The following is a 56,819-nucleotide window of genomic DNA, read 5'->3' as shown; positions in this document are numbered from 1 at the left end:
GTTGCCATTATCGGCATAGGCCGTTTGCACCAACAGCTTGCGATGGGACCGGATAAACAGATAGTAGAACAAGACTGTTTGCCACTATCGATGACATTTGATCATCGCGCCTGTACTGGTGGGGAGGCTGCGCGTTTTATGCGTGCGTTGCGTCAGTACTTGCAAGCCGATGCTGACAAAGAGGTGTGATAACGCGTTAATTCTCATTGGCGACGGCAACACAGTTAAAGGAGCATTGCACCACGCCATCGGCGGCGGTGATGGCGAGGTTAAACTGACTTTTCTTCACGGTAACATCGCATTTTCCGCGTCCTTCCGTCATATCGATGCCAGCAAGGTAACATTGATTGAACATCGTCTGCGGTAGTTGCACTAAACACTGGTAACGCCCTTTCTTGATTTGCTTTGTTCGAGTCACACTTTTCATCATCACTGCCCGCTGTTGTTCGCGGTTTCCAATAAAATCACATTTTTTTTCATCGGCATAACTAGTGAAATGCAGAGACTGTGTTTGCGTCGCAGATAACGGAAACAAAGGACAGAGAAAAACAATCACCAGTGTAAAAAGGCGGTATGGATTCATAACTTCTCCTTATGGCGAGGGCTTATTTCAAGAGTAATAGCAGCATACATAGAATAAAAATCGATTACCTGTCTAGAAGTGTAGGCAATGGGTGGTTTTTTTGTTAGCTAAAAAGCCTTGCTAGAGATTGGCTTAAAAAAGAAACCAGCTATAAATCGCATAGCTGGCTTAAGGTCTCGTTTGGTCCCAGTGGCGTGGTGGTTATGGAATATCAACGCGCGAGCAGACTTGGGAATTGTCTGCCATCGACCAGTTATAACCTTCAATAAATAACTCAGTGATACAGAACTCATAGAACCCGTTAGGGTTTTTGCTGCGATGCGAGTAGAACTCTGCGGATCCGGTTGAGTCGGTTTGTTTTTCGTTATCCCCACTGGAAATGGCACCAGACCATATGCCTCTAACGGTAACGTTCTGCATTAATTGGTTATTCTCGTCAGACACTTCCACTATCGCTACCGCTTGAGTGGCTCGGCGATTGTTCAGTGCAACGCTAAAATCACTTAAGTGCAGCGTGGGGGTAGTTGTTGGGGTGAGATTGAACTGACAAGTGCTATCTTTGCTAAATTTAACATTACGAAAATGTCCCTCTACCGTGTGTCCCGGGTAGGTAAAAGGTCCGGCCCATTCTGATGCACTGCTATCGACAGGCCAAGTATTTAGCATGATTTTATGTGCCCCATCTGTCACTTTTGGTAGTGGGTCTTGTTGTGAATCAAAGACACTTAGCACTAGCTGTTTGTTCACATACCAGTTGATTTCGGTTTCTGACCAGCTAAACGCATAATGGTTAAAGCTTTCAGCGGCATCAAAACCGAGTTTTACAATCGTTTCATGCCCATTGTTATAAAGGTCATCATTGGTCCAAAAGTTAAATTGAACACTGTTAACATCTTTACCTAGAAATTCGATATCTATCTCATTGTGCATCCCATTACCTCCAGGAGGGTTGTCATAGGGACCCATAAAGGTAAAGAAGGCAGAGACGACGCCACTGACAGCGGCAGGTTTCATTTCAACCTCATAACAGCCATAGCCATAAAAGCCTGAAGTTCTTAATTCTCCAGAGGTGTAGTCATAATTGAGTAGTGGCGTATCAGTGAGGTTTATTGTCATCCCATTGTTATCAAACTGGAGTGCCTCTGCAGACCACGCGTTAAGAAAGGGAGAGTGGTTAGCCCAGCCATCGGCTGCTTGCCAGCGTATTGTATCGAACGTTGTTAGTGGGTCAAAAAAGCTATTTTCTGTTTCAACCTTGCTGTTCTTGCCTTTTCCTGCAGGAGGTTGGGCAGATACTGCTAAAGGCAAAGTGACGAGTAGTAAAGTAGGGAGTGTAAGTGGGTGCATGTTTAACCTCTTAATAAGCATACCGCTGCATAATAAGAGAAATTATAGCCGAGTCGCCAGCTTCAAGGCGATGAAGTCGACATGTTCTTAACAGTGAGAATAGGTGTCACTGCTTGCGATGTTTTGCTCATCTCTTTTATTTACTGGGTTAATGCGTGGTTATTGTCAATGTTAAATACCAACGTCCTAAACGTAAGTTTGTGATTCTTTACTACACTGGATAACACGCGTGGTGTATTGCAAGAACCGTTTTTAAGGGATGTGGAGAAACGTCGATGATAAAAAGTGTTGCCATGTTCGGTGCTGTTGCTGTTCTTCTTTGGGGTTGTAAGGAGCCATTGCCTCCCGTTGCTGAGCCAGGATCTAGGCCAGTTAAAACGCTTACTATCTCTAACGCAAACCAAGCGGTTATGCGCTCGTTTCCCGCCACGCTAGAAGCGGGAGATAAGGCTGTATTAGCCTTTCGTGTTGCAGGTGTTGTGGCTGAGTTGAATGTAAGAGCAGGTATGCATGTTGAAAAGAATGTGTTATTGGCAGCATTAAACGATGATGAATTAACGCAGTTAGCGCGGCAAGCAAAAGCGAATTACGACTTAACCAATGTGCAGTTCCAGCGCGATAAGCAGTTACTGAAAACCAACGTGATTTCTGAACTGCAGTACGATACCTCAAAGGCAAACCGCAATGAGGCTAAAGCCGCACTTGATCAAGCCAACAGTAACCTTCGTGATTCAAAAATAATGGCCCCTTACAGTGGCAATATTTCTTTAATGTTTGTTGAAAATTACGAATATGTCTCCGCCAAACAAGCGATTATGCATATTCAAAGTGAAGATTTAATCAACGTGGTTTATCAGTTGCCTGAAACGTTGTTGAGTCGATTTAATGCTGAAGGTGGTGATATTTTTGCTCAAGTTGAGATTGATACGTTTCCTGGTGAGCGGTTCAGTGCCACGTTTAAAGAGATAGATACGGAAGTCACCAGCAGTACGTCAAGCTACAAAGTGACAATGGTAATGGAAAAACCTCAAGACAAAAATATTCTTCCGGGTATGTCGGGCAATATTCTTATTCAACTTCCTCGTACAACGAACACCCTTATTCCGCGTTCCGCCCTAATAGAAGACGGGGGTGATTTGGCCGTGTGGCGCTTAGGTGACGATCAACGGATTGAGAAGGTGCTTATCACGTTAGATCAAGGCGGGCGTATTAAAACTGGTTTAGATGATGGCGATGTTATTGTTACTTCAGGTGTCGAGCAGCTCACCCAAGGGGCCAGCGTTTACCCTTGGGTGAAGGAAAGGGGAATTTAATATGAATTATTTACTCGCTCTGATGGCACTGTTGACTTTAACCGGTTGTGAAAAAGCGGCAGTTGAACCCGCCATACCGATCACAACGGTAAAAACGATGGTAGCAGGAGATAATGGCACTGATGCCGCTTTTCATTTTGCCGCTGAAGCGCGGGCGGCTGATCGTACGCACTTGAGCTTTCGTGTCGGGGGTGAGGTGACGAAAATTTATGTTGTGGCAGGACAGATGGTGGAAAAAGGTGAGTTAATCGCAGAGTTAGATCCCATTGAGCTAAAGATTGCGAAGGATGATGCCCAAGCGCGATTTGATGTTACAGACAGTCAATATCGACGTTCAAAACCTTTGGTTGGAAAGGGATATGTTCCCCAATCACAATTTGATGAAATTAAGGCCACACGGCAAATTGCGTTAGCACAGCTTAACCTTACCAAGTTACGTTTAACGTTTACCCAATTGAGGGCACCGTTTAGTGGCGTTATATCCCGAGTTGGGGTTCAGGAGTTTGAATCGATACAACCAGGGGAGTGGATAGTGAACCTTCATCGCACATCCGATGTTGAAATCATTGTTCAAGTTCCCGATACCTTATATGCCAGTAAGGTTGAAGCAAAATCGCCTAAGCCAATTGTCATTTTGGAAGATGGCAGTGAGTATGTCTCGTCAGTAAAAGAGTTTACGACAGAGCCGGACCCTGAATTGGGTTCGTATGTAGTGACCTTAACAATGCCGATGCCGGAAGGGCGTTTTATTTTGGATGGAATGCCCGTTGACGTGGAATTAGAGGAAGAGGAATACAACGACTATCAAATCACCGATATCGTGTTGCCACTCAATGCCATTTTTAATGAAGATGGTGACTCTCTAGCGTCGAATAATAGCTTTGTTTGGGTTGTTGATGACAATAGTCAGGTGGTTAAACGTCGTGTTCAACTGGGGGCTTTGGTGTCTGACGGTGTTAGGATCATTGATGGGTTACAAGCCGGAGAGCGTGTTGTTGTTTCTGGGGTGAGCCGTCTAAGAGATGGGTGGCCGGTGAGTGCTGTAATCGCTAGCAAGGAGTTGCAAACCAATGAATCGTGATATTTCTGGTTATTTTATTCAAAACTCCGTAGTGAGTTGGATGATCGCTCTGATTTTCCTTGTTGGTGGAGCGATGGCGTTCTTTGGGTTGGGTAGGTTAGAAGACCCTGAATTTACGATAAAAGATGCCATGATCATTACGACTTACCCTGGTGCCACGTCGCAACAAGTGGAAGAAGAGGTGACTTATCCGATAGAAAAAGCGATTGGTCAGTTGCTGTATGTTGATGAGGTGAAGTCGACATCGAGTGCGGGACTTTCACAGGTGACCGTCACCATGAAAGACCGCTATGGCCCTGATGATTTGCCGCAAATATGGGATGAATTACGGCGTAAAGTGAATGATATGTCATCGTCTTTGCCTCCTGGCGCCAATCCGCCCCTAGTAAACGATGATTTTGGTGATGTATACGGTATTTTGTTAGCCGTCAGTGGTGATGGTTATACCTATCGAGAATTGAACGACTACGTAGATTACCTGATGCGAGAGCTAGAGGTTATCAATGGGGTGGGTAAAGTCTCTGTATCTGGAGGGCAAAGAGAGCAGGTATTTATTGAAATATCCATGAATAAACTGAGCTCACTAGATATAGCACCAACGACGTTCTTTAATCAGTTAGCCACACAAAATGTGGTTGAAAGTGCCGGCGCTGTGCGTATTGGTGATGAGTATATTCGTATTCATCCCACTGGTGATTTTAAGGAAGTTGAAGAGCTGGGTGACTTGATCATTACCAGCGATGCGAGTGAAGGACTAATTTATTTACGCGATGTTGCCGAAATATCAAGAGGGTTCCAAGAGGTACCAACAAACCTTATTACTTATAACGGGCAAAAAGCGTTAAATGTTGGTGTGTCGTTTACCTCTGGGGTTAATGTCGTTGAGATTGGCGCCAAGGTTTTCCGACGGCTAGAAGAATTAAAATCGCAACAGCCTGTTGGTATCGATATTGGGGTTATCTATAGTCAACCGACAGAGGTTGACTCGTCCGTGCAAGGGTTTGTGATCAGCTTAGCGCAGGCGGTAGGGATTGTTATTGTTGTGCTGCTGTTTTTCATGGGTTTACGTTCAGGTCTACTCATTGGTTTGATTCTATTGCTGACGGTACTGGGTACGTTCGTCATGATGAAGTGGATGGCCATTGATTTACAACGTATTTCCCTAGGGGCATTGGTCATTGCGCTGGGTATGCTGGTGGATAACGCAATTGTTGTTGTTGAAGGCATTCTTATTGGACTGCAGAAAGGCCGAACTCGCTTAGAGGCGGCACGTGACATTGTCACGCAGACCAAGTGGCCGTTATTGGGCGCAACAATTATTGCGGTGGCGGCGTTTGCACCGATTGGTTTATCACCTGATGCAACAGGAGAGTATTGTGGAACGTTATTTTCTGTTCTGTTAATTTCCTTGATGTTGAGTTGGTTCACGGCGATTTCTTTAACGCCATTCTTTGCAAACCTGTTTTTCAAATCGTTAGAGCAGATCCCAGATGAGGTAGCGAGTGATGCTGAGGACGTAGATCCTTATAAAGGGTTAGTGTTTGTTATTTATAAGCGCTTTCTGACGTTCTGTTTGCACCGAGCTTTGATGACGATGGTGATTTTGGTTCTTATGTTGGGTGGAGCAATGTATGGTTTCACGCATATAAAGCAAGCGTTCTTTCCCTCATCTACCACGCCATTAATTATGGCTGACGTGTGGTTGCCTGAAGGCACTGATATTCGGGTAACAAATAAGAAATTGGCTGAGATTGAGTCTTGGTTAGCGACGCAGGAAGGGGTTGATCATATTACCACCACTGCTGGGCGCGGACTGCAGCGCTTTATGCTGACTTACGCACCAGAAAAGAGTTATGCCAGTTATGGGCAAATAATGGTGCGGCTAGATAGCTTTGAACGCGTTGTTCCAATGCTGGAACGGCTCCGCACTGAGCTTGATATACAGTTCCCAGAAATTGAATATAAACTCAATCGGATCGAGTTGGGGCCGGGTGGGGGCGCTAAAATTGAGGCGAGGCTTATAGGGGCAGACCCAGATGAGCTGCGACGACTTGCGGGTGAGGTGACACAGATAATGCGCCAAGACCCCGGAGCGTTTAATATTCGCCATAATTGGCGCGAACGGGTAAAAGTGGTTGTACCCGAATTCAATGAAAGCCAAGCGAGGCGGTATGGCATTACGAAACAAGATGTTGACTCTTACTTAGAGATGGTTTTCTCAGGAAAAGCGATTGGCTTGTATCGTGATGGAACCAACATGTTGCCTATTGTCGCTCGTTTAATAGAGGAGGAACGGGTCGATGTTACAACGATAGAGGCAATGAAGATTTGGAGCCCGGTGCTACAAAACTATGTGCCGATTCAACAGATTTTATTCTCGAGTAGAATTGATTGGGAAGATCCTATCATTGAGAGGAAAAACCGTAAACGTGTGTTAACCGTGATGGCTGATCCAGATTTACTTGGTGATGAAACTGCGGCGACGCTGCAAAAGCGCATACAACCCAAAATAGAAGCCATCACGCTCCCTCCGGGTTATACCTTGGAGTGGGGGGGGGAATATGAGTCTTCAGGTGACGCGCAAGCTTCGCTGTTTTCAACCATGCCGATGGGCTATTTGTTTATGTTCCTTGTGACAATACTGCTGTTTAATGCGGTTAAGGAAGCGATAATTGTCTGGGCTACCGTGCCTCTGGCTGTGATTGGGGTGTCAAGTGGGCTATTGATACTGGATACCGCGTTTGGTTTTATGGCGCTGCTTGGCTTCTTAAGCTTGTCGGGCATGTTGGTGAAAAACGGCATTGTTTTGCTGGATCAAATCGAAATTGAGATCAAGAGTGGTAAAGATAAGTATGATGCAATTGTTGATGCGGCAATTAGCCGAGTCAGACCAGTCTCGATGGCGGCAATTACGACGATATTAGGCATGGTGCCACTGCTACCCGACGTCTTTTTTAAACCAATGGCAGTAACAATTATGTTTGGCTTGGGTTTTGCGACCATACTCACTTTAATCGTTGTGCCTGTTTTGTATCGCTTACTGCACCGGATCCCGTTACCCCGATAGTGACATGACCCTCACTAAGCGTGGAAACAGAAAGGCCGTCGATGGAGTCGACGGCCTTTTTTTTAATGTTATCTATCAAATTTTTCCGTGCGGCGATTACGCAAACTCACCGTCTGTTACTTTCCAGCTAATCGTGTCATTGGCACGGATTGGAATAACTTTATCTGGACCAAAGTTGTAGCTTTCAGGCACAGTCCATTCTGCTTTTTCTAGCGTGATGGTGTCAGTGTTACGCGGTAAACCATAGAAGTCAGGGCCGTTGTGGCTAGCAAACCCTTCTAATTTATCTAAAGCACCCGCCGCTTCGAACGCTTCAGCATACAGTTCGATGGCCGCGTGGGCAGTATATGAACCCGCACAACCACATGCTGACTCTTTACGGTCTTGAGCGTGAGGTGCAGAGTCGGTGCCTAAGAAGAATTTCTTCGAACCGCCAGTTGCAGCTTCAATTAATGCTTGCTGATGGGTATTACGCTTTAGAATTGGCAAGCAGAAGTAATGTGGTCTGATACCACCAACCAGCATATGGTTGCGGTTAAAGAGTAGGTGATGCACCGTTATGGTTGCAGCGACGTTGTCGCTAGCATTGTTGACAAACTCAACAGCATCTTTCGTTGTGATGTGCTCCATCACGATTTTTAAATCGGGGAAGTCGGCAACGACTTTACTCATGATGTTATCAAGGAATGCTTTCTCACGATCGAAAATATCGATATCGCTGTGCGTTACTTCGCCGTGGATAAGTAGAAGTAGCCCTTCCTCTTGCATAGCTTTTAGTACAGGATAAATATTTTCTAGGTTTGAGACACCAGAATCAGAGTTGGTGGTTGCACCTGCAGGGTAAAGTTTACAAGCAACGACATGACCAGAGGCTTTTGCTGCACGAATATCTTCTACGGTTGTATTATCCGTTAAATACAGGCTCATCAATGGAGTGAAGTTACTGTGTGTTTGTGCTGCAATAATGCGATCACGATAAGCGAGCGCTTTTTCTATATCGACAACAGGCGGCACCAAGTTAGGCATGATTAACGCGCGGCCCATGTAACGACTACTGTCTCTCACTGTATCAGGAAGAACATCCCCGTCACGCAGGTGTAAATGCCAGTCATCTGGACGTGTAATTGTTAGCGTCGTCATTATTGGTTCCCCTGAAGTAAAAAAATCAATCGATATTAAGTACCTGCAACCAATTTGTAAAGCCTTTACTGACTTTAGGCCATCGTTTGCAGGTGGTTTAATTCGTTGCTTTTCGTTAGGCGATTACCACATCTTGTTCAATGGGGCTATTACGTACGTAAAGTAAGCCATAGAATGCAAGTAAGGTTAGCGTTAGTAGCGCAACACCTAAGTTTAGCTGATCTTCAACCGGAAACAGCGCGACCAATAAGGTGGCAACCCCTGCACCTAAGTTCTGCATCCCTCCCATCACGGCGCCGGCAGTGCCTGCTTGATGTGGGAACGGGTTAAGTGCCTGTGTCGTCGCAATAGGAAAGACCAATCCAGCGCCGGAGAAGTAAAGAATGCCGCCAACCACTAAGCTCCAAGCGCTTACGCCACTGATCATACTTGCGAAAATAATGGTGATGGCGCCAACAAGGAGAACGATGCCACCAATAAACATGCTGTTGTCATTGCCCCAACGTTGGGTAAAGTAGCCCGATAACCAAGAACCTGCCATATAGCCAGGTAGAGGTAAGATAAAGAGAAAACTCACCCATTGCGGGGAAAGGCCAAGTACCCCACCTAAAAGCACACCAACCGCCGCTTCATAAATAGCGACGCCAGAGAACGTTGCCACGAGGCACAAGATATAACCCTGAAAACGACGATGTGATAAGACTGTTTTATACCGTGATAGTACCGGTTGTTTTGTGCGTTTCTCTACTGGCAATGTTTCGTCAAATTGGAAAAACAGAACAGTGGTTGCAGCGACACCGAGCACAAAGAGGAAAATATACACCGCATTCCAACCAAATAGTGTCGTTAGTAGTCCACCCAATACTGGGGCGAGTAGGGGGGAAAAAATAACCCCCATACTAACAAGGCTATTAGCTTTTTGTAGATCCGCACCCTCATAACAGTCACGTGTGACAGTGCGGCACATTGCCCCACAGCAACCGGTACCTGCGCCTTGAATGAAACTAGCAACCAGGAAAAGGCTAAAGTCATTGACTAGCAGAGCGAAAATCGCGCCAATAAGATAGATGTTCATTCCTAGCATTAAAATTGGCTTGCGACCAAATCGGTCGGAGAGTGGGCCATAGATAAACTGCGTTAAACCATAAGAGGTGAGGTATGCAGCCATAACCGCTTGCAGCTGACCGACAGGGACGCCGAATGCTATTGCCATTTCTCCAATGGCAGGGACGTACATTGTTTGAGTCATTTGGCCAACACCGGCCATAATGATTACCAAAATTAATAGTTTGGTCATGCTGTTTGACGCTTTCATCATTCGTAATCCGTTCAATCTTGCTTATGTTGAAAATGATGTTCGTTTGCTTTATCTAATGGCCTTATTAAGGTCTTTGTATGCTTTAGGCACTTTTTATAGTTATACGCGCTAATTAATCGCTAAAACCGACATTATCTTTGATGTCTTGGCGCGGAGTGTAGTGGCTTGCCTATCGACATGCAATGATAAAGCGTTGCCTGAAACACGATATTTATTGGTGATTTAGGATTAGTAATTCTAATGATTTATTTGAGTTCTGTTACTGACGATAAAAAGTGATGCGGTGCGGTGTTTTGCTGCCATTTTGATAATTACGCGTTATGCTGCATATAAAGGATTTGGAGGAGGGGATTATGTTGAGAACACGTATTGAGCAGTGGGTGATTGGTGCTGGTCTGGCGATTGGTTTAATTGGGCTAGGTAGCTTGCTCGTTTATGCGGCTGTTATTGTAAAAGAGTACGAGCGAACTGTGACGGTGAAAGGGTTATCTGAGCGCGAGTTCGCAGCAGATGTTGTGATTTGGCCTATTCAATATACGGTAGCGAGTAATGAACTTGATGATTTGTACCAACAGCTTGAGGATAACAATAGTAAGGTACAGATGTTTTTGTCTGAGTGGGAGATAGATGCGAAGACCATCTCTGTCGCTGAACCGTCGATTGTTGATAAATCAGCACAGCAGTATGGTGGCTACGAGCCAGCCTTATTCCGTTACTCTGCTGGACAAACCGTTACCGTCTATAGCCGTGATATCGCGACGGTTCGTCAGGCGCAATCACAATTAAGCCAATTAGGTAAACAGGGCATTGTATTAAGTGGTGGCGATTATGGAAATCAGACCGAGTACCTGTTCACTCGTTTAAACGAGATTAAGCCTGCGATGGTTGAGGAGGCAACGCAAAATGCGCGGCAGGTGGCTAAGAAGTTTGCCGAAGACTCCGTTTCACGTTTAGGGAAAATAAAACGTGCCAGCCAAGGGCAATTTTCTATTGCTGCGCGAGATAGAAATAACCCGCACCTTAAAAAGGTGCGGGTGGTGTCAACGGTTGAGTACTACTTGGTGGATTAACTCACGACTAAGCGCTGTTATTCGGCAGTAATCACCGTGACTTCTACATCATTATCGGCACTGTTGCCGTCGTTGTCAGCAACACCGACGGTGACGGCTTCTGTGCTGGTCGCCAAGAAGTTCACAGCATCTGTGTTTTCTAGCCCAGGTTTTAGCTCAACGGTAAAGGCGCAGGCATAAGTATCTGTCGCTGAACCACTATAGCCAATCACTTCACCTAGGTTACAGGCATCGTAACTAACACCATCATAATCACCACCGAGTGTATTTAATATGGTGAACTGGGTATTGCCAGCCCCATCGGCCACATTAATGCCAGCAAGTGTTAACGTATCAAGAGTCACATTCTCAATGCCAGTGTTGGTGATTTCGATAACCACAAGACCACTAAGCGCAAAGGCCAATGTGGACGTTGGTGGCACGTTAGTAAAGGTAACCGTGGCATCGTTAGAGGCAGTTAATGGTATACCGTCGTCGTCAGTACCATAGATGGTAGCAACATTGGTATGCACATCCTCAAAGTCGCCCTGGAGCCCTTTGGTAATGACACAGCTAGCCCATTCGCCTGGTTGCAGCACAAAGCCATTTGTTAGTGGCGTGCTGGCGTGTGGCGCACCGTTTTTACTGGTTACATTACATTCGTTGGTAATATCGCCAAAAATGGTGTCGTCAAGTTGGGTGAACGTTACATCATCTACCCCAAAGCCACCACCTAATTTGACGCTAAAGGTAAAGGTATAATCAACTTGTCTAAATAGGCTAGGGTCATCGCCAGTTTCTTCGACAGTTTCTGGAGACGCGGTTTTTACCAATTCGATCATAGATGGGACATCAAGTATGTTCACTAGATGTGTATCAGAGTCTGTACCTGTGTCGTTTTCATTATCGGTAACGATGGCTGTGGCTTCATTGAGCTCACTCTCACCTTGGTCTCCCGCAACAAATTCAGTAAAGGTACAGGTGGTGGACTCATCTTTGGCTAATGTTGTTTTAAGACAATTGCCAAGGATATCACCGTAGATAGTATCAGTTAGACTGGTTAAGGTTACGGGTGAGTCGAAACTACCTGAGGTGTTAGTGACGGTGACAGTAAACTCAACATTTTCGCCCGGTTCAAGTACTTCTGATTTATCTGCTGTTTTATCAACACTCACTGTTGGTGGTAGGTTTGTAATCGTTACCCGTTTAACGCTTGAACAGTTATCGCCGTTGCCCGCGCCTAACCCGCTTGGACATGTTGACCCATCGCCAATGTCTGTGCCGTTTTTATCTTCAAGTACGGCTTTAATGACATCATCGTAGATGGCTGGTGCTGGAACATTGGGGAGATCGCTGTCGACAATATGCACTTTTATTTGACAGCTATAGGTCGCGCTGGGGGCAATTTCATAAGGAGAACCTGATAGACAGTTCGTGGCAGTCAGGTAGATGCCATCCGCACTGCCTGCGGGGGCAGGTGTACCCCAAAGATCAACAGTGTGATCGTAAGTACCATCGCCGTCTATATCAATTTCGTCAGTGAGGCTAGTTAGGAAAAGTGAACTGACTGAGCTACCGTTAGTGAAACTGATATCAAAAGTAAATTCACCACCTGGCTCTGAATAAGTATCTGTCCCTACTAAGGCTTTTGTTATTGCTGGTGCAGGTGGCTTAATGAAGACATCAATATTAAAGGTGTCACAATTACATTTTGATTTGGTGTTTGGAATTTGGCCAGAGAACGGGTCTTCACTGACGGTACAGTTGTTTCTTTCGATATTATCCCATGCGGCACAATAGACGAAATCGGCACGGCTGTCGCCATCTTCGTCACTACACAGCATGGTTATTGTTTCGTTTTGTAACGTATATTCATCCACGCCTGATGCTTTTGAGATGTCGCCACATTCATCGCCATCAAGGTCGACATCAGCCACCTCACCACTACCGCCAGGAACGGGTAAAATGAGGCTACAGTTTTTGCTTCCTACCCCTTGTACGACTTGTGGGCTTTGCTCGGTTAGCGGTAAGTAAAAGGTTGTATCGTAACGTTCATTGGCGTTAGTTCTGACGGTAACATCTGCTTCAAATGAGAACGTTGTCCCCAAAACACATTCTGCATTTGGGTCGGTTGGGATAACTTGTGTTATTTCGACATCGTTCGCAGTACAGTTGAGGGCATCTTTAGGTAGCGAGTTGCCAGGTTCGAGCAGATATGCGTCTGCCATACAGGCTTTTTCAATGGGATTAAACGTATACGCTTCCGCCCGTGCGTTGGCACTGGCAAAAGAGAGGTAGCCGATAGTGCAAACAATAGCAGAGAGCGCTAAACGGTTAGGCAGCTTTTGGATATAAGTGTTCATGGCAAAGTGTCCATTTAGTGTATATCTATATCGTTGGAGCTTAGTGAACAAGATTTAATTGCATTTTTATCAGTGTGCTTGAGCTGAAAAATATAACGCCATAGTTCTCCTTTCTTCTACTGTTTGAATGCCGACAATTAAAGGATAACAAGTGTTCTCATGGGGGGAGGGAATATATCGTCTTAAAAGTGAAACATTGCCGATAAATAGTTATAGTGTTGATTTTTAAGGGTTTATCCTTTAGGTGCTGATGTGCTGTTTGTGATTGTATTAAGGATGATAAAGGTGTGATGAAATAAGTAGCGAGTATGATGTTTTAATTAAAGGTACTAATTAAGGTTGATAAAAGTATGCTTGTTATTTGCTCATTATGCGTGTGAGTGGCCAGTCTATAGACCAGCCACCTAAGGGTTAATACGCAGGGCTAACTACGACTGAGCACAGAATGTTTGCCAAGCTTTTGGATAGTGGGGTGTCGTTATGCAAAAGGCCTGCCCATCGATATTAAGTGTGACTTCTTTTGCTAGAAGAAGGTGGTGTGGACTTAATAATTGCTTTTCATCTTGTTTAGAAAGGCAGTCATTTAATCTGTTTAGGTAGTACTGACCTTGATTAGCGTAGATTTTATCACCAACAATCGGATGGCCTAAATTGGCGAGGTGGGCACGAATTTGGTGCTTTCTGCCGGTTATTAATTCGCAACGTATTACAGCAAACCCTTGATGACGTCGAATGACACTGAAGCGAGTATGGCTCTGCTTGCCTTTCTCATTCGCTGCGCAAACATGCATTTGGCACCTTATTGGGCTATTGGAGCGAGTGTTGAGCTGACATTCGACCTCTGTTTGTTGCCAATCAGGTTCACCATAGACGACAGCTTCATAGATTTTTTTCTGCATCAGGCTTTTCAGATGGGGCTGCCAACGCGCTGCTGCTTGCTGAGACTTGCCGATTAAGACGATGCCTGCTGTTTCTAGATCTAAACGATGCAACAAATGGGCGTCAGCCCAGTCGCTTTCTCGTTGTACTAGGCTTATTAAGGTATCACGAATATTTCTGGTTGTGCGGCTAACCGGCAGAGTGGCTGGTTTATACACCGCGGCTATGTCACCATGATGCCAGAGTAAGCGCCATTGAGTGTCCACTTTAGGCTCAGCATAATCCTCGAATAGAACTTGTAATTGTTGCCCCGTTTTAAGTTGAGAGTCTGTGGTCGCGGGTTGACTATCTAGCGTGACATGGCCAGACAAAATGAGCTGAGACCAATCGTGTTTACTAAAAGGAAACAGAGCGTTTAAGTGTTCAGTGATGAATCGGTCTTGGTTTTTTGCCGCAACGTTTTCCCGATAACAAAAAGGTTTGGTCATGATAATCTACGACAGTGCATGTCGGCTGGCTGTTAGGGTTTTGTCGCTATGATAGCGTATTTGCACTGTTCCGCGAAATTGCGTTACTGCTGTTTGATATAGGGCGCTAACAGTGTATTGACGGAACGCGTTTTATGTTTGTACTCCCAACTGCACTCCAGCAGCTTTGCTTCTTCCCAGTCAAGCTCTTCAATGATGCTAATTGTATTTACGGCGTCAGCCCCTACGATAAGACAAATGGTGCGATAATAGCGTTGCGCATCAAGGGAGTGGTTACCATAGAAGTGACTATCGTTTGATAAGCGATGGTTTGCCATGCGATCTTCAGCATCAAATGCATCTGCTGCTGCCAGTGCCATAAAAATACCATCTTGCGGATAGCGCTGATTGATCATGATGATGGTTGCGAGTGTATCCACGGCGTCTTCTTCCATGCCAAGCAGAGGAAATTGAAGATTGGCGATGAATGCATGGCCTAATTCATGAAAAAAAGTATGCGCGATGACGCCTGCTACGGCATTGTCGCGTTGGTCAGGGTAATAGTTCATAGTGGTGAATACGGCAGTTATTTCATGAACAAAATGATAGGGAATCCAAATCTCGTTGAGAATGGCATCAAATAATGGACCTTCACCTTGGTCTAACCGAACGGTGACAGTAAATGGCAATAGATAATGTGTATTAACGAAATCTATGTGGCTGTTGATTTGCTGAACCAACTGCTTCTTTGCTGGGTGTGAGTCTGTTCCGCTTTGTAGCGTAATCGCCGCATGTGCAGGATGTAATAATAAAAGAAGAGAGAGCAGTAACCAACGCAGCATAGTGGACTCAAGTAAAGCGGAGCAGTACTTGAAGTATAGCGCTCGGGATGGTTTCAACGACAACGCCACCTAGTGGTGGCGTATGATTTTGGGTAGGTTAAAAGTATGAACTATACCGTGAAACGATTGACGATGTGGCTTTGAGTATGAGCAAGTTCATCCAGTTGCTCACTGGCAGAGGCGACTTCAGTCATTGCCGTGTGATTAGTATCTGCAATATGGCTGATATCTTCGAGTGAACGGGCAATGTCGGAGCTGGTGTTAGCTTGTTCATTGGCTGCTTGAGATATTTGGCTGCTCATTTCACTAATTTCAAGGATCAACGATAGTATTTCCTCCATGGCGCTGTTGGCATCTGAGGCTTGACTACTGCTGTTTTCCATCTCTTTAACACAGCTGGCCATCATCGTTGCAGCTGTACTGGAACCTTGCTGTAGTCGTTGAATCATCCCTTCAATTTCTTCTGTTGATGAGGTGGTTTTTGATGCCAATACACGTACTTCATCAGCAACAACCGCAAAGCCTCGCCCTTGCTCACCGGCTCTAGCTGCTTCGATGGCAGCATTCAGTGCGAGTAGGTTGGTTTGATCAGCAATATTACGGATAACATCAAGAATAGAACCAATGGTATGGCTCATCTCTTGTAATTGATTAACGGCACCCACTGACTCGTCAATACGACTGGATAGTTGCTGGGTGGTTGATATCGAGCGGCTCATGATATTTCGGCCCGCATCAGCAGCAACTTCTACAGAATGTACTTTCTCTTTGGTCACTTCTGCGTTCTGCGATACATCTTTTACGGAGTGATCCATTTCTGTCATCGCGGTGGCGACGGAAACAATACGCTCCCCTTGCTCTTTAAGCTGTTGTTGCGCGTTAGAGGTAATGGATTGGTTTTCCGTGGCAACATGAGACAGGCTTTGAGAGGTTTTCGCTAAATCACGAATAATCTGTTGTAAGGTTTGTGCCAGTGTATTGATGTGGCCACTTAACTGTTCAAACTCCTGAAAGTGCGAGCTATTGCAGCGCTGCGTCATATTACCTTGCGTGAGTTGCTCCAGCGTAGCGAGTACGGCTGTCAACGGGGTTCGAATGCGGGTCGAGAGATACCAACCCGTGATGGTGCATAACAGTATGGCGAGGGTACCAAACAGTAAAGCTCGTCTATTTCCATCGGAATAGTTGCTTTCTGCTACCGTTAGCGCTTGTAGCATAATCGTATTGGCTTCAGTGACGAAAGTATCGAGGATTATCATGGCGCGATCAACTTCTGCGGCCAGGATGGCAATATTGGCATATAACTGTTGATCAGCCACGAGGTAGTCAAAATGTTGCTCTAAGATGCCGTCAGCATGGCCGATGTCACGGGTATATTGATCAACAGATTCCTGAAATGCTTCGCCAATTTCGGGTGCTTGGCGCACGATACCGTTAAAGGCATAGTTTAACTGGGTCACACTGCGTTTGTTATCTCTGAGCGCTTGTTCAACAATGGTGGCATCTTCGCTTGCCAGTGCGTCCGAGGTGGTGATTTCGGTTTGCTCTAGCTTAGCGAAATAGCTTTTTGCTAACATCTGTACTGCGATGTTATCACTGTCATTAATATAAGACTGCATCGTCGTATGGAGCTTGGAATAGAGAATTTGAAAGCGACGTACGGCAATGGCGCGCTCTTGTGCTGCAAACAATTTGTTCTGGTAATGCGCAATGGCTAGCTTGGCTTCTGTAAAGTATGTATTTTCCAGTTCTTCCAATGCGATAAGTTGGTTTGATAGTGCAGTATATTGCGCTGCAGCGCCACTAAGTTGATGCCGAGATTGCTGGAACTCCCCTTCTGCTTTAGAAAATTGCTGTTGGTATGCTTCCATCCGCGAAGGGTCTTGGGTGGTCAAAAAGTCTTTAAAGACTTTATCGGCGGCGAGTAAACGAACGCTGGCAAGGTTAGCTTTAGAGAGTAGGGGATAGGCCTCTAAGTTAACGGTATTGAGTTGTTGATAAATTTCCTTGGATGAGCGTTGCATTAAGTATGTCGTAGCAACGAAGACGAGGACTAAGAAAACAAAACCAATATTCATTCTGAAAATAATCGATGGTTGTCGGCGTTGGTTCATATAATTACCCTAACTGGTTTGTCGCACTCTTTGTGGAAAACAGCTATAACAACAGGTTAAAGCACATCATCCCTTGTGCATTGTTTACTAAGCGGCAAGTTATGCTTTTTAGCTATATTAATTTTTGTAATAAATTAAGTCCAAATAACAACCCTATCACTACTACTGTTTTGAGGTAAGTCGCATGTTATATATTGTGACTTAGCAAAGGTTTTGACAAATTAAGTTGACTTATTGCGTTGCGCGAAATAAAAGATTTTAATCTTTGGTTAAGTTGGTATTGATGACAGTCCTAGTAATCTGGGGCATCCTTAATCATGCTGTGGATGTTTTTCCATCACTTGATGGCAACCTAGTTGCTCATCTGTGGTTCCTATCGCATAATCTGACGGGTTTAAACGAGTTAATGGAGTTAAAAATGGCTGAAGAAACAATATTTAGTAAAATAATCAGAAAAGAGATTCCGGCTGATGTTGTTTATCAGGATGAGTTAGTGACTGCATTTAGAGATATTAACCCACGTGCACCAAGCCATATTTTACTTGTGCCAAACAAGCTCATTCCAACGATTAACGATGTTGAAGAGGATGATGAGCTGGCGTTAGGGCGTATGATTACGGTGGCCAAAAAGCTCGCGATAGATGAGGGTATAGCCGAGGATGGTTACCGCTTAATCATGAATTGCAACATTCATGGTGGTCAAGAGGTGTATCATATTCATATGCACTTAGTGGGTGGTAAACCGTTGGGTCCAATGCTGATTGGTTAATATGCTCGGCGACTGAGTTGCCGTGAATCAGAAGCTGCCTGTTATCTGGTACGGCTTTTATTTGGCATTAAAGAAAACCATTTTGTGACTATAGAAACGGCTCCATCGAGGGGCCGTTGTTTTTGAATAAGTAATGGTAATTCATGAAAACGCATGCGCTTGTATTGTTATTGGTGCTTTTTATCTCGGGCTGTTCAAGTACAGCGCTGACACGCATGTTTAAGCACTACTCAGCGGCGAACCATACCAGTTATCAGCAGTTAGTAAAGGGAGATTATACCCAAGCGCTGGATAAGTATCAGGCCGGATTGGGAGGGGATTTTCTTGAAAATGCCGAAATGGGACGCTTAACGCTGCTAACTGGCGAGATCAAACAGGGCCAAGCGTTATTAAAAAAGGCAGATGAAGCTTTAGTTGAACAGCAAAGACAAGCACAAATTCGCGTTTCTGAGGGAGCGTCACAGCTTGGAGCGTTATTTTTAAACGATAGCGTATTGGACTATGTGCCTCCCAGTTATGAAGTTGGCTACCTTCATCTGTATTTGGCTTATACCTACTTATTGCAAAATGATTTAGAAGGCGCGTTGGTCGAGGTTCGCCGGGCAAACCAAGTACAAGAGAGGGCGCTACTAGATCGGCAAAAGCAACTTAATGCCACGCAACAACGTTTGCAAAAAGAAGGCCTTGCCAGCAATGTTGGCGCGGTTATTTCACGCTACCCGGATGCTGGCGATTTACTGGCTGCGACACAAAATAGTTACCTGATGTTTTTGTCTGCATTGTTGTACGAGGCAGACAATGACCTTAATAGTGCCTATATAGAATATCGACGAGCGCTGGCGGTTATACCTGATAACCCGGTTGTTATTGATGCGAATCTAAGGCTGGCTCGTCGACTTGGTATGACCGATGATCTTCGCTTGCTCGAACAGCGATATGGACCAAGAGAAAAGGCTGATGCTCATCAAGGTACAATTGTTGTTATTGATGAGCAGAAGGTGATACAAGCGCTTGATTCGTGGCAGGTGCCTTTAGTTTTATGGGATCGTAATGGCTACGACGTGATATATAATTTATCACTACCTTACTATCCGAATCAGCCGCCTTCTTATTACTCCCCGTTACACTTGAACGATATTGCGATGACACAATTTCAACTGAGCAATGTCGATACTATGGCAAACCAAGCATTAAAGGAAAATATGCTGTTAACCGTTACACGACAGGCGCTGCGTATTATTGCGAAGGAGCAAGTTCGTCAGGCTGCTGTCAGCAATACGAGCAATGATTATAAGCAGTTGAGCAATGTGGTCATTAATATTTTTAATGTGCTAACTGAGCAAGCGGATACGAGGAGCTGGCAATCATTACCCTCAATGGTGATGGTTTCTCAGCAGCAGGTTGAAGCAGGAGATGTTAAGCTAACATCAGATCGACATGAATGGGTAGTGCCAGTTCGAGCTGGCCGTACAACGCTGCTGTGGGTGTCTCGACAGTCGGGTAGCGCGATAGGTTGGTATAAAGTACTAGGAGAAAACCGATGAGATGGCTATTCATTGTATTTGCTATTACAGCGATGGCAGGGTGCGCAAAGTCAACAACAGGGTTGAGTATTGATAGTCAGTCTCAATCTGTGGTTCTTAATGATTTCAGTTTGTCGCGGCAACTGGAGATTGATCGTGCTATGAGTGAGCACATTAATGGCTTAATGCAAGCTAAGGTGCCACTAACAAGTAAAACCAATAAGACACTTCAACTTCAGTATCGATTCTATTGGTATGATAAACATGGTTTAGAGTTGAAAGGGAGTGACTCTCCTTGGCGACTGGTGACGATTTACGGCAAAGATCGCGTTACATTAGAGGGCATGGCCATCGATATCCGAGCTACCCAGTATCGTGTCGTGATTAGAGAGGCAGATAAGTAAAATTATGATGGAAGTAAATATGAAAAGAACAGCAATTGTCATCTTAGGTATTTCAGCCCTTTTGCTAGGTGGTTGTGCGCAAAAAGTGAGTTATGGCGATGCACAAGCAACTGAAACGACAACGGTCGGTTTTGGCTCAACAGATTTGCAAAAAATGGCCGTTGAGATGACGGATAGCATGTTGTCTTCAGGCTCGGTAGCGGCAATTACACGCGATCAACGTCCGATTGTGTTTGTTGAACGCGTGAAAAATAAAACCAGTGAGCACATAGATACCGAGTCAATTACCGACACTATTAGCACCCGCTTACTGAATTCCGGTCAGTTCCGCTTTGTTGATATGGGTCGTATTGAAGCGGTACGTGATCAGCTTAACTTCCAAAACGATGATGAGTTGGTAAATCCAAGTACCGCCATTCAGTTTGGCAAGATGGTCGGGGCTCAATATATGCTTTATGGCAACTTGTCTAGCATCGTTAAGACCGCCGGTAAGGATACCGATGTTTATTATAAGATGACGATGCGCCTAATGGACTTGGAAACTGGATTAATTGAGTGGGCAGACGAAACAGAAATCCGTAAGCAGGAGTCTCGTTCACTTCTTGGCCTATAGCATTCAACATTTCCATTTAATGCTAATGAAAGGATGGGTATTGACCCCATCCTTTTTTATTGAGTAAACAGAAAAACAGACAATCACTACAGGCCATTCGTATCAGGGCAATATTAGGCAGATTCCTCGAGTACAAACAGAGGGCATGAGCCCTTCATTCGCTGGTAAGCATACAGATGATCTTGTGAAATGAATCAGCGTGATGATAAGCGCATGCAAGGCACGATAACATAAAGAATCCGTTGTATCGCGCAGTGACGACATTACTATTATGTTGACATCTTGTTACTGACTGGGGGTGGAATTCATGCTAAATTGAATTTAGCGTTATCCTTATACAGGGAATGGTTATGATAATTTATCTGCATGGTTTTGATTCAACGAGTCCGGGTAACCATGAGAAAGTATTGCAGTTGCAGTTCATCGATGACGATGTGCGGTTTGTTAGTTACAGTACGCTGCATCCAAAGCATGACATGCAGCATTTACTAAAAGAAGTTCAAAAGCTTATTAATGAAACGAGTGATCCAACTCCTCTGATTTGTGGGGTTGGATTAGGGGGATATTGGTCGGAGAGAATTGGCTTTTTGTGCGGCATTAAGCAGGCCATTTTTAACCCAAATTTGCGCCCTGAGCTAAATATGGTGGGTAAGATTGATCGCCCTGAAGAGTACGCCGATATTACAACCAAGTGTGTGACTGATTTTAGGAAAAAGAATCAAGGGCAGTGTCTTGTGTTCTTATCTGTGAATGATGAGGTGTTAAATAACCAACAGTCAGCTGATACGCTCTCGGAGTATTATGACATTGTTTGGGATGAGCAAGAGTCGCATAAGTTTAAAAAAATCTCTCATCATTTGCAGCGAGTAAAAGCGTTTAAGCAAAGTTAGTTCCCTCCCTTCGATAAAGTGGCTGCGTTATGCAGCTACTTGTTGTGTTTTAAGCATAACGGCACGCCTTTAATTCCCTTTGACCGATGTATACGCAGAGTTTAGAGATCAATATAGACATATTAGCCTGACGCACTCTTTTGCTCTGAGCCGCATATCACCTCAATGTTGCGACAAGCTGCACCATCAGTTTTGATATGATTATGTATTACATAACATTTTAGAGTTGCCTCGGATTGCGATCGACGTGAAAGGCGACGAGGGCAGTGGTGTGATATTGTGCAGCTTGCTGCCAAAGCGATGGGTTTTGCGACTTCAATTTAACTGTGCTTAATGCGCCATGCGGTAGCCGTTGTGTGGTGCTGGATTGCTTCGGGTATATTATGTTTATTCCATCCCGATCATATATAATTGCATTTCAACTATTAGATAGAGCTGAAACATAGTGACAAATCCAATTGAAACACTGCACTCAGAGAGAATGAAAGACCTTATTGAGTATACCTCATCTTCACTTAAGACTAAGTACCCGTCTCCATTTGGTGCATCTATCTATGATGCAGAGGGCACTTTAATTGCTCAGGCTTATGATACGGTAATGAAAGAAGGTGATCCTACATGTCACGGTGAAGTTAATGCTGTTCGTAAGGCTGTTAAAAAGTTAGGTAATCACTCTTTAAAAGGTTGCACCTTATACAGCACGTGTGAGCCGTGCTCTATGTGTATGTCTACGAGTATTTGGGCTGAGATTGATACGGTAGTATTTGGAGCGACAGTCAATGAAGATGCGAGTCAGTACTGGGATCAACCCCTTGATATTACTGCAAAAGAAATAGCAGATCGTATGATAAGCAACAAATGCACTGTAATTCCAGAAGTAGAGCGTAGATTAGCGCAGCAACTATTTAGAGATTGGAAGTTAGCAATCGGAGATTAATCGGCTAAATCTACCACATGTATAACAGGGCTGTGGGGATTCGTAAGTCCCAGGCGTTATGCGCTATATCGTTCTAAAAGGATTTTGAGTGAATAAGTTATTAGAAGAGTTACTAAAACGTGGGTTTAAAGCGAAATAAACTTTAGGTGATGGGTTTTGACTGCCGCTCTACATACCGTCTTTATCCGACTCTCGTCGTGACCCTGATGACGTTACGCGACGGTGGTGCCCCTATTTATAAACAGGTAGGCGTTAGAAGACATGTTATTGTCCGCCGCATTAACAGGCTATCCGCAAGTGGTCTGAACCTATCTCCATCAGCTGCGTCTGCAATGACCCGGTTGGCTTTTACTCCCTACGCCGTTGACGCTTAGTTAACGGCGTCGTCTTGATAATCGCTTTGGTTGTGTAACATTGCCCAAATTATGCGGGCGTTCTTAGCCGCTAAAGCAAAGATGGCACGATTCATCCCACGCCGCTCAAGAATATTTCGACCCCATGCACTGAGCCTATCCTGTTTTTCACCAATATTAGCAATAACAGTACGTGCGCCACTACAAGCTTCTATGCCTATACGCATAGGTGGCATATTTGCTATTGTTGTTAGCAACTTAGCACGCGAAACGGACTTGTGAAGGAGAACAGTGCCTCGTTCGTCGGTGGCGTGTAAACTGAAGTGGTGTTTAGCAAGGTCAACACCGCAATAACAGATGGAATGTGACATGGTTACCTCCAGCATTCTCACAGCTACCACCTAAGTGTGGCAGATCTTCATGAGGGGGAATCCATGTCATTCGTTAGCGCGCTAAGGCAACATGATATTTATAAACATTATTAAGAGGAAAAGATGAAATTTAATATGTCTGTTAATGATAACTTTGCTTCATTCTTTGATGAGGGGAGTGAAATTTATATTTTCGTTGATAGTTTTGATAATGAAAACTTTGATGTGAGGCTAGGAAATATAAGTGAATCAGAGTTGATTGGCTCAATTTCTGCGAAATGTGACTCTGAATTGAACTCGAAGCTTGAAGAGCTTTATCGTAGATTTATGGAGGGGTGAACATGATTCCACAAGCTCAAATAGCTGCGCTCGAAAGTTCAGTAAATTAGATTTTACGTCGCCATAAAATGTCATTTAAGTTATCTAAGCACTTTGTTAAAGATAGAATGAATGACACACGTAATAATCCATTGATAATGATTGCTGAGCTTAACTCTATATTTAACAGGTTAACAGCATTACATGTAGGGGCACTTAAGAAGTTGAGTCATAATGATACTTTTAATATTAGGTGTACGGTTTCGCATATAAATATGCCTTGCGCTGTTAATAAGATTCACGTTGATGGTGATGAGCATCAAGAAAATATAGTTATTACGGTAATGAGGAAAAAGGATTGGAAGTCAAAGGACCCCAAAGAATTTCTTGTTTAATTTAGTAGTACGCTAACAAATAAGGATTAAACGCTGCGAAGCCAGCGCTAAATCCCGATTGTTGAACAAGCCCGATGCCTCTATATAAGTAAATTGTGCGATCATATTTAGATGTGGTATCGCCGTGATGGTTTTCTCAAGGCGAACGCTGTCATTATCCTGATTATGTTCACCTTTCGGCTACCTCGGTCGTGAGATACCAACGCAGGTCATCTCATGCTGACAGCATGGGCAGTGGCGAGTGGCTTTCGCTCGGGTAACAGGGTTAAGTCGCGGCAGTTGATAAAACAGGCCAAGAAGCAGGACATGCAGCAATCCGTTACGGTCGAGTTTAACGGTACTCCATGAGTGAGTCTTAATCAGGCTGGCGAAGTATTGCTTGAGCTGCTCGGTGGTTAATGTATCAGGGCAGCAGTTAAAGAACTGACTTATCCGACGAACCGCACGAGAATAGGCATCAATGGTTGCCGGGCGTTTACCTTGCAGCGATAGGTTGGTAAGGTGTTGTTAATAAGGGAAGTTGTAGCGAGCAAGTTCAGTGGTGTTCATGGTGCTGACTCCTTGTTGACCATCGAATGATGGGTTATAAAGAGTATGGTGGTCTTACGCTTTACTCTGCCGCAGAGCGGCTTCGTTCAACAAAGGCATCAAGGTGATGCGTAACGCTTGGCGGTTTTGGAGTTAATTTTGGTTTGGGTGATTACGGTTTAAAATTTGGCTTCAGTGGTGCGTAACTCACAACTTAAGCGGGCGTTAGTTGTTTAATCAGATTACGGAGAAATCATTGGATATCATTTTTACTCATTCGCCAAATTCTGAGGACATCGATTGCATCTATCAAGGGTTAGGCGATTTTAATCAAAGATTTGTACCAGAAATAACAGATGAGTCTTTTGCTATTTTTGTTCGGGATAAATCAGGAGAAATTCTCGGTGGTTTGACTGGTTTTATCTATATTACGTCAGTTCAAATTAGATTTTTGTGGCTATCAGAAAAGCTAAGGAATCAAAGGGTTGGAAGTGCGCTAATGGAGAAAATAGAACTAATATGTAAAGAGCGAGAAATAAGTAATATCGCAGTTGATACGTATACGTTTCAAGCTCCCAAATTTTATGAGTCTCATGGTTTCAAGGAAATTGGTCGTTATAAGGACTATTTGAGAAAAGACGTGGATAAAATTTTTTATCAAAAGGTGCTTATAAACAATTAACAAAGCTTCAAACCGACATACAACGCGTGGCATTTTTAGTTTGCAGTGATTTTATTGTTTAAGGCGTAATGCGGCGGCTTGATTTATGCGTTGTCTGCGGTTTAAGCAGGCGTTACACACCTAGGATAATCTGATGTTTTTTACTAAATCGGCTATATATTTGGAAGTTTATGAGGGTAAGGTAAAAGCTACTGAATTACACTCTGATCGCTCAACTGAATCTGCTTGTAGTGGTTTGAATCATCAAAGGTCATTAATGGGTGATTTCTTTAGTGTAGAGAAATGTTTTAAAGAAACCCTCAGTCAGCTATGCCCTAAAAAACTTCTTAATACTCCACCTATTTTGTACATTCATTTATTTGGTAAAAATGAAGGTGGGTATACAAATGTTGAAGTTAGGGCATTTACAGAAGCTGGAATGGGGGCTGGGGCAAGAGCCGTGAAACTCATAGACAGTAAAAATATAATTAATAAAGAATTGCTACTTAAAGGGCAGTTTTCCGAATTAAAAGGTGTATAACAAATAAGGATTAAACGCTGCGAAGCCCAGGGAAATCGCATGAACATCCCCGTATTACAAGGCTTTAGAGTTTAGTTAATATTGCAATTTAGATGTACTCTCTGTCGCATTTTCCAAATGAAATTGTCGTAAATCTAGGATCACCTTGTTGATCATTTTCAGTGTTTTCTAATGATTTCCTACCAAGGAGGCCTAATTATGAGCGAGTTTACGAATCCATTTATGCATTTTTCAGTCATCAAAGATTATCGCCAAAAAGGTAAAGTGAACCATGAATTGTCAGACATCATTTTACTGACTGTTTGTGGTGTTCTGTCAGGTTTTGATACTTGGAAGGCATTCATGACTTTGGTGTTTTTCGCGTAGATTTTCTTTCAGAGCTTGGTAACTTTAAAAGTGGAATTCCGTCGGCAGATACAATTGCCCGGGTGATGGGAATGATTAGTTTGAAAGCAATGCAAAATGCGTTTATTGCGTGGATGAAAGACTGTCATAACTTGACGGACGGTGAAGTTGTAGCCATCAATGCTTCAGAACAGTGATGGTGGTGAAACTTATACGAGCAAAGAACTTCACGATGCAACGCGAGCGCATTGGGGAGTAGAATCGATGCATTGGCTGCTCGATGTAGCGTTTCGCGAAGATGCATGCCGTATTAGGGTCGACGATCGTGCAGAGGCTTTTTCAAGGATCAGGCAGGTCTGTTTGAATATGTTGAAGCAAGAAATAACCTTTAAAGGAGGCATTCAACGCAAGAGAATGAAGTGTGCGATGGATGAAAATTATTTAAGCAAGGTACTCAGAGCCCTTGCATGACGCAGAAGTTCATGCGATTGCCGTGGGCTTGTGAATGAGAACAGCGCCTCGTTCGTCGGTGGCGTGTAAACTGAAGTGGTGTTTAGCAAGGTCAACACCGCAATAACAGATGGAATGTGATATGGTTACCTCCAGCATTCTCACAGCTACCACCTAAGTGTGGCAGATCTTCATGAGGGGAATCCATGTCATTCGTTATGCGTAAATGGAGGAAACATGGAAAATCAGGGAAAGCTGTTCTTCTTCTGTGGCAAGATGGGAGCAGGTAAATCGACGAAATCTAAGGGTGTGGTTGCTGAAAATAATGCAGTCCTAATTTCAGAAGACGATTGGTTGTCAGCTCATTATCCTTCGCAAATTCAAACATTTGACGACTACATTAAGTACTCAAATCTCATTAAGCCTTTTGTTAAAAGCCATGTTCAAAGTTTGTTGAATGTCGGGGTTAACGTTGTCATGGATTTTCCCGCGAATACTATCAAGCAAAGAGCTTGGTTCGTATCACTGTGCGTCGAAGTAGGTAGTGAGCATGAGCTTTGGTATTTAGATTTAACAGATGAGCAATGTTTATCCCAAATTGCTAAACGTCGAATTGAACAACCCGAAAGAGCTATGTTTGACACGGAGGCTGTATTTCATCATGTGACTCAGTATTTTGAAGCTCCAGAAGAGAGTGAAAAACTCAGTCTAGTGCGTGTGGGAGAATACGCATACAAGGCATTTAAGGCGGATTCCTAATGCTTGGCATTTTTGGTGCTAAATTTGAGTACAGTGTTTACGGTGGTAAGGTTAAGTTACGTGGTAGCGTTACTCACACCTTAATTGGGCTACATGGACTTCTCTTGTTCTTGAATGTATTTGATCCCCCATTTTTCAATTGCTTCCAATACAGGTTTAATTGATGTTCCAGTCTCTGTGAGAGAATATTCAACCCGCGGGGGAACTTCTGAATATACAGTTCTTTTGATAATTTTATAGCCTTCAAGCTCTCTTAGTTGCTTGGTGAGCATTCTTTGCGTGACATTGGGAATGAGTCGTTGTAATTCGCTGAAACGTCTTGTGCTGTTCCATAAATGAAAAATGATGAAACCTTTCCATTTTCCACCAATGATATTCAATGCAACTTCGTATGGGCAGTCAGGGTTACAAGTTCTGATATCATTATTCATTATTTCTCCAATGGTATACATTTTGTGTGTATGGCACTTTTTTGTGCATTCTTGTTGGCGACATAATAATATAATAGGATTTCTATATCAACAGAATGTAAAGGTGCTTACAATGGGAAATTTTAACAACAACAATGGAACCAATTCAAGTTTAATTAACTATTTAAGTAAAGTGTCGGTATTGTCGGTTTCTACAGTGGTCACAGTGATTATGTTTTATCTTGTTATGTTTGTTTTGAATCCAAACATTGATTCTAGTGATGGATTTAGTGTTATTAAATTGCAACTAGCGTTTGATCAAACTGTCGGTTTGAATATCATAAATAGCTGGGGTAGTGATGGAGTTGCTTACTTCTTAGATTGGATTTATTTAGATTATATTTATGCAGCCTCATACTCTCTGTTCTTTTCATCACTTTTAGCTTATCTTCTTCGTAAAAAGTGTTATTACCTTGACCCAAGACTAAACCTAATAGTATTTGTTCCATTCTTTGCTGGCTTTTTGGATTGCTTAGAGAATACAATGGAGGTGTTTTTTTTACGAAGTCCTAATGAATTTATTAATGAGGTGTTTTGGTTTCATTCTATGGTTGCTGCTGTAAAATGGATGATGTTACCCTTGATATTACTGTGTGCAATTTATATTTCGACATTTGGCCTAACAAATAAGGATACGTGTCGCGCAGCCGACACTTCTATCCGGTTGTTGGACAAGCCCGAATAACCTTATTAAGTAAATTGCTCGGAGGGAGTTTGCTAGGCCTTGCGCCCGCGACTTTGCTCAAGACGAGCGCAGCCTAGAAGTGATAACAATGCTATTCACTTCAGTGTCTTACTGCCTGAGTTCGGTATTACGTTGGCGTTCTCCTCGTAGGTGTTGAGTGCCATTATCCTTATTCAATTTGCCTTGCGGCTATCTCGGTCGGGTGGCGCCGACACAGCACATAGCATGCTGGCAACATGGGCAGTCCTGTTTTGCTTTCTGGGGCTTGGTTTGTTCAGGTAACTGCCATGGCGCAAGCCATAATCCCGCACCCGCTGTAACCCTTTTGGCAGCACATGTTGCAAGATAAGCCACAAGAACTGCACAACCGGTAAGCCCCGCCCAACGTTACGACAGTCGACTACCCACTCGGTGGGGAGCGGTCCCGGAGGAAGCCCTTATTACTCTCGTGCCACTGCCTGCGTTGTGGGTGGTAGAAGAATTGCAATCCGTTGCGGTCGAGTTTGACGGTACTCCATGAGTGGGTCTTAATCAGGCTGGCGAAGTATTGCTTGCGCTGCTCGGTGGTTAATGTGTCTGAGCAGCAGTTAAAAAACCGACTTATTCGACGAACTGCACGAGAATAGGCATCAAAGGTTGCCGGGCGTTTACCTTGCCGCGTCAGGTTGGTAAGGTGTTGTTCATAAAGGAAGTAGTTCAGTAGCGTTCATGGTGTTAACCATCGAATGATAGGGGTTACAAGAAGTATAGTGCGCTTAGTAGTTTCGGTAGGAGCTTCTTATGGTTGGTTTTAGGCAATAAGCGACAAATTTTCAGGAGGTTGTTAGATTATTATGGATAGTAAAAGAGCGGCGCAACGTTGGGTTATGGGGGGCGGTGTTTTTAATTGTGTTGTTGCATTTCCATTCTCAATGCCATTTCTACATGAGTCGTATATTAATTTGTTTAATTGGTTAAATGCCTTCTTAGGGCTTGGCGGTAATGATTGGATTCCTCCAAATGATGGAGGGAATATGTTATTTCTTAATACTGCTGGTTTAGCATTATTTCTTATTGGAATGATACTCATTTATGCATCTAAGAATGTTTCATCGCGTATTGAAATTGCATTATTTAATGGTGTTGTTCGTTTTGTTTGGGCAATGGTTGCGACTCATTACTTAGTAAGTCATGAAATAATAAATTTGATGTATTTAATCGTCGCGGTAGATTTGATACTTGCATCTTCCTATATATATTATTATTTTGTGATAAAATCTATGAGAAATCATGAAGCAATAGCATAGCTGGTCACTTGGTAGTTAGAAGAGTACAACGTTGGCGATGAGCTCATTGAGAGTGGTTTAACACCTTTGCTGTGAACTCAACGCTTGGTATTTTGTGTTTGAATCGATTTTAGTGGTCCTAGCACCGTGGCTTAGGCCAGGTGCTGGCGTTTTATCGCCCCTTAACACGGCTAGAATTTTGGAGGAAAGATGGATATTTCTCTTAGACAAGCAAATGAATCAGACATTCCTTTTTTGCTGTCTCTGCGAGATAAAACAATGAGACAATATCTCGTAGAAGCAGGTATGCCAATAACTACCGATGAATATGAAAAGAGAATACGCTTTGAGTTTGCTCATGCAAAAATCGTTGAGCTCAGCGGTAAGCCTATTGGTCTGTTCAAAGCTAAATATAATCAAGAACTTAATTATTGGTACTTGGTTCAAATTCAGATCACACCAGAGTTTCAAGGTTTAAAAATTGGTCGTAAGCTAATTCTTAACCTTATTGTCCAAGCAGAAACAACAAAATCTAAAGTTGGTTTAAGTGTTATCAATACGAACCCCGCGAAAAAATTGTATTTGCAACTAGGCTTCGAAGTTGTCAAAAACTCGGGATATGAATACTTAATGGAACTACAAGCGTAATATAGTGTTATGCTATTAGTGGTTTTAGGTGCGGATGATAAAGGAACATTAAAAACTCTTTGTGAAAATATAGATAAAATAAGTAGGTACGTTTATCAGGTGTCTGTGAACGAGAATTAATCTCATTCTTTAGATCTCATGGAGGATAATGTGGAAGGTATTGTAATAAAGAGCCCTTTAAAAGGGCAGTGGGCAATTATAAATGCTCCTGGTCATCCAGAGTTAGCCTTTGATTTTTTAGCGGTGGATGACAGAAAGAATCCTTACCCTGCTTTGTTGTTATTACCACATATATTTGTCAGTATTCCTGTGACCTCGGTTTTTGCATGGGATCAACCAGTTTTTTCTCCATTTAGCGGTGAGGTGGTTGATTGCTATGATGGTGAAAATGATCGCCAGAAGATAAGTCTTCTAAAAGATTTAATTACATCTTTAGTAAAGCGCCATCCAAGTGGTTCAATGTTTAATAAATTTGGAGGTAATTATATAGTGTTAAAAAGTGAAGATGGTGGTTTCTTTGCATTATTAGCGCATTTGAAATCTGGCTCTGTCATGGTAAATAAAGGCGACATGGTTACTGAAGGACAATTTCTGGGTGCGGTAGGTAATTCAGGTACGTCAATTCAGCCACATTTGCACTTTCAATTAATGAAAGTTGCGGAGCCATTCCCATATGCTGAAAATCTACTTAACTTTAGTATTGAACAGTTTAAAATTAAAAGAAATGGAGCTTGGGATACTATGCATATTAGTGCTATACGCAACGGAGATCATTTGTATCTATAGAGTGTCGAGCGAAAACTGTGTTGGCTTAATTGATTGTAACGCGCTGCGGCTTCTGGTTTCGGGTGTATATATAATTTCAAACCAATCTGTTAATAGGCACTACACGCTCGGCGTTATATCTCACAAGGAAGTAATATGCGAAAGTTAGTAAGTTCAGGCTCTCATCTTGAAGGACCAATAGGGTTTTCCCGAGCGAGTCGTATTGGTAACTATATTGCGGTAGCAGGTACTGCACCGATCGATAATGGTGAAACGGTGTTTGAAGGTAAGGTTTATGAACAAACTAAGTACTGTTTACAAATATCCCTTCGTGCAATAGAAGAGGCGGGTGGCACTATCAATGATGTAATTCGTACACGAATAATGCTTACAGATATTCGCGATTGGGAGTTAGCGGCAAAGGCTCACGGGGAGATGTTCGGAGAGCAACGTCCTGCCTGCACGTTTGTTGAAGTAAAGGGATTCATAGACCCTTCGTGGCTGGTTGAGACAGAGGTTGATGCAATCGCTGAAGAGTTATAATAGATTGTTCAAGTCGACTGCCATGCTACATACGATCTTGTGAAGAAGACACCTTCTTTCGTCAATAATTGAGAGAACTTGTGCGTTTTTAAAAGGATTATTTTGGTGGAAAATAAATTAATAGTGGTTGTTGGAGCTACTGGCAATCAAGGCCAGTCGGTCATTGGAAAGTTGATAAAACAGGGGTATCGAGTTAGAGCTTTAGTTCGTAACCCAAAAAGCGCAAAAACCACATTTGATCAGAGCGTTGAGATATTCAAAGGGGACTTAAGTGACAAGTCATCATTGAAATTGCTACTAAATAATGCTCATGGGTTGTTTTTTGCGCTGCCGTTTACAAGAAGTTCGATTGAATACGGAAAAGTACTGTTAGACCTCGCTAAGGAGTCGAATGTTAAACATATAGTTTATTCCTCGGTAGGAGGCGCTGATAGATATACTGAAGTTGAACATTACAAAGATAAAAAGCAAATAGAAAATTATCTTAAGAGGATCAATAAACCTTATACAATATTACGGCCTGTAGGATATATGGAAACATTTGCTAACCCTAAAACCATAAAGGTCATGACAGGTATGTTGAGTTTATACCTTAAAGGTGATGACAGGTTTCAGTTAATATCCGTTCAGGATATAGGTAAGTTTGTGTCGCTTTCATTTTCCTATCCAGATAAATATTTAGGGAAGGAGATGGAAATTGCAGGAGATGAATTGTCGCTAAATGAAATTTTCGATAAAATTGACAAAATTAAGAATGTAAAGGTTTCACCAATGAGGTTTCCAAAGTTTACCAAATACATACTTCCTAAAGTTATGAAGCAAATGTTTACCTTTTATGCAAATGATGGCTGGTGTGCTGATATAAATTCGTTGCGTGAAGAGAATTCAGAGTTATTATCTTTTGAGGATTGGCTTAAAACAATTAATTCCTATTAGGTTTATGCTCTAAGCAATAGTTTTTTATCTTTTTATGGTATAAGTAGAGACCTTATTGCAGACGCTATGAGTGCTTACAATTTTAGAGACAAGGAAGAAAATTTGTTCAAGCTTTACTATTATCCAAACAATGCAAGTCTAGCCCCTCATTTTTTGCTTCATCACTTGAATGCAGACTATGAGCTACTGCTAGTTGATAAGAAATCAAACGCCCAGAAGTCAGCGGATTACCTTAGACTTAATCCAGCAGGTCGCATACCCACGTTAGTTGTGGATGAACAGCCAGTTTTCGAAAGTTTGGCTATCTGTATACATATTTGTGAGTTGTTCCCTGAATCAGATCTAATGCCATCTATCGGCAACCCTCTGCGCCCTTTATTTTATCAGTGGTTAGCATTTCTAAATAACACGCTGCAAGCCGAACTCATGGTTCGCTATTACCCTCATCGTCACACCAATGATGAAGCTACCATTCCAAATGTTGTAGCGGCGCAGGACGAAAGAGTTGCTGACGCATTATCAATCATCAACGACCAGTTAGAGCACAATGCGTACTTACTTGGTGATACCCTAACAGCATGTGACTACTTCCTCTTTATGCTTGCGGAATGGTCGCTGCCAATAGAAAAATCGCCACTGACTTTGGAGCATCTAGCTGCGTATTTGAAGCGCCTTTGTTTAAACCCCTCGATCAAGGCTGTGTGTGACATCGAAGGGATAGATCTCGCACCATTTAAGTAATACGCATACCAGCACTTAGAAAAATTCTCGGCGCTCGGTCAACAGGTGGCGAAAATCATTGATTATTCGAAGCAACACAGGATAATGCGTGACTATTTCTCGTTTTCAAAAGTGATTTAAATGCGTCTTGATAAGTTTATTTGTAAAAGCACCGAGTTAACAAAGAGTGAAGCCATCAAAATAATTAAACAGGGTGACATTCGGGTTAATGGCGATGTCGTAATGAATGAAGCGGTTCAAGTTCATGAAAATAATACAGTATTATTGAATGGCGTAAAGCTGAAGGCGCGTGATTTTCGTTACATTCTTATGCATAAACCTGCGGGAACGATCTGTTCCAATGTGGATGAAGTATACCCATCGCTGTTTAATTATTTGGATGCTTATAATGTAAGTGAACTGCATATTGCAGGTCGCTTAGATGCAGATACAACAGGCATGGTTTTAATTACCGATGATGGACGTTGGTCATTCAATATTACGGCACCAACAAGAGCGTGTGGAAAGGTTTATCGTGTGACCTTGTCGCGACCGATTGCAGACGACGTCGTCGTTAAGTTTAAAAGCGGCATTAAATTACAAGGGGAGCAGCAATTAACGCGACCCGCAATTTTGAAAATTATTCGCTCTAATGAGGTGCTTTTAACTATTACAGAGGGTAAATTTCATCAGGTAAAGCGCATGTTTTCTGCGGTGGGTAACCGTGTGGTGTCGCTTCATCGTGAGGCTATTGGTGACGTTAGTCTTGATGTCGATGTTGGGCAATGGCGTTACTTAACTGACTGTGAAGTAAAGTCTTTAGCATATTAAGTGTATCGCCTTATTTGTTAGTTTACTTTGTAATGCTATTTCAAGCCGAATCGCTTTATGGTCTTAATAGGGATGAGTGGCGAAAAAGAAAACTGTGAAATTACAAGAACATCCTTTTTATTATTCTAGATATTATTAATCTCCCAAAATATTTATTTTTCATCGTAAAATAACATCCTTGTATAATCTAGTAAAGCTTGCCGAATTGTTATTTTTATCAATACTTCATGTCATGTTCTCTATATATTTCGACTTATCTGGCTTGTCACCCATATTGTCAACAGTGATCCATGTCTTGTTTTGCGTCTTAATTATCTACGTAAAAATAGATCCCTGTTGCATATTAACATTAATATTCTGCGGTCAGTGTATTGATCGTGGTTATATGTAAGCGGTTACTTAAACCGATTACATATTGATTCTCAGAGTAGTAAATGACCTATGGAGAGGGAATAGATGAAAATATTTTTATGCTGTGCGGCTGGTATGTCGACAAGCATGCTTGTGGCAAAAATGGAGCAGGCAGCGCGCGAAAAAGGTGTGGATTGTGAAATTTCAGCCCATTCAATTGCGGAGTTTGAAGAGTGTATTCAATGGAGTGATGTGTGTCTCGTTGCCCCTCAAGTCAAATTTAAATACGAAGAGTTTAAATCCAGAGCCGCCATTTTAGGCAAAGGCTGCGGACTGATCAATATGATGGATTACGGTCTATTGAAAGGTGATGCGGTGTTAGTGCAAGCAATGGAATTGTATCAAGCGCAGGCAACGATGGAGAGTTAGTATAATGGCTATTTTCGATAAAGTATTGAGTTTTGTAGAAAATGTAGTGGCTCCTGTGGCGGGAAAAATATCGGCTCAAAAACACGTTAATGCAATCAAGGACGGTTTTGTATCGACCATGCCATTTTTGATTGTGGGTTCGATGTTATTGGTTTTAGCCTTCCCACCCTCTGAAGGAAATGCTTTCTTTGATGCGTGGCATGGTTTAATTGCTGTTATCGGGTTCGATAACATCATGGCTCCTTTCCAGCTTAGTATGGGCATATTTGCCTTGTACGCAGCTTTTGGGATTGGGTTTAGTTTAGCTGAAGCGTATAAGTTACGCCCAATGAATACGGGGATGCTTTCTATGTTTGCATTCTTATTGGCAGCAGCACCTATGATTAGCGTTGATATTGGTGGTGTGTTGCCTGGTGCATTCCTTGGTGGCACAGGCGCATTCACGGCGATCCTTTGTGGCTTATTCGTACCAGAAATGCAGCGGTTACTTATTAAATACAACATCCGAATCAAGATGCCGGCAGCTGTGCCTCCAAAGATATCAGCATCATTTGATTTGCTGATACCTATTGTTTTTATCTCGATTATCGTTATGTCTGTGAACGTGTATCTGGACCAATTCGGAATGCAAATTCCTTCTGCAATTATGCAATTGTTTCAACCGCTGGTTGTAGCATCGGATAGTTTCATTGCGTGTTTAATTGCCGTGTTGTTAGTTCAGATGCTTTGGTTCAGTGGTATCCATGGTGGTTCGGTTGTTGGTGGTATTATCGGTCCTATGCTGCTTATTAACCTTGGCTTAAACCAAGATGCGCTGGCCGCTGGCGAGCCCCTTCCTGCCATTTTTATTAATCCGGTTATGGATTTCTTTATTTTCGTTGGCGGTGCTGGCGGTACGTGGGGCTTAGTCGTGTTAATGATGCGCTCTAAAGCAACTCAACTTAAAACCATTGGTAAGATGTCGATAGTCCCGGGGACGTTTAATATCAATGAACCCGTCATTTTTGGTACGCCAATAGTGATGAACCCAATTTACTTTATCCCTTGGATGCTTGCGCCAACCGTTAATACAGTCATTGTTTGGATGGCCTTTAAAACTGGCTTCCTTGCAAAGATCATCGCAATCCCACCATGGACAATGCCTGCGCCGATCGGTGCCATCATCGCAACTAACTCAGGAACAGCTGCGCTGGTCGTATTAAGCAGTGTTGTTGTGAGTGGCATTATTTTCTATCCCTTCCTTAAAGTTCATGAGCGCCAATTACTGGCAGAAGAACAAGCAATGGAAGAGAAGAAACCGGAGACAACAACGGTGAATGGAGGCGATCTTGATGCAGTTAGAAATTAATAACGAATCAGATATTTCGGAAGAGTTTTTGATGACATTGTTATGCCAAGCCGGTGAAGCTCGCTCTGCCTTTATGGAAGCGATGCGAGTAGCAAGACAAGGCAAATTCAAAGAAGCAGAAGCTTTTCTTAAGTCGGGTGACAGTGCGCTAGTAGACGTGCACAAGTCTCAAACATCCTTAATTGGGTTTGATGAGGGAGCAGGAAAAGTCACCATGACATTAATTCTGACTCATATTCAGGACCATATAATGACCACTATGTTGTGCCGTGAATTAGCGGAGGAAATTGTAGCCATTCATTATCAGTTGCAAAGGAGTCAGAACCATGAAGAAGCGTATATTTGATTATACCGCGGAAGATGTTCGAAATGCATCTCGAGAACAAGTCGTAAATAGCATTCGTCACTCAGAAGGCCGTACCATCATGGTGGAAAACGTGGTATCGATTACCCCACCAATTGATTTGGTGTCAGGGCCTGAAATTGCGGCCGCGTTTGGTGCAGACATGATTACGCTTAACTGCTTGGATATTATGGATCCAAAAATTAAAGTGTTGTCAGAGATTGCTGATGAATATATGACAATCGAGCAAGTTAAGGCGCTTACAGGTCGATTAATTGGCTGTAATTTAGAGCCTGTGCCTGCGAATGTCGGTCATGTCGACGTTGGTCGTACGGTCACAAAAGAAACGGTTGAGCGAGCGGTTGAGCTAGGCTTAGATTATGTCATGTTAACGGGTAACCCTGGTAATTGCGTTACACAAGAAACCATCATGGAAGCCATTGGGCTGGTGCGAAATGTATCGAAAGATATCATTGTCGTGGCGGGGAAAATGCACGCGGGTGGTGTCGGTAACGACTATAACCTCAATATTGTTCCTGGTTTTGCAGAAGCAGGGGCGGACATTATGATGTTCCCAGCACCTTATACCACTCCGGGTGTTTGTGCTGATATGGCTAAAGAAATGATGGCAGCGGTACATAACAGTGGCATGTTAGGGATGTTGGCAATAGGTACATCTCAGGAGGGGGCAACAGAGTCGTATATTGAGCAAGTCGCAATGGCTTCTAAGGCGGCAGGCGCTGATATTGTGCATATAGGTGATGGAGGGTATAGCGGCATTGCACCACCAGAAAACATTATGCGACTTGGCCTTACGTTACGTGGCCGTCGCCATCAGTTTAAGCGAATGATTAACCGTAGATAGCCAATACGGTATTCAGTGTTGATATAAAACTAGCAAGGTACATCTTACTTAATATATGTACCTTCGCTAGTCAGTTCGGGCTTATCCCTAATCTTAATTGTACACACATGAACGGACCTCTCATGTGCATTTAATTCTGGAGTGGAATAGAATGAACAAAATAAAATTCCCATTGAAAATGCTAACTATCGCATTAGCAGCAAATATGGCAATGTCATCATTTACATTGGCAGAAATGTATCATCCTCAAGCTAAAGAACTAGATTTATTATGGAAGGTTATCGATCATAATATAGGTGAAAATAAGTTCCTTGGCAGTTTAACGATTACGAACAATGGCTCTGAAATTCTCGGAGATAGTGGTTGGTCACTATATTATAGCTCTGTGCGCCCGCCAGCCTCTGTGTTACCGTTAGATAGTGAAGATGGAAATTTGGCACGTAACGAAATTGCCGCTCAAAATTTGGTGTTAAGGAATGCAGATATATCTAAAAGTGGTGACTATTTTGTTTTAGAGCCTGTTGCTGGTTTTGAGCCAATTTATCCTGGTGAGTCTAGAGAAATATTCATTACTGCACAATATTGGCAAATGCTGAAAAATGATTCGCCATCAGGATTTCATATTTCTTTTAATGGTGAAACACCAAGAGCGGTATCTGTGGATGTTCATATGGATCCGTCAGACTTAAAACAAACCAGACAGAGCATATACGATATTATGCCGGTGCAAACGCCAGCACTTAGATTTGATGAAAACACTACGCCGACGTTGGAACTGGCCCTTGAAAACAAAGTTGTGCCACAATTGCAATCTGCACATAATAAAGACGGCGCATTTTTAACACTACTTGGTTGGATGGGGGCAATAAATGCACCTGATAGCCTCAACAAGGAAGCACTGTATTTACAAAGTGCTTTGCAAGACCTTGTGGTTGGGGAGTTTCCTATCAATTCAGAGCGAGCAGATACAGCAAACCTTATTACGCTCAAATTGAATTCAAACTTAGACACGGATTCAGACGGAACGCCAGATAGTGAAGGCTATCGGTTAGATATTGATCCATTTAATGGCATTGTTATAGAAGGTAAAGACGCCAGTGGCGTGTTTTATGGTATTCAGACCCTAAGGCAGTTGATCCCGCAAGATGTTTATAAAGCCTCGGTAACGGGGAACAAAATGCAACATGCTGTCTTACCGGCGATGAGCGCATACGATGCACCCCGTTTCGAATATCGAGGGATGATGCTGGATGTTGCCCGAAACTTCCAAAGTAAAGACACCATTTTTAAGCTGATAGATCTTCTGGCTTTTTACAAGATTAACAAATTTGAAATTAATATAGCCAACGATGAGGGCTGGCGTATCGAAATCCCCGGTATTCCCGAGTTAACTGAATTTGGATCTAAGCGTGGTTATGATATTGAAGAAACGTCTATGTTACATACCTTTATGGGGTCAAGTAATGAGTTTCAACCCGGAGATGGAATAGAGGGTAAACCTCGTAACGTGGTTGAAGCGAACAATGGTGTTGCGCCTCAGTTCCAAGGGTTCGAAATTGCGCAACAGAACTTCCTTGGTAAAGGGTGGGGGTATTATACGGTAGAAGACTTTAAAGACATTCTAAAATATGCAGCAGATCGCCATATAGATGTCATTCTTGAATACGATTTTCCTGCACACGCGCGTGCTGCAATTAAAGCAATGGAATACCGTTATAATAAGTATAAAGACAGTGATCTTGTCGAAGCGAACCGCTATCGTTTAATCGATCCACAAGACGAATCAACATATTATACTCCCCAGTTCTACACCGACAACATAGTGAATCCATCATTACCTGGCACTTATGAGTTTCTTAATAAAGTTATCAAAGAAACAAAGGCAATGTACGACGCGGTGCCGGGTGCAAAGGCAACACGTTTGCATGGTGGTGGTGACGAGCTTCCTCATTTAGGGCCAAATGAGTGGTGGGCGAAATCACCAGCGATTCAAAGTAACCCTGAAACAGCGGGTAAAACAGACGCTGAGTTGTTTGATTACTTTTTTGTTAAGTGGGCAAACATTATTCGTCAAAATGGGTTTCAAATGGCGAGTTGGGGTGATGTATTGACCCACAACGGCACAGGAAATGTGGATTATGGCGAAATATACCCGATTTTTTGGAACAACGTTTGGGGGTGGGGGAATGAACATAAGTCGTACGAATTTGCGAATCAAGGCTATAAAGTGGTGTTATCGCATGCAACTAACTTATATTTTGATCTCGCATACAATAAACACCCAGACGAAATTGGTTATCATTGGGCGGGTTATACTGACACCAAAAAGACCTTTGAGTATCGGCCATTTAATATCTACGCAAATGGTAAAATAGACAAGTTGGGTAATCCTGTTTCATGGAACCCATCTTGGGTCCACCTTTCTGAAGAAGGGAAAAAGAACGTAACAGGTTTGCAGGGGCAACTCTTTGCTGAAAACGCGAAATCACCAGAGATAATGGAATATTTAGTGTTTCCAAAACTTCTGGGTGTGGCTGAACGAGCATGGGTAACAGATATGCCTGTCGAAGATTTACCCGATCAAAACGGTAAGACTGCGATGGATCGTGCATGGGATGTGTTCTCGAATACTTTGGGCCAATACGCTTTAGCTCAATTAGAGTACATACAACCTGTTGATATTTATGAACAGGTTAGTGATGGAGTTGGTGTTAATTATCGTATACCACTGCCTGGAGCGGTAATTGATGCTGGCAAGCTGACCATTAATACGCGTTTCCCTGGATTACAAAATCAATATTCGCTTGATGGAGGGCAAACTTGGGTTCCTTACTACGGGCCTGTAGACGTTAGCCATGCAACGGATATCAAAACCCGTAGCATTACTCATTCTGGTAGAAGTAGCAGAGTGGAAAGTGTACTGCAATAATTAACCGCAATCCCAAGTAGGAAGCAGCCCTTTGTGGCTGCTTCCTCATTTTACAATGCCCTGTTTAAGCTTCAATCAATGAGAGGGTAGACTCCGTCCTTATCATGTGTTTCTTTGCCTGTGATGGGGGGATTAAAAACACATGCCATCACCATCTCTTGATCTTTAAATGCCCTTAGGTAATGTTTGTCGTGCTTATCAAGCACATATAATGTTCCTTGCTTTATGGGATAAGTTGCTCCTCCTATTACCTCAATCTCACCTTCCCCGCTTATGCAGTACACTGACTCTAAGTGATTTTTATAGTGAATATGCGTTTCAGTATTTTCGTAGATAGTTGTAATGTGAAAAGAGAAGCCCATATTGTCATGTTTGAGTAGCATACGAATACTCTCCCAAGTCTCTGATACAACTCTACGTTCACTGTCACGGCATTCATCTAGTGTCCTAACAATCATTCTATATTCCCTATTTATGATGCTTTTTTGAGGCGTATATTTTCTACGTGAACGACGGCTTGCTCAAAAATGGCTAATCCTTGCTCCAATTCTGTTTTTGTAATAATGAGTGGACAGAAAAACTTCACTACTTCGTCATTTGGACCCGCAGTTTCAATCACCATACCGCTGTTAAAGCAGGCTTTTGCAATTTCACTGGCGAGTTGGCCATTGTGACATTCAATTCCTATCATCATGCCTCTGCCTTTTTGTTGGACAAAAAGGCTAGGGTGGCGTGCAATACAGCGCCCAAGTGCGTGCGATATTTTTTCGGAGCATTGCGCGATATGGGCTTCAAGCTGATTGTTTGACCAATAAGTCTCTAGGGCTTTAGCTGCTGTTATGAATGCGTGGCTATTACCTCGAAATGTACCGTTGTGTTCCCCAGGCTTCCAGATGTCGAGTTCGGGCTTCATTAACACAATTGCCATAGGCAACCCATAACCACCAATTGATTTAGACAACGTCACAATATCGGGGCAAATGCCGGCAGGTTCAAAGCTAAAGAAAGTGCCAGTGCGGCCACACCCTGCTTGGATATCATCCACAATCATTAATATATTGTTAGCCTTGCAGATATGGCTTAAGTGTTGCAGCCATCGGTTAGAGGCAACATTAAGTCCGCCTTCTCCTTGTACCGTTTCCAGCAATACTGCGGCTGGTTTATCAATCCCTGCAGAACGATCAGCCAGCATGGTTTCGAATAATTTCAAGCCATCTACCTCCGCGTAACCTTCAAAGGGGAGGCGTGTGATGTTGTTGAGGCTAGTCCCTGCTCCTTGGCGGTGGTGTTGATTGCCTGTTGCAGCCAATGCCCCAGCCGTGCAGCCATGGAAACCATTAGTAAACGCGACAATAGAGCTACGCCCAGTGACCTTACGTGCTAGCTTTAGCGCTGCTTCAATGGCGTTTGTACCCGTTGGACCCGTGAATTGAACTTTGTAATCTAATGTTCTGGGAGCAAGAATGTAACGCTCTAAAGCGGTTAAGAATTTGGCTTTTGCCTCTGAATGCATATCGAGGCCGTGAGTAATGCCATCCATCTCAATATATTCAAGTAAAGCCTGCTTCAATACAGGATTATTGTGACCGTAATTAAGTGATCCGGCCCCAGCCAGAAAATCGAGGTACCGTTCTTTAGTGTCTGTTTCAAGCCAGCATCCCTTCGCCTTGGTAAACACAACAGGAAAGTTATTTGAGTAAGAGCGTACATTCGATTCTTGCTTATTAAAAATATTCATAAGAAGACTGTTTAAAATCCTATTGATTGAGATGAGTTAGCGGGATTCGATACAAATATTCCGTATCGTGTTTCCCTTTAAAATGGTTTTTCTTATCCAAAAATGTACTGACATGACCACATTGACCATATTGCGCATCCAGTTTTTTAAATAGCGCCCAAGACGGTGTATTTTCTTCGGTAATGGTGGTTTCTACTGTTGTTATCGTGCTTAACGTACTTCGCTTAAGGAGTGCGTTAAGCATGCTAAATGCTAACCCCTGACCGCGGAACGTTGGAGAAACAGCAACTTGCCACACGAAAAGGGTTTTTGTCTCATTGGGTTTGCGGTAAGCCGATATAAATCCAGCAATGTCACCACGATGCCGAGCAATAATGCAGGTGCGATTGAAGTGAGTCGACTGGAGAAAATTGCAATAGGATGAGTTCACATCGAGAGGAGGGCAGTTTGCTATCAGGCTAAAGATGTCATCTCCATCCTCAGCAACGGGCTCCAAAAAAGTCCATTTATTACCTTGGCTTTCACCGCCGTTAGGATGCCTCTCCTGAGGCGTTGATGTAATCATGTGCGACACAATTCCTTTGATGTCTAATTAATATCTGCGTCTATTATCTTCCAGAAAGGGCGAGTAAAATCAAATTGGTGTGTCTATTGTCGCTATTGTTGCGGCGCTATTCACGTTTTTAGCGTTATTTGCAATGAGGTGTAAAGGTTAGTGTTCTAATTTGTTGGTAAATAAGTTGGATTGGAATAATATCTGGAGTGATTGATTTGAGCTTGTTGTTTCTTCAGATCGCGCAGCGCAAAGCATCGAAAATTGGCTATCAATACGGCTATTTTTTGCGCGACTGCAGGCACTAATGGTTAAACATTTATTTATAACATACAGAAAAAGTTGAATTCTTCTTTCTTTGATAACAGAACTAGATCATAATCCATTACATTAAACTGTGATCCGGATCAGGGTGGTAACGTTTGCGTCACTATTGCTGAGCCGTCAGAATTTGTTAGCTTGTGAGGGAATATAATGACAAAAATAGTTATCGTTGGTGGAGGGGCTGGTGGTTTAGAGCTAGCCACTAAGTTTGGTCGACAGTATGGACGAAAAAATAAGGCCGAGATAACGCTGGTAGATCGTAAGTCTAGCCATCTATGGAAACCCTTATTGCACGAAGTGGCAACTGGCTCATTAGATGCTGGTGTGGATGCGCTTAGCTATCGTGCTCATGCCAAGAATCATGGTTTTGAATTCCAGTTAGGAAGCTTAGAGACTATTGATAGAGAGGGAAAAAGCATACGGTTAGCAGCCTTACATGATGAGAAAGGCGAGCAAATTATGCCAGAGCGTCATGTTAGTTACGATATCTTGGTGTTAGCCATTGGTTCTACCTCAAATGACTTTAATACGCCTGGGGTCAAGGAGCACTGTATTTTCCTTGATAGCCCAGAGCAGGCTCATCGCTTTCGCATCCAAATGAACAATCAGTTTTTAAAGCTGCATGCCAGTGTAGAGCAAAAAACGGTTGATATCGCTATTGTCGGAGCTGGCGCGACGGGGGTTGAATTGTCGGCTGAACTACATAATGCGATGAAGGAACTAAAGAGTTATGGTTTTGGTGATCTCGATAGCAAAAAGTTGAATGTTAGTTTAGTCGAGGCAGGCGAGCGTATTTTACCCGCACTACCACCACGAATATCCTCAGCAGCTCATCAGGAGCTTGTTAATTTGGGGGTAAATGTGTGTACAGCGACAATGGTGACGAAAGCTGACGAAACAGGCTTGATCACCCAGCGAGGGGAGAAAATTCCTGCCCAACTAATGGTATGGGCGGCAGGAATAAAAGCACCGGATTTTATGAAAGACATCGCTGGGCTAGAGACAAATCGTATTAATCAATTGGTGGTTAAATCGACATTGCAAACTAGCCGTGACGATGCCATTTATGCTATTGGTGATTTGGCTTGTTGTGAGCAAAGTGATGGTAGTATCGTTCCTCCTCGCGCCCAGGCCGCGCATCAAATGGCCTCACATGCCTACAAAAATATTGTCGCGCAATTGAATGGTAAGGCACAAAAACCTTATGTTTATAGTGACCACGGTTCGTTAGTTTCGTTAAGTAACTTTTCGACGGTCGGAAGCTTAATGGGTAACTTAACCAAGGGCTCCATGATGGTCGAAGGACGGTTAGCCCGTCTGGTTTATATTTCTTTGTATCGAATGCACCAAATGGCTCTACATGGGCTATTTAAAACCGCGTTGATGGTATTTGTTGGGCGCATTAATCGCGTATTGCGACCAAGTTTAAAGTTACATTAATTTTCTGATAATAAATCACCATGGTCGAAGCATACGTTGTATTGGCGATGGTGATTATCCTTATCTTTTTCATGATATTAAATCTTTATCAAGAAGGTACTGTTGCCAATATTATTTACATTACTGAGATGGGCTGTTCGTCTATCAGATGCTATGGTGGTTCTCTATTATGAAAGTAAAAAATATGAGTTGCCGAATTTTCGCATTGCACAACCAGTAAAATGAATAGCGTTTGATCATTAATGCTATCGTAATGACCAACTCACTAAAATGCGTGGCCTTGGTTGTTTATGATGTTCTATTTGCACCCATTATTGAATAGTTTGACTATATAGACCAATCTGAATACCGGCGAGGTGCAGCACAAGCAATTTATTTATGCTGATGGCAAGCTGATTGCACTGAATATTCAGAAACACGATAGCGACAATCACCTTGAAGATAGGCAGATCCGCTACTTGCATTACGATGCCCTTGGATCGGTGGACATGATCACCGACTGCTACGGCTTTATTGTAGAACGTCGTAGTTACGACCCATGGGGTAAAACTCGCAATATCCAATGGGCAGATGAAGACGACGCCAGTACTTTGCGCCAATTTACCTTGACCAACCGTGGTTATACCGGGCATGAGCAGTTGCCGGAGGTCGGGATGATCCACATGAACGGCCGAGTCTATGACCAAGAACTGGGGCGTTTTTTAAGTGCGGATCCGATTATTAAATCGCCGTATATGACCAATAGCTTTAATCGCTATTCCTATGTCACCAATAACCCACTGAAATATGTCGATCCAACCGGTTTTGTACTTGTTGAAGGAAGCGGTCAAGATGACGGGTTAGGCCGTACGAGTGTCGACTTGGGTGGGCCTAAAGACCAGCGAAGAGAGAGTAATCGGAATAATGGACGAGATCGTCATCATCAGGGAAGCGATACTTCAAAGAATAACTCATTAATCAGTGAGCCTGTTGATGAACAACAGATTACGTATAGCGAAATCCCTTCTGTTGAGAGCCAAGCCATTATAAACGTCATTGATGAAGCTATTGATTACGTAACGAATATAAGGGCTATTGAGCAAGGCTATTATGAAGTCTTAAATGCTACTAGAGAGAATTTTATTGGAACGCTCGGTAGTGTATCATTATCAATCGGAATAGGTTTTGTTGAAAAAAGGATACCTGGTCCTAATGTTGCAAACAGAGCATTCGGCACTCATAGGCAACTTAAGAATGCTGGGGTAAAAGATTCTCATCATGTCATCCAGGATGCTGCCGCTAAGAATATTTCCGGTTATAACAGGATGGATGCTCCAGCAGTTCAACTAAACGGCCCTTCTACGGCAAAAGGCTCTGAACATTACATTGCAACACAAGTTCAGAGGCAAAGAGGCGGCGGAACCTATGCAGCTGAACGACGTATCGGCTACAAAGCACTTCGTAAGGCAGGGCTATCAAAGAGTGAAGCGCGTTCTCATATCCAAAGGACTGACGATTACTTCGGAGGTTTAGGGGTTACACCGAGCACACCGATGAGGCAAGTCGGTAACAGGAATAGATAAAGGAGTGAATAAAGTGAACGACATAATTAAAAACTTGCTTAAGAACTTGGTTGCGCTTCTTGTCCGCTCAAACTTTGCTGAAATAGTCGCTCGGAATGAGAATGGGCGACTTTCACAGGCTGAGATTGAGACTGCGCTAAAGGACTATCCTGGAACGATAAGTTTGCCCCCAGAATCCGCTTATGACTCTGCATGTATTTACGATGTATATGATGAAAAAACGGAAGCTAGCCAAGTTGAGTTTGACTTGTGGTACGACGGCGAAGTTAGTGATTTAACGTTGTCGGCTGACGTTAGAAAAGACGAGTCTGGGAAATTTGTAATTACTATCGATGATATTCATGTTTTGTAGTTAAACGGTTGTAACTGCGCTACTTTTGATGCAATAATGTTACAAGTGGCGTAAAAAAGTTTGATACCTTACCGACCAACAAACTCTCCCTTGGTTAATCACCACGGTGTTAACGATGTTTGGGCTAAAAATAATATTCCTGGATATAAAACTAGAGCACCTGCAATCCGACCATGGCTCTTAGTTTGGATGGACTTAAGGCAGCACATATAGCTGGAAATGATTATCTAAGGGAAGCTATGGGATCTGTTTATCATGTTAAGGGAATATGGTTATAAAATGAGAGTATTATTGAGCGTAATTTGCTTTTTCGCTAGTGCGACGACCGCTGCGTTTTCTTCTGTATCATCGCTTGAAACAGCTGAGTCAAAATATCAACAACAGGTTCAAAGACAAAATGTTTATTTTATGACTCTTGATACAATGTTCCCAGATAAGAGGGTGAGAGAGTTAGCTGAATCTGCTGCTAGAGGAAATATAACACATGTTAATAGGCTTTTAGCCGAAGGAGTGGATATAAATTATAGAGGTACAAGTGATGCAACGGTTTTGTTCTGGGCTATGAAAGATAAAAATTCTTTTGAACATTTATTAAGTAAAGGTGCTGATCCAAACGTTGCGTTTAAAAGTGGTGGTTCGGTTATTCACAAAGCTGCAGAAAATAAAGACACCTGGTATTTAGACGTTTTGTTGCAACATGGTGCCGAGCCAAATTTAGTATCCTTAGCTAATGGAAATACACCAATTTTTGGGGCTATAGGACTAGATAATGATGAACTCATTGAACTCTTAGTGGCTAATAAAGCTGATATAAATTTCATTAATACGACAGGCCCAAAAGCTTTTAAAGGGTTAACCCCACTTTTTTCAGCCTATTTTATTGGTAATTATAAAGCAATGTATAAACTTCTTATCATGAATGCAGATTATACAGTCAAAATTGAAGGTATGAATGAGACACTATATGAACTATTGATTGATGATGCAAACCGTCTTATCACCCCAAGTGACTGGCTAAATAAATCTATAAAGTGGATAGAAAATGATATGAAAAAAAAATATAAAGCTGGTACTCAGTAAGCGCTTGTTGCAAGAAATTTGGGGCTGTTGCAACTAATGATCTAGCCCCACTTTAGCTACCTAAGTGCGGAATAATCACAGGTCAACATACTCAACATTGAACAATCGATTCATGGAGGTGGGCCGTTGTCTTCATTATTCGGAGTATCAATTCGTAACGAAGAATTTAATTACCTTTTGTTCAGCCATCGAGGATTGACTTCCTCGATGGTTGAACAGCTCTGATTGTGTATATTTAGCCACGCCTTCCTGCAACCGCCACTCTTCAGCTTGGCTGTTTTGTGGGGTAAAACTCGCAATATCCAATGGACAGATGAAGACGACGCCAGTACTTTGCGCCAATTTACCTTGACCAACCGTGGTTATACCGGTCATGAGCAGTTGCCGGAGGTCGGGATGATCCACATGAACGGCCGGGTCTATGACCAAGAACTGGGCCGGTTCTTGAGTGCGGATCCTGTTGTACAATCACCATATATGACAAATAGTTTTAACCGCTATAGTTATGTTAGGAATAACCCAATGAAGTATACGGACCTAACGGGGTTTACGTGGGGAGATACGTATGGTGGAACATGTGAGGTTTCTAACACTACGCCAACTGGAGGGCATAATGGTTTGTCAAATGGTGGGGGGAGAGAGCATAATGGTTCTTCAAATGACATCAAGACGGGAACTAGCATACCAGAGAAACAAGCAGCTGAAGTAGGAATGCTCAATACGAGAAAAGAAGTTGCGGGAGATCTTAGTGAGGAGATAAATTATTATACTAATTCTATATCAAAATTAACATATGGCTCAATTGAAAATACTATCAGTGCCTTAAATCTCGTTAATGATGAGTATAATATGAGCGCTAAAGCTAATAATTTCATTGAAAATTTTGAATGCAACTTGATAAAAACAAGAGATTCAGGTTTAAAAGTAATTGCTGGAGCAGGACAGCTTGTTGCGGGTACGTTAATGGTCAGTTCTGCTTCTTATGCTCCTTATGCTGCTCCTGTTTCGGTTTCTTTTGGGCTTGGCAATATGATACATGGAGTTGGTAATATCGAGGAAGGTATAACGACGCTGGGTAGCGTAATTGGTTTAAGTGAACCTAGAAATGCTACTAAAGAGGTGTATGGACATTTGGGTCTTGATAAGGCTTATGTATATGCGGATATCGCCATATCAATATCAGCACTTAAAGCTCCATTAAGTACGAGGCCTAAGATGGATGTTTACCAAAATGTAAGTATGTATGGCACTGTGGTTAAAGCTACGCCAGGATCAGTTTCAGTATATGGTAGTGCTGCGCAGTTTATGACAGTAAATGATGCTTATCAGTTGTACGGTAACGCAAATGAAATAGAAAGCAGGTTTAAGTAAGGAAGGCTAGGAATGATAGTAACTATCGCGTTAGTGATGTTTTGTTATACGGTTTACACAAAAAAGTTCGGTACAAAAGCTTTTGTCTTTAAATTAATGGTATCTTTCTTTTTGTTAATGGTTGCTACGGATGAAGTGTCAAATTCATATGTGAAGATATTTCTAGTTGTATTACAAATTATTTTAATGGTGCTTTTATTCATTCCTGACCGTAAAGTTGATAAATAAAAGTGGCCACTATTAAAAATGGTGGCTTGTCATTGAGCTAATGGTATGGTTCATATTGTAACTGATTTTTTCTGACAGGTTTATGAATTTTTATAACGGGTATAGGTAGTCTTTAATAGACTGTTTAATTAGCTTTATATGTTGGTTTCCTGATGAAAAGATGGGGTTGACAGATCTTAACATTGAACAGTTAATTAAAAAACGGCTTATTGCTTCTGAATTTTGGGTTATCCGTCCGTAGCCAGGAATTAAACTGACCTTGTTCAGCATTCGCAGGGACTCAAATCCTTCGATTGTTGACCAGGCTCGCTTACGTATCTTATACCCACCAGTAGCTACTATCAGGTTTTTTATGGGGCGTGGTCAGAATCGATAGACTTCTGTTATGTTTTAAGTGACAAAGGAGACAAAATGAAAAATTACTTTGGTTTTGCCATTTTACTAGTAAGTTTTTTATCTTCAGCTGTACAGGCTAGCACAGGGGAAATTAAGCGAATTTACCCTCAAGGCGAATTAGTAAAGTTTCAGCCAAAAGACGATTCATGTAATGCTGCCTACAATTATTATTATTTTGACACATCATCAACCCAAGGTAAGAGTACATACTCGCTATTGCTATCTTCTGCTGTTGCTAGACAAGCAGTCTCAGTATGGTTTGAAGGAGGTGAACAGCCTTGTGATCCAAATGTAGATAAGAGAATTATGTACATTTATGCTGATTATTGACCGTAAGTTTAATGGCCCTTTTAGAAAAACAGCAGCCTAAAAGGGGGGATACAAGAAATTAGTTTGCCCCGCTTTTGCTACCGAAGTCGTAGGATAATCACAGGTCAACATACTCAACGTTGAACAACCTACTGACAGGCGGAGTGTATCTTAAACCTACAGGGATAAAAAACCGCCATCTAGGCGGTTTTTTGTATCGACAATTAATCGCTGAAGCAAAGTGAGATCAATTGATTTTGAACAGCTCAACATCAAAAATTAGCACAGAGCCTGGCGGGATAGAGCCAATTGCGCGGTTGCCGTAGGCCAGTTCAGCCGGAATAAAGAAGCGGGTTTTCTCACCTTCAACCATCAGTTGTAGCCCTTCTGTCCAACCTTTAATGACTTGGTTGAGGCCAAACTGGATGGTTTCTCCGCGATCGACCGAGCTGTCGAATACAGTGCCGTCTAACAGCGTGCCGTGGTAGTGCACGGTGATTTTATCACTTGCCTTAGGGTGTGCCGAACCTGTTCCTTCTTGCTTGACAGTAAACCACATGGACACCCAATTCTGGTACTCCCAATTCTGGTACTAAAATTCGACATTGAAGTCACCCTCATGGATCAAAACCTGGTGATGCTGGTTATAACCCTCGTCATCACGGTGAGCATTTTGATGTTGAGATCAAGCCACATAATATGTATTGGAGCCAAGCAAGAAAACAAGGGCAAATACTTAAGTTAAATTGTTAAATACGATGATCGCTGTGTTGAAGATAATTGGTCAGACATAGTATCTAATTTGAGCTGAATTGGTTTATGGGAATTTAAAGATTATTCTCCTGCTAAATTTCAGACAAAGCCCGCGCCATGCGGGTTTTACTTTATCCCTTAGCTGTTTGCCTTCCAGAGTAAGCGCCCTACGTTCCACGTGGCGCTTTTAAGATGAGAAGCACCAAAGAAGTAATGCCATTGTTTGCCTTAAAAATTGTCATTTTTCGCGATCGGGGTATAACCTTGATATGTAAAGAAATGGTAGTGAGTGTGTTGCTCGTTACGGTTCCACGATCCAACACCGAAGACCAAGCAGATAATTGATCAGATAGGGATGACTTAATGGAGATGCTTACACAGTTTGTAGGTCAGATAAATGGCTTCGTTTGGGGTATACCGATGTTGGTGTTAATTCTCGGCGTGGGGCTGTATTTGACCTTCGGTTTGAAATGTATGCCGATATTTAATATTCGTCGCGCGTTTAAGTTACTGTGGGACGGAAGAAAAGGGGATGCTGAAACAGGTGAAATCCCGCCTTTTCAAGCGCTAATGACTGCGATGTCAGCAACTGTTGGGACAGGGAATATTGCTGGGGTGGCGACTGCGGTGTTTATTGGCGGCCCAGGGGCACTATTTTGGATGTGGATGACAGCGCTGGTAGGCATGGCCACCAAATATGCGGAAGCGGTGTTGGCGTTGAAGTACCGTGAAAAAGATCATCGGGGTGTCTTTGTTGGTGGCCCTATGTATTACATCAAAAATGGCATGGGACCTAAGTGGGCCTGGCTTGGAACTCTGTTTGCACTATTTGGTGCTGTTGCCTGTTTCGGCATTGGAAATGGGGTGCAGTCGAACTCGATTGCTCAGGTCTTAGAAGCAAACTTTAACTTGCCACCGCTTGTTGCCGGGGTTTGCGTCATGTTGCTGGCCGGCAGCGTGATAATCGGTGGGCTTAAACGGATAGGGGCATTTGCAGGGGCTTTGGTACCTGTTATGGCCGTAGCGTACATCGTTAGTGGCGTTATTATCTTGCTGCTCAATATTACGGCGATCCCAGGGGCGTTGTTACTGGTTGTTGAGCACGCCTTTACGCCAACATCTGCGCAAGGCGGGTTTGCTGGTGCAACCGTTTGGATGGCGATTCGCTTTGGGGTTGCGAGGGGCGTTTTTTCTAATGAAGCGGGATTGGGTTCAGCGCCGATAGCACACGCAAGTGCACAAACAAATGATGCTGCGCGCCAAGGGCTGATTGCCATGTTAGGTACGTTTTTAGATACCTTAATTATTTGTAGCATTACTGGCTTGGTTATTATTATTTCTGGCGCATGGACTGGTGGAGAGTCGGGTGCAGCGTTAACATCGCAAGCATTTGGTCAAGTTCTGCCTGGGGTTGGCAATTATCTGGTGGCGGTTTGTTTGGCTATTTTTGCCTTTACGACGATAGTCGGTTGGTCTGTCTATGGTGAGCGCTGTGCTGAGTATTTGTTCGGCGAACAAGCCGTGTTGCCATTTAGGCTAATTTTTGTTTTAGTCCTGCCAATTGGGGCGATAATGGAACTGAATTTTGTTTGGTTATTAAGTGATACGTTGAACGCAATGATGGCAATTCCTAACTTGATTGCTTTGGTTGTGCTCAGCCCTGTTGTCTTTTCTGTTACACGCGCTTACTTCAAAAAAGAGCAGGTGTAGTACTGAGCCTGTATATTTGAGCTGTTCAATTTGACGCGATGATATCAAGTCAAAACAGTGATGAAAGGGTTGCCGATGCTATGTCGACAACCCTTTTTGCTAGGCCTATCTGTAATGATAGCGGCGCCAAATTTCTTCGACGTAGTTAAAATATATCTTTACCTCTAGTTAGCTTTAAGTACTAGTATGGTTCATATGGTGTTAGCTACGATTGTAAGGAGAGCGATATGATCCAGCTTGAACATATAAATTTAGTCGTGAAAGATATCCCAGCAATGTTGGCGTTTTATCAAGCTGCTTTTCCACACTGGTATGTGCGGGATAAGGGAGAGGGCGAGTGGTATGGTAAGCCGCGTAATTGGTTGCATTTTGGTGATGAGTACCAATACATCGCATTGAGTGATCATGGTGAAGGTGAAAATCGCGATCTATCAGGGCATCAAGTTGGCCTCGCTCACTTTGCTTACGTCACCCACAATATCGAGCAAGTAATAGAAAGGCTAACCCAAGCAGGCTTTCCTGTTGCTAAGGCTGGGGCACCTGAGCCATACCGTAAAAATATCTATTTTGTTGATCCGGAAGGCTTTGAAGTTGAGTTTGTTGAATATCTTAGTGACGTTCCATCGCAAAGAAATCGATCAAGTTGACGACATTCATTTAACTCAGCAACAGAGGATGACTTTAGGGTCACTACTTTTGTGATTACATGCCAATATCGGCCAACTACCACATACATTGCACTTGGTCGATTCTCTCACTTGTAAATCAGCGTTTGTGATAATAAAATCTGCCAAATTTATCTTAAATTCAGAGAGTTAAAATAATTAGCCTGAATGGCATTTATTGAAAAGAGAGTGCGTTAATGAGCAACAAGACTAGTAGAGTGAGTAAGCCAGTAATGATATTTGGTACTGTGCTATTGGGGTGGGTATTCAGTTTGATCGTTGCTCTTGGTACACAAAAGTTTTTGGTTAACTCGCTGGAGATGCCAACGGTTGCCGCAAATGTTGGCGGTATATTTGTTGGACTTATGTTAGCTAAGCTCCCTTTAAGCTTAGCTAACCAGATGGCAAAAAAAGAAATCTTAGGTGAAAGTGACCAAGCTTAAATCAAGTGAATAACAGCAACAGCTTAGGGTCATCGTTACCTTAATTGATGTATGGGGATATAATCGCTAGTTTTATTTCCCCATACTTTTACCAGTTGAATAGGCGCTTTATAAATTTCCCGACCTCATCGCCACTACAGCTCATGTTTTGGCTACTTTCTGTTACCCAAACAGAGAGTTCTAGGTTTGTCCCGCTGCATCTCTGTGTCAGTGTGCCATTTTTAAGGCGAGCATAGTTAGCCGTTTGGATGCCTTCTGGAAGCGCAAGGGTCAGCGTCAACGGTTCACGGCGGGTTATATAATTGCGATAAACAGGAAGAGCGCCGGTTGAACCCGTTAGGTTAATATTACGGTTGTCGTCACGACCGAGCCATACCGTTACCACCTCACGCCCATCGATGCCAACATACCAGCTATCTCGGTTATTGTCGGTTGTTCCTGTTTTTCCTGCTAGTTGATATGTCTTTGCTAGTTGGCCTAAGCCACGCGCAGTGCCTTCTGTGGCGGTATGTTGCAGCGCATTTAAGGTAAGCCATGCCGCCTGAGGTGTGATGGTTGAGCGCGTTGTTGGTTGATGAAGATAGAGCAGCTGGTTGTTATTGTCTGTGATGGCATCGATAGCGTAAAGCGGTTGAGTCTTTCCCAAGTTGGCAATACTTTGATAAACCTGTGTCATTTCCAGTGGCGATTGTTCAAATGCCCCTAATAACATAGAGGGTAGCAGGGGAATACTGCTTTTCTCTAACCCGAGTTGTACTAATGTGCTTTGTACCGTTTCGAGCCCAATCGCCATACCTAAATTAATGGTTGGAATGTTGTGGGATTTTGCCAGCGCCTCATACAGTGGTACTTGACCACGAAAACGACGGTCGAAGTTACGCGGGGTCCAGTCTTCTCCATGGGATTGCTCAATGGTCAGTGGTGTATCCTGCAGAGATGTCGCGAGCTGATACTGCTCTGGTTGTGCGAGTGCGGCAAGATAAACGGCTGGCTTTACGATTGAACCGATCTGGCGCTTGCCATCGATGGCATGATTAAACCCAGGATAGCCCGGATTGCGACTACCAATAATGGCACGAATACCGCCGCTGCTATGATCAGCAACAACCATGGCGGCTTGCAGTTCAACGCCGGCTGTTGCCTCTAAATCTGGTAATGAGTGCGTTATACTGGACTCTGCTTGGGCTTGAGACTGGGGATCAAGCGTCGTGAAGATACGAACCCCGGTACCCGCTTTATAGCTATTGCCCAAGTGCTGCTCTAGCTCTTGTTGTATAAGCGCGAAATAGGCAGGCCTGCGCTTAGCTAGCTGGCCTCGTGTTTGAATATCTAGATCACGTGCGCTTGCTGCTTCATACTCTTCTTGCTCAATATAGCCTGCATTACGCATGAGCTGTAATACGGTATTTCTTCGTCGTAGTGCTCGCTCAGGAAAACGCCACGGGTTGTAGTAAGAAGGCCCTTTAATAAGACCCACCAATAATGCGTATTGATCAAGGCGTAGCTCTTGTAACGGTTGATTAAAGTAATATTGTGACCCAAGGCCAAAACCATGTACGCCTTCCGCCCCGTTTTGTGCAAGGTAAACTTGATTGAGGTACGTATCAAGAATTGCCTCTTTGCTATAGCGACGATCAATCAATAATGCCATATACGCTTCTTGTATTTTACGACTGAAGCGCCGCTCGTTTGATAAGAAGAGGTTTTTGGTTAACTGTTGGGTTAAGGTGCTTCCGCCTTGAACGGTACGGCCAGCTTTTAGGTTAACAAAAAAGGCGCGAACGATAGCAGAAACAGATACGCCATCGTGCTCAAAAAAGGCTCGGTCTTCGGTAAGAAGCAGCGCTTTAATGAGAGGTTCGGGCATATCGCTATAGGGGTGATAGATACGGTGTTCAGTCGCACCATTATCTAGCATCCCCATCATTTTAGGCTCTAGCTCTATGATGCCGAGCTCGGTATCACTATCGAGATCTGTGATTGATATCAGTGTGGTACGATGAAACTGTAATTGTATTTTTTGTGCTACCTTGTCGCCGCTAGGAAATTCAAAAGGGCGACGTACAAATGTGATAGTGCTGCCGCTGGTGGTGTATTCACCACTACTGCTTGGGTTATTGGCATGGTAGTAGCTGAGGCTGTTTAGTTCATTAATTACCTCTTGCATGTCTACCTCATCACCAGTTTTCAGTGTCATCGTTCTGGCATAAACCACGGTGGGTAAGTGAAGTAGTTCACCTTCAAAGCGGGAAGTAATGAGTTGGTTCGTACTGGAATGAAAGCGTAATACACCAACAATGCCCGCAATAAGTAGCAGCGAAAGGGTACAGAGTACTTTTCTAGATAAGACATATTGCTTAAGTTGATGAAGCGCTGGCATAAAGCGTAAGACTCGTTAATTGACGGTAAGACAGATACAAATATTAGGGGAAAGTACTGGTTAGGCAGATCGCTTGTGTCAGAGGAGAGTCAAATAGCACGGTTTATGCAAGGTGAAGTCTGGCTATTTAGGCGTAGCTGAGTTGCTACTTTTACAGTCAATAGATTGGCAAGGCTAGGGGTTATTTAAAGAAATATGACAGTGCGCCTTCGGTGGCGCACTGTCATATGCGTGGTCGTTAGTTTAGTTGTGTATCGGCAGAGAAAATGTCATTGCTATCGGCTACGTTATCTTCGTCGGCCAGCAACAAGGTCTCATCATGTTCGCTGTCATCTTCAATCAGCAGCAATTCAGTGTTCTCGGCACTTTCATCAACGCGGCGAACTTGAATAATCAAACCCATGAGCGGGTGATCTAAGTAATGCGTTTCCCCACTGCGCATTCGGCGGCGTTCTTCCATACGGTACGTTTTTAGGTAGTCTTGTACTTCAATTTCCGCTTCAACACGCTGGAGCTGGTCGAGTGCAGTGAGTGGGTCTTGAATAACCAACGTCTCCTCACTAATTTCCTCGCCAGTCGCAATCTGATCGATAAGCTGCTTTTCGTTAGTAATTTTACTTCCCACTATCACCTCTTTCCGACTAGGAATTCTGAGGTCGAAAGCAGACTCAATAAAAAGAAAGTGTTGTACGTACACTTGGATACGGCCTTCCAATTGATAGAGGCTCGGGTCAAGTGGTCGTGCTTCTTCGAGCAATGGTGCGTCATGACGTTGCACGGTCTCGTCGAATTGAGCAGCAGGTTCTGCAACCGATGTCTGTTCTAAAGAACGCTGAACGTCAGCGACGTCTGAGTTATCAAAATATTGTGGGTTGTCCTTTTTAGACATGCCGTTGGCGTAATATTGTTCAGCATAATTTTTGCCAAACTCAATATGAAACGAAGGTGCAGCTTGGCGGCCTTCGTC

At 43.0% G+C, this 56,819-nt stretch carries 55 protein-coding genes and 7 pseudogenes (2 of these 62 running past the window's edge); 41 read left to right on the top strand and 21 right to left on the bottom strand.

The features are described 5' to 3' along the window. A protein-coding gene (locus ACKLNH_RS01135) for a dihydrolipoamide acetyltransferase family protein (protein ID WP_413110391.1) crosses the window boundary here: on the top strand, positions 1-189 show its final stretch. 945 nt of this gene lie to the left of the window's left edge; 189 of the gene's 1,134 nt are visible here — the last part of the coding sequence; the start codon falls outside the window, past its left edge; its stop codon occupies positions 187-189. Positions 190-196: 7 nt separating this feature from the next. On the opposite strand, the gene ACKLNH_RS01130 is transcribed toward ACKLNH_RS01135, so the two are convergent. Further along, entirely contained in the window at positions 197-583 is a 387-nt protein-coding gene (locus ACKLNH_RS01130) for a hypothetical protein (RefSeq protein ID WP_413110390.1), read from the bottom strand. A gap of 201 nt (positions 584-784) precedes the next feature. Further along, complete coding sequence (locus ACKLNH_RS01125; protein ID WP_413110389.1) at positions 785-1,930, bottom strand: family 16 glycosylhydrolase; 1,146 nt, start codon at positions 1,928-1,930, stop codon at positions 785-787. A gap of 275 nt (positions 1,931-2,205) precedes the next feature. On the opposite strand from ACKLNH_RS01125, the gene ACKLNH_RS01120 reads away from it, so the two are divergent. The 3 genes from ACKLNH_RS01120 to ACKLNH_RS01110 are packed head-to-tail and all read left to right on the top strand — an operon-like array spanning position 2,206 to position 7,391. Continuing rightward, positions 2,206-3,243 carry an efflux RND transporter periplasmic adaptor subunit gene (locus ACKLNH_RS01120; protein WP_413110388.1) on the top strand — a complete coding sequence of 346 codons (1,038 nt, stop codon included), beginning with the start codon at positions 2,206-2,208 and terminating at the stop codon, positions 3,241-3,243. A 1-nt stretch (position 3,244) separates the two neighbouring features. Then, positions 3,245-4,324, top strand: a complete 1,080-nt coding sequence (locus ACKLNH_RS01115) for an efflux RND transporter periplasmic adaptor subunit (protein ID WP_413110387.1) — start codon at positions 3,245-3,247, stop codon at positions 4,322-4,324. Next, on the top strand, positions 4,314-7,391 hold the full coding sequence (locus tag ACKLNH_RS01110) for an efflux RND transporter permease subunit (RefSeq protein ID WP_413110386.1): 3,078 nt from the start codon (positions 4,314-4,316) through the stop codon (positions 7,389-7,391). Before ACKLNH_RS01115 ends, ACKLNH_RS01110 begins: the two co-directional genes overlap by 11 nt. 96 nt (positions 7,392-7,487) lie before the next feature. Here the strand turns inward: ACKLNH_RS01110 and pyrC are convergent, their stop codons facing one another. Both pyrC and emrD read right to left on the bottom strand, forming a co-directional pair. After that, entirely contained in the window at positions 7,488-8,531 is a 1,044-nt protein-coding gene (pyrC, locus tag ACKLNH_RS01105) for a dihydroorotase (protein ID WP_413110385.1), read from the bottom strand. Between the two features lie 115 nt (positions 8,532-8,646). Further along, on the bottom strand, positions 8,647-9,846 hold the full coding sequence (gene emrD, locus ACKLNH_RS01100) for a multidrug efflux MFS transporter EmrD (RefSeq protein WP_413110751.1): 1,200 nt from the start codon (positions 9,844-9,846) through the stop codon (positions 8,647-8,649). A 356-nt stretch (positions 9,847-10,202) separates the two neighbouring features. Between emrD and ACKLNH_RS01095 the strand changes: the two genes are divergently transcribed. Then, a complete protein-coding gene (locus tag ACKLNH_RS01095) occupies positions 10,203-10,919 on the top strand; it encodes an SIMPL domain-containing protein (protein WP_413110384.1) in 717 nt (238 codons plus the stop codon). A 17-nt stretch (positions 10,920-10,936) separates the two neighbouring features. On the opposite strand, the gene ACKLNH_RS01090 is transcribed toward ACKLNH_RS01095, so the two are convergent. The 4 genes from ACKLNH_RS01090 to ACKLNH_RS01075 all read right to left on the bottom strand — a co-directional run bounded on the left by ACKLNH_RS01090 (position 10,937) and on the right by ACKLNH_RS01075 (position 17,563). Next, entirely contained in the window at positions 10,937-13,261 is a 2,325-nt protein-coding gene (locus ACKLNH_RS01090) for a hypothetical protein (RefSeq protein WP_413110383.1), read from the bottom strand. 428 nt (positions 13,262-13,689) lie between these two features. Continuing rightward, on the bottom strand, positions 13,690-14,628 hold the full coding sequence (locus ACKLNH_RS01085; protein WP_413110382.1) for an RluA family pseudouridine synthase: 939 nt from the start codon (positions 14,626-14,628) through the stop codon (positions 13,690-13,692). Between the two features lie 83 nt (positions 14,629-14,711). Continuing rightward, the gene (locus ACKLNH_RS01080; protein ID WP_413110381.1) at positions 14,712-15,449 is read right to left on the bottom strand and encodes a DUF4344 domain-containing metallopeptidase; all 738 of its coding nucleotides are present in this window, start codon (positions 15,447-15,449) and stop codon (positions 14,712-14,714) included. Between the two features lie 110 nt (positions 15,450-15,559). Next, positions 15,560-17,563 carry a methyl-accepting chemotaxis protein gene (locus ACKLNH_RS01075; protein ID WP_413110380.1) on the bottom strand — a complete coding sequence of 668 codons (2,004 nt, stop codon included), beginning with the start codon at positions 17,561-17,563 and terminating at the stop codon, positions 15,560-15,562. Positions 17,564-17,981: 418 nt separating this feature from the next. On the opposite strand from ACKLNH_RS01075, the gene hinT reads away from it, so the two are divergent. The 6 genes from hinT to ACKLNH_RS01045 all read left to right on the top strand — a co-directional run bounded on the left by hinT (position 17,982) and on the right by ACKLNH_RS01045 (position 22,699). Beyond that, positions 17,982-18,332 (top strand): purine nucleoside phosphoramidase, encoded by a 351-nt coding sequence (gene hinT / locus ACKLNH_RS01070; protein WP_413110750.1) that lies wholly within the window; start codon positions 17,982-17,984, stop codon positions 18,330-18,332. A gap of 143 nt (positions 18,333-18,475) precedes the next feature. Further along, positions 18,476-19,876: a COG3014 family protein gene (locus tag ACKLNH_RS01065; protein ID WP_413110379.1), complete on the top strand. Its 1,401-nt coding sequence runs from the start codon at positions 18,476-18,478 to the stop codon at positions 19,874-19,876. After that, complete coding sequence (locus ACKLNH_RS01060) at positions 19,873-20,259, top strand: YcfL family putative periplasmic lipoprotein (protein ID WP_413110378.1); 387 nt, start codon at positions 19,873-19,875, stop codon at positions 20,257-20,259. Before ACKLNH_RS01065 ends, ACKLNH_RS01060 begins: the two co-directional genes overlap by 4 nt. A 19-nt stretch (positions 20,260-20,278) precedes the next feature. Further along, positions 20,279-20,872: a penicillin-binding protein activator LpoB gene (gene lpoB, locus ACKLNH_RS01055; RefSeq protein WP_413110377.1), complete on the top strand. Its 594-nt coding sequence runs from the start codon at positions 20,279-20,281 to the stop codon at positions 20,870-20,872. A 350-nt stretch (positions 20,873-21,222) separates the two neighbouring features. Continuing rightward, positions 21,223-21,762, top strand: a complete 540-nt coding sequence (ycfP, locus tag ACKLNH_RS01050) for an alpha/beta hydrolase YcfP (RefSeq protein ID WP_413110376.1) — start codon at positions 21,223-21,225, stop codon at positions 21,760-21,762. Positions 21,763-22,207: 445 nt separating this feature from the next. Beyond that, the gene (locus tag ACKLNH_RS01045; protein ID WP_413110375.1) at positions 22,208-22,699 is read left to right on the top strand and encodes a nucleoside deaminase; all 492 of its coding nucleotides are present in this window, start codon (positions 22,208-22,210) and stop codon (positions 22,697-22,699) included. A gap of 370 nt (positions 22,700-23,069) precedes the next feature. On the opposite strand, the pseudogene ACKLNH_RS01040 reads toward ACKLNH_RS01045, so the two are convergent. Then, a pseudogene (locus ACKLNH_RS01040) lies at positions 23,070-23,252 on the bottom strand (IS110 family transposase); the annotation flags it as partial. Positions 23,253-23,546: 294 nt separating this feature from the next. On the opposite strand from ACKLNH_RS01040, the gene ACKLNH_RS01035 reads away from it, so the two are divergent. After that, a complete protein-coding gene (locus tag ACKLNH_RS01035; protein ID WP_413110374.1) occupies positions 23,547-23,762 on the top strand; it encodes a hypothetical protein in 216 nt (71 codons plus the stop codon). Between the two features lie 590 nt (positions 23,763-24,352). Then, positions 24,353-24,484: a hypothetical protein gene (locus ACKLNH_RS01030; protein ID WP_413110767.1), complete on the top strand. Its 132-nt coding sequence runs from the start codon at positions 24,353-24,355 to the stop codon at positions 24,482-24,484. Here the strand turns inward: ACKLNH_RS01030 and ACKLNH_RS01025 are convergent. Continuing rightward, a pseudogene (locus ACKLNH_RS01025) lies at positions 24,449-24,685 on the bottom strand (phage integrase N-terminal SAM-like domain-containing protein); the annotation flags it as partial. The gene ACKLNH_RS01030 and the pseudogene ACKLNH_RS01025 sit on opposite strands and share 36 nt — an antisense overlap. Positions 24,686-24,920: 235 nt before the next feature. Between ACKLNH_RS01025 and ACKLNH_RS01020 the strand changes: the two are divergent. From ACKLNH_RS01020 to ACKLNH_RS01005, 4 genes and pseudogenes are all read left to right on the top strand, one after another. Next, on the top strand, positions 24,921-25,346 hold the full coding sequence (locus ACKLNH_RS01020; RefSeq protein WP_413110373.1) for a GNAT family N-acetyltransferase: 426 nt from the start codon (positions 24,921-24,923) through the stop codon (positions 25,344-25,346). Between the two features lie 133 nt (positions 25,347-25,479). After that, positions 25,480-25,866 (top strand): hypothetical protein, encoded by a 387-nt coding sequence (locus ACKLNH_RS01015; RefSeq protein WP_413110372.1) that lies wholly within the window; start codon positions 25,480-25,482, stop codon positions 25,864-25,866. A 198-nt stretch (positions 25,867-26,064) separates the two neighbouring features. Then, a pseudogene (locus ACKLNH_RS01010) lies at positions 26,065-26,682 on the top strand (ISAs1 family transposase). A 216-nt stretch (positions 26,683-26,898) separates the two neighbouring features. After that, a complete protein-coding gene (locus ACKLNH_RS01005; protein WP_413110371.1) occupies positions 26,899-27,420 on the top strand; it encodes a P-loop nucleotide/nucleoside kinase family protein in 522 nt (173 codons plus the stop codon). Between the two features lie 89 nt (positions 27,421-27,509). Here the strand turns inward: ACKLNH_RS01005 and ACKLNH_RS01000 are convergent, their stop codons facing one another. Continuing rightward, positions 27,510-27,851 carry a winged helix-turn-helix transcriptional regulator gene (locus tag ACKLNH_RS01000; RefSeq protein ID WP_462476581.1) on the bottom strand — a complete coding sequence of 114 codons (342 nt, stop codon included), beginning with the start codon at positions 27,849-27,851 and terminating at the stop codon, positions 27,510-27,512. A 112-nt stretch (positions 27,852-27,963) separates the two neighbouring features. Here ACKLNH_RS01000 and ACKLNH_RS00995 point away from each other — a divergent pair, with 112 nt between their 5' ends. Beyond that, positions 27,964-28,575 (top strand): hypothetical protein, encoded by a 612-nt coding sequence (locus ACKLNH_RS00995; protein ID WP_413110370.1) that lies wholly within the window; start codon positions 27,964-27,966, stop codon positions 28,573-28,575. Positions 28,576-28,764: 189 nt separating this feature from the next. Here the strand turns inward: ACKLNH_RS00995 and ACKLNH_RS00990 are convergent. Both ACKLNH_RS00990 and ACKLNH_RS00985 read right to left on the bottom strand, forming a co-directional pair. After that, a pseudogene (locus ACKLNH_RS00990) lies at positions 28,765-29,003 on the bottom strand (transposase); the annotation flags it as partial. Positions 29,004-29,026: 23 nt separating this feature from the next. After that, positions 29,027-29,275, bottom strand: a pseudogene (locus tag ACKLNH_RS00985) (phage integrase N-terminal SAM-like domain-containing protein); the annotation flags it as partial. A 133-nt stretch (positions 29,276-29,408) separates the two neighbouring features. Between ACKLNH_RS00985 and ACKLNH_RS00980 the strand changes: the two are divergent. The 12 genes from ACKLNH_RS00980 (at position 29,409) to ACKLNH_RS00925 (ending at position 40,548) form a co-directional block, all read left to right on the top strand. Then, the gene (locus ACKLNH_RS00980) at positions 29,409-29,861 is read left to right on the top strand and encodes a hypothetical protein (protein WP_413110369.1); all 453 of its coding nucleotides are present in this window, start codon (positions 29,409-29,411) and stop codon (positions 29,859-29,861) included. Positions 29,862-30,050: 189 nt separating this feature from the next. Continuing rightward, entirely contained in the window at positions 30,051-30,488 is a 438-nt protein-coding gene (locus ACKLNH_RS00975) for a GNAT family N-acetyltransferase (protein WP_413110368.1), read from the top strand. 150 nt (positions 30,489-30,638) lie between these two features. Next, positions 30,639-31,274 (top strand): M23 family metallopeptidase, encoded by a 636-nt coding sequence (locus ACKLNH_RS00970; protein ID WP_413110367.1) that lies wholly within the window; start codon positions 30,639-30,641, stop codon positions 31,272-31,274. A 135-nt stretch (positions 31,275-31,409) separates the two neighbouring features. Then, a complete protein-coding gene (locus ACKLNH_RS00965) occupies positions 31,410-31,796 on the top strand; it encodes a RidA family protein (RefSeq protein WP_413110366.1) in 387 nt (128 codons plus the stop codon). Between the two features lie 105 nt (positions 31,797-31,901). Continuing rightward, positions 31,902-32,732 carry an NmrA/HSCARG family protein gene (locus ACKLNH_RS00960; RefSeq protein ID WP_413110365.1) on the top strand — a complete coding sequence of 277 codons (831 nt, stop codon included), beginning with the start codon at positions 31,902-31,904 and terminating at the stop codon, positions 32,730-32,732. Positions 32,733-32,834: 102 nt separating this feature from the next. Beyond that, positions 32,835-33,473: a glutathione S-transferase family protein gene (locus ACKLNH_RS00955; protein WP_413110364.1), complete on the top strand. Its 639-nt coding sequence runs from the start codon at positions 32,835-32,837 to the stop codon at positions 33,471-33,473. A gap of 120 nt (positions 33,474-33,593) precedes the next feature. Then, on the top strand, positions 33,594-34,283 hold the full coding sequence (locus ACKLNH_RS00950; RefSeq protein WP_413110363.1) for a pseudouridine synthase: 690 nt from the start codon (positions 33,594-33,596) through the stop codon (positions 34,281-34,283). A gap of 456 nt (positions 34,284-34,739) precedes the next feature. Next, positions 34,740-35,063 (top strand): PTS sugar transporter subunit IIB, encoded by a 324-nt coding sequence (locus ACKLNH_RS00945; protein ID WP_413110362.1) that lies wholly within the window; start codon positions 34,740-34,742, stop codon positions 35,061-35,063. A 4-nt stretch (positions 35,064-35,067) separates the two neighbouring features. After that, positions 35,068-36,411 carry a PTS sugar transporter subunit IIC gene (locus tag ACKLNH_RS00940; RefSeq protein ID WP_413110361.1) on the top strand — a complete coding sequence of 448 codons (1,344 nt, stop codon included), beginning with the start codon at positions 35,068-35,070 and terminating at the stop codon, positions 36,409-36,411. Further along, positions 36,395-36,757, top strand: coding sequence for a PTS lactose/cellobiose transporter subunit IIA (locus ACKLNH_RS00935; protein WP_413110748.1), 363 nt, complete (start codon positions 36,395-36,397; stop codon positions 36,755-36,757). The genes ACKLNH_RS00940 and ACKLNH_RS00935 overlap by 17 nt, the downstream gene beginning before the upstream one ends. Next, a complete protein-coding gene (locus ACKLNH_RS00930; protein ID WP_413110360.1) occupies positions 36,738-37,619 on the top strand; it encodes a DUF7916 family protein in 882 nt (293 codons plus the stop codon). The genes ACKLNH_RS00935 and ACKLNH_RS00930 overlap by 20 nt, the downstream gene beginning before the upstream one ends. Positions 37,620-37,770: 151 nt before the next feature. Further along, on the top strand, positions 37,771-40,548 hold the full coding sequence (locus ACKLNH_RS00925) for a family 20 glycosylhydrolase (RefSeq protein ID WP_413110359.1): 2,778 nt from the start codon (positions 37,771-37,773) through the stop codon (positions 40,546-40,548). A gap of 71 nt (positions 40,549-40,619) precedes the next feature. Here the strand turns inward: ACKLNH_RS00925 and ACKLNH_RS00920 are convergent, their stop codons facing one another. Genes ACKLNH_RS00920 through ectA form a run of 3 tightly spaced genes read right to left on the bottom strand, consistent with a single transcriptional unit; the run spans position 40,620 to position 42,851 of the window. Further along, a complete protein-coding gene (locus tag ACKLNH_RS00920; protein ID WP_413110358.1) occupies positions 40,620-41,006 on the bottom strand; it encodes an ectoine synthase in 387 nt (128 codons plus the stop codon). Positions 41,007-41,020: 14 nt separating this feature from the next. Then, positions 41,021-42,286 (bottom strand): diaminobutyrate--2-oxoglutarate transaminase, encoded by a 1,266-nt coding sequence (gene ectB, locus ACKLNH_RS00915; RefSeq protein ID WP_413110357.1) that lies wholly within the window; start codon positions 42,284-42,286, stop codon positions 41,021-41,023. A 19-nt stretch (positions 42,287-42,305) separates the two neighbouring features. Then, the gene (gene ectA, locus ACKLNH_RS00910; RefSeq protein WP_413110356.1) at positions 42,306-42,851 is read right to left on the bottom strand and encodes a diaminobutyrate acetyltransferase; all 546 of its coding nucleotides are present in this window, start codon (positions 42,849-42,851) and stop codon (positions 42,306-42,308) included. 462 nt (positions 42,852-43,313) lie between these two features. Here ectA and ACKLNH_RS00905 point away from each other — a divergent pair, with 462 nt between their 5' ends. From ACKLNH_RS00905 to ACKLNH_RS00885, 5 genes are all read left to right on the top strand, one after another. Then, a complete protein-coding gene (locus ACKLNH_RS00905) occupies positions 43,314-44,603 on the top strand; it encodes an NAD(P)/FAD-dependent oxidoreductase (protein ID WP_413110355.1) in 1,290 nt (429 codons plus the stop codon). Between the two features lie 356 nt (positions 44,604-44,959). After that, on the top strand, positions 44,960-46,165 hold the full coding sequence (locus tag ACKLNH_RS00900) for an RHS repeat-associated core domain-containing protein (RefSeq protein ID WP_413110354.1): 1,206 nt from the start codon (positions 44,960-44,962) through the stop codon (positions 46,163-46,165). 13 nt (positions 46,166-46,178) lie between these two features. After that, positions 46,179-46,517 carry a DUF7668 domain-containing protein gene (locus tag ACKLNH_RS00895; protein WP_413110353.1) on the top strand — a complete coding sequence of 113 codons (339 nt, stop codon included), beginning with the start codon at positions 46,179-46,181 and terminating at the stop codon, positions 46,515-46,517. Between the two features lie 60 nt (positions 46,518-46,577). Next, positions 46,578-46,730 (top strand): hypothetical protein, encoded by a 153-nt coding sequence (locus ACKLNH_RS00890; RefSeq protein WP_413110352.1) that lies wholly within the window; start codon positions 46,578-46,580, stop codon positions 46,728-46,730. Between the two features lie 66 nt (positions 46,731-46,796). After that, positions 46,797-47,597: an ankyrin repeat domain-containing protein gene (locus tag ACKLNH_RS00885; protein WP_413110351.1), complete on the top strand. Its 801-nt coding sequence runs from the start codon at positions 46,797-46,799 to the stop codon at positions 47,595-47,597. A 147-nt stretch (positions 47,598-47,744) separates the two neighbouring features. On the opposite strand, the gene ACKLNH_RS00880 is transcribed toward ACKLNH_RS00885, so the two are convergent. After that, complete coding sequence (locus ACKLNH_RS00880; protein ID WP_413110766.1) at positions 47,745-47,972, bottom strand: hypothetical protein; 228 nt, start codon at positions 47,970-47,972, stop codon at positions 47,745-47,747. On the opposite strand from ACKLNH_RS00880, the pseudogene ACKLNH_RS00875 reads away from it, so the two are divergent. Continuing rightward, positions 47,943-48,144 (top strand): annotated as a pseudogene (locus ACKLNH_RS00875) (RHS repeat-associated core domain-containing protein); the annotation flags it as partial. The gene ACKLNH_RS00880 and the pseudogene ACKLNH_RS00875 sit on opposite strands and share 30 nt — an antisense overlap. Next, positions 48,120-48,968: a hypothetical protein gene (locus tag ACKLNH_RS00870; RefSeq protein ID WP_413110765.1), complete on the top strand. Its 849-nt coding sequence runs from the start codon at positions 48,120-48,122 to the stop codon at positions 48,966-48,968. The pseudogene ACKLNH_RS00875 and the gene ACKLNH_RS00870, both read left to right, overlap by 25 nt. Before the next feature lie 418 nt (positions 48,969-49,386). Here ACKLNH_RS00870 and ACKLNH_RS00865 read toward each other — a convergent pair. Continuing rightward, positions 49,387-49,570: pseudogene (locus ACKLNH_RS00865) on the bottom strand (DDE-type integrase/transposase/recombinase); the annotation flags it as partial. Between the two features lie 37 nt (positions 49,571-49,607). Between ACKLNH_RS00865 and ACKLNH_RS00860 the strand changes: the two are divergent. Next, complete coding sequence (locus ACKLNH_RS00860; RefSeq protein WP_413110350.1) at positions 49,608-49,922, top strand: hypothetical protein; 315 nt, start codon at positions 49,608-49,610, stop codon at positions 49,920-49,922. Between the two features lie 226 nt (positions 49,923-50,148). Here ACKLNH_RS00860 and bamJ read toward each other — a convergent pair whose 3' ends face one another. Beyond that, on the bottom strand, positions 50,149-50,466 hold the full coding sequence (gene bamJ / locus ACKLNH_RS00855) for a BamJ family beta-barrel-assembly machinery protein (protein ID WP_487248057.1): 318 nt from the start codon (positions 50,464-50,466) through the stop codon (positions 50,149-50,151). 551 nt (positions 50,467-51,017) lie between these two features. On the opposite strand from bamJ, the gene ACKLNH_RS00850 reads away from it, so the two are divergent. The 3 genes from ACKLNH_RS00850 (at position 51,018) to ACKLNH_RS00840 (ending at position 53,472) form a co-directional block, all read left to right on the top strand. Beyond that, entirely contained in the window at positions 51,018-52,364 is a 1,347-nt protein-coding gene (locus tag ACKLNH_RS00850; protein WP_413110349.1) for an alanine/glycine:cation symporter family protein, read from the top strand. A 227-nt stretch (positions 52,365-52,591) separates the two neighbouring features. Further along, a complete protein-coding gene (locus ACKLNH_RS00845) occupies positions 52,592-53,011 on the top strand; it encodes a VOC family protein (protein WP_413110348.1) in 420 nt (139 codons plus the stop codon). A gap of 215 nt (positions 53,012-53,226) precedes the next feature. Then, positions 53,227-53,472 carry a hypothetical protein gene (locus ACKLNH_RS00840; protein ID WP_413110347.1) on the top strand — a complete coding sequence of 82 codons (246 nt, stop codon included), beginning with the start codon at positions 53,227-53,229 and terminating at the stop codon, positions 53,470-53,472. An 88-nt stretch (positions 53,473-53,560) separates the two neighbouring features. Here ACKLNH_RS00840 and mrcB read toward each other — a convergent pair whose 3' ends face one another. Beyond that, positions 53,561-55,852 carry a penicillin-binding protein 1B gene (gene mrcB, locus ACKLNH_RS00835; RefSeq protein WP_413110346.1) on the bottom strand — a complete coding sequence of 764 codons (2,292 nt, stop codon included), beginning with the start codon at positions 55,850-55,852 and terminating at the stop codon, positions 53,561-53,563. Positions 55,853-56,090: 238 nt separating this feature from the next. Next, positions 56,091-56,819, bottom strand: the 3' portion of a protein-coding gene (locus ACKLNH_RS00830) for a CsiV family protein (RefSeq protein ID WP_413110345.1). Its footprint extends 318 nt past the window's final position; 729 of the gene's 1,047 nt are visible here — the last part of the coding sequence; the start codon falls outside the window, past its right edge — the gene reads right to left on this strand; it ends in the stop codon at positions 56,091-56,093.

Origin of the sequence: Thaumasiovibrio clandestinus (assembly GCF_047250365.1) — a bacterium.
Lineage (GTDB): Bacteria > Pseudomonadota > Gammaproteobacteria > Enterobacterales > Vibrionaceae > Thaumasiovibrio.
The sequence above is the reverse complement of the archived record's forward strand: the minus strand, read 5'-3'. Positions and strand labels throughout refer to the sequence as shown.

Excerpts from the sequence above, each read along its gene's own strand:
- ACKLNH_RS01130 (WP_413110390.1), bottom strand. The coding sequence starts at position 583 with ATGAATCCATACCGCCTTTTTACACTGGTGATTGTTTTTCTCTGTCCT.
- ACKLNH_RS01125 (WP_413110389.1), bottom strand. The coding sequence starts at position 1,930 with ATGCACCCACTTACACTCCCTACTTTACTACTCGTCACTTTGCCTTTA.
- ACKLNH_RS01120 (WP_413110388.1), top strand. The coding sequence starts at position 2,206 with ATGATAAAAAGTGTTGCCATGTTCGGTGCTGTTGCTGTTCTTCTTTGG.
- ACKLNH_RS01115 (WP_413110387.1), top strand. The coding sequence starts at position 3,245 with ATGAATTATTTACTCGCTCTGATGGCACTGTTGACTTTAACCGGTTGT.
- ACKLNH_RS01110 (WP_413110386.1), top strand. The coding sequence starts at position 4,314 with ATGAATCGTGATATTTCTGGTTATTTTATTCAAAACTCCGTAGTGAGT.
- pyrC (WP_413110385.1), bottom strand. The coding sequence starts at position 8,531 with ATGACGACGCTAACAATTACACGTCCAGATGACTGGCATTTACACCTG.
- emrD (WP_413110751.1), bottom strand. The coding sequence starts at position 9,846 with ATGAAAGCGTCAAACAGCATGACCAAACTATTAATTTTGGTAATCATT.
- ACKLNH_RS01095 (WP_413110384.1), top strand. The coding sequence starts at position 10,203 with ATGTTGAGAACACGTATTGAGCAGTGGGTGATTGGTGCTGGTCTGGCG.
- ACKLNH_RS01090 (WP_413110383.1), bottom strand. The coding sequence starts at position 13,261 with ATGAACACTTATATCCAAAAGCTGCCTAACCGTTTAGCGCTCTCTGCT.
- ACKLNH_RS01085 (WP_413110382.1), bottom strand. The coding sequence starts at position 14,628 with ATGACCAAACCTTTTTGTTATCGGGAAAACGTTGCGGCAAAAAACCAA.
- ACKLNH_RS01080 (WP_413110381.1), bottom strand. The coding sequence starts at position 15,449 with ATGCTGCGTTGGTTACTGCTCTCTCTTCTTTTATTATTACATCCTGCA.
- ACKLNH_RS01075 (WP_413110380.1), bottom strand. The coding sequence starts at position 17,563 with ATGAACCAACGCCGACAACCATCGATTATTTTCAGAATGAATATTGGT.
- hinT (WP_413110750.1), top strand. The coding sequence starts at position 17,982 with ATGGCTGAAGAAACAATATTTAGTAAAATAATCAGAAAAGAGATTCCG.
- ACKLNH_RS01065 (WP_413110379.1), top strand. The coding sequence starts at position 18,476 with ATGAAAACGCATGCGCTTGTATTGTTATTGGTGCTTTTTATCTCGGGC.
- ACKLNH_RS01060 (WP_413110378.1), top strand. The coding sequence starts at position 19,873 with ATGAGATGGCTATTCATTGTATTTGCTATTACAGCGATGGCAGGGTGC.
- lpoB (WP_413110377.1), top strand. The coding sequence starts at position 20,279 with ATGAAAAGAACAGCAATTGTCATCTTAGGTATTTCAGCCCTTTTGCTA.
- ycfP (WP_413110376.1), top strand. The coding sequence starts at position 21,223 with ATGATAATTTATCTGCATGGTTTTGATTCAACGAGTCCGGGTAACCAT.
- ACKLNH_RS01035 (WP_413110374.1), top strand. The coding sequence starts at position 23,547 with ATGAAATTTAATATGTCTGTTAATGATAACTTTGCTTCATTCTTTGAT.
- ACKLNH_RS01030 (WP_413110767.1), top strand. The coding sequence starts at position 24,353 with ATGCTGACAGCATGGGCAGTGGCGAGTGGCTTTCGCTCGGGTAACAGG.
- ACKLNH_RS01015 (WP_413110372.1), top strand. The coding sequence starts at position 25,480 with ATGTTTTTTACTAAATCGGCTATATATTTGGAAGTTTATGAGGGTAAG.
- ACKLNH_RS01005 (WP_413110371.1), top strand. The coding sequence starts at position 26,899 with ATGGAAAATCAGGGAAAGCTGTTCTTCTTCTGTGGCAAGATGGGAGCA.
- ACKLNH_RS01000 (WP_462476581.1), bottom strand. The coding sequence starts at position 27,851 with ATGAATAATGATATCAGAACTTGTAACCCTGACTGCCCATACGAAGTT.
- ACKLNH_RS00995 (WP_413110370.1), top strand. The coding sequence starts at position 27,964 with ATGGGAAATTTTAACAACAACAATGGAACCAATTCAAGTTTAATTAAC.
- ACKLNH_RS00980 (WP_413110369.1), top strand. The coding sequence starts at position 29,409 with ATGGATAGTAAAAGAGCGGCGCAACGTTGGGTTATGGGGGGCGGTGTT.
- ACKLNH_RS00975 (WP_413110368.1), top strand. The coding sequence starts at position 30,051 with ATGGATATTTCTCTTAGACAAGCAAATGAATCAGACATTCCTTTTTTG.
- ACKLNH_RS00965 (WP_413110366.1), top strand. The coding sequence starts at position 31,410 with ATGCGAAAGTTAGTAAGTTCAGGCTCTCATCTTGAAGGACCAATAGGG.
- ACKLNH_RS00950 (WP_413110363.1), top strand. The coding sequence starts at position 33,594 with ATGCGTCTTGATAAGTTTATTTGTAAAAGCACCGAGTTAACAAAGAGT.
- ACKLNH_RS00945 (WP_413110362.1), top strand. The coding sequence starts at position 34,740 with ATGAAAATATTTTTATGCTGTGCGGCTGGTATGTCGACAAGCATGCTT.
- ACKLNH_RS00940 (WP_413110361.1), top strand. The coding sequence starts at position 35,068 with ATGGCTATTTTCGATAAAGTATTGAGTTTTGTAGAAAATGTAGTGGCT.
- ACKLNH_RS00935 (WP_413110748.1), top strand. The coding sequence starts at position 36,395 with ATGCAGTTAGAAATTAATAACGAATCAGATATTTCGGAAGAGTTTTTG.
- ACKLNH_RS00930 (WP_413110360.1), top strand. The coding sequence starts at position 36,738 with ATGAAGAAGCGTATATTTGATTATACCGCGGAAGATGTTCGAAATGCA.
- ACKLNH_RS00925 (WP_413110359.1), top strand. The coding sequence starts at position 37,771 with ATGAACAAAATAAAATTCCCATTGAAAATGCTAACTATCGCATTAGCA.
- ACKLNH_RS00920 (WP_413110358.1), bottom strand. The coding sequence starts at position 41,006 with ATGATTGTTAGGACACTAGATGAATGCCGTGACAGTGAACGTAGAGTT.
- ectB (WP_413110357.1), bottom strand. The coding sequence starts at position 42,286 with ATGAATATTTTTAATAAGCAAGAATCGAATGTACGCTCTTACTCAAAT.
- ectA (WP_413110356.1), bottom strand. The coding sequence starts at position 42,851 with ATGATTACATCAACGCCTCAGGAGAGGCATCCTAACGGCGGTGAAAGC.
- ACKLNH_RS00905 (WP_413110355.1), top strand. The coding sequence starts at position 43,314 with ATGACAAAAATAGTTATCGTTGGTGGAGGGGCTGGTGGTTTAGAGCTA.
- ACKLNH_RS00885 (WP_413110351.1), top strand. The coding sequence starts at position 46,797 with ATGAGAGTATTATTGAGCGTAATTTGCTTTTTCGCTAGTGCGACGACC.
- ACKLNH_RS00880 (WP_413110766.1), bottom strand. The coding sequence starts at position 47,972 with ATGACCGGTATAACCACGGTTGGTCAAGGTAAATTGGCGCAAAGTACT.
- ACKLNH_RS00870 (WP_413110765.1), top strand. The coding sequence starts at position 48,120 with ATGAAGTATACGGACCTAACGGGGTTTACGTGGGGAGATACGTATGGT.
- ACKLNH_RS00860 (WP_413110350.1), top strand. The coding sequence starts at position 49,608 with ATGAAAAATTACTTTGGTTTTGCCATTTTACTAGTAAGTTTTTTATCT.
- ACKLNH_RS00850 (WP_413110349.1), top strand. The coding sequence starts at position 51,018 with ATGGAGATGCTTACACAGTTTGTAGGTCAGATAAATGGCTTCGTTTGG.
- ACKLNH_RS00845 (WP_413110348.1), top strand. The coding sequence starts at position 52,592 with ATGATCCAGCTTGAACATATAAATTTAGTCGTGAAAGATATCCCAGCA.
- ACKLNH_RS00840 (WP_413110347.1), top strand. The coding sequence starts at position 53,227 with ATGAGCAACAAGACTAGTAGAGTGAGTAAGCCAGTAATGATATTTGGT.
- mrcB (WP_413110346.1), bottom strand. The coding sequence starts at position 55,852 with ATGCCAGCGCTTCATCAACTTAAGCAATATGTCTTATCTAGAAAAGTA.